67 protein-coding genes (2 of these 67 cut by a window edge) are annotated in these 53,177 nt (G+C 58.7%); 51 read left to right on the top strand and 16 right to left on the bottom strand.

The annotated features are described in order from the left end of the window. From ACTJKS_RS15060 to ACTJKS_RS15045, 4 genes are all read right to left on the bottom strand, one after another. Nucleotides 1–44 carry the 5' portion of a hypothetical protein gene (locus tag ACTJKS_RS15060; protein WP_440828880.1) on the bottom strand. Its footprint begins 193 nt before the window's first position, so only the first 44 of its 237 coding nucleotides appear in the window; it begins with the start codon at nt 42–44; its stop codon lies off the left edge, out of view. A gap of 81 nt (nt 45–125) precedes the next feature. After that, a complete protein-coding gene (locus ACTJKS_RS15055; protein WP_440828879.1) occupies nt 126–431 on the bottom strand; it encodes a hypothetical protein in 306 nt (101 codons plus the stop codon). Continuing rightward, entirely contained in the window at nt 428–790 is a 363-nt protein-coding gene (locus ACTJKS_RS15050) for a hypothetical protein (protein ID WP_440828878.1), read from the bottom strand. The genes ACTJKS_RS15055 and ACTJKS_RS15050 overlap by 4 nt, the downstream gene beginning before the upstream one ends. Nucleotides 791–1,125: 335 nt before the next feature. After that, the gene (locus tag ACTJKS_RS15045) at nt 1,126–1,287 is read right to left on the bottom strand and encodes a hypothetical protein (protein ID WP_440828877.1); all 162 of its coding nucleotides are present in this window, start codon (nt 1,285–1,287) and stop codon (nt 1,126–1,128) included. Between the two features lie 419 nt (nt 1,288–1,706). Here ACTJKS_RS15045 and ACTJKS_RS15040 point away from each other — a divergent pair, with 419 nt between their 5' ends. Next, on the top strand, nt 1,707–2,015 hold the full coding sequence (locus ACTJKS_RS15040) for a DUF1654 domain-containing protein (protein ID WP_440828876.1): 309 nt from the start codon (nt 1,707–1,709) through the stop codon (nt 2,013–2,015). A gap of 50 nt (nt 2,016–2,065) precedes the next feature. Here the strand turns inward: ACTJKS_RS15040 and ACTJKS_RS15035 are convergent, their stop codons facing one another. Then, nucleotides 2,066–2,893, bottom strand: a complete 828-nt coding sequence (locus ACTJKS_RS15035; RefSeq protein WP_440828875.1) for a S24 family peptidase — start codon at nt 2,891–2,893, stop codon at nt 2,066–2,068. An 88-nt stretch (nt 2,894–2,981) separates the two neighbouring features. Between ACTJKS_RS15035 and ACTJKS_RS15030 the strand changes: the two genes are divergently transcribed. The 8 genes from ACTJKS_RS15030 to ACTJKS_RS14995 all read left to right on the top strand — a co-directional run bounded on the left by ACTJKS_RS15030 (nt 2,982) and on the right by ACTJKS_RS14995 (nt 6,647). Continuing rightward, nucleotides 2,982–3,191, top strand: coding sequence for a hypothetical protein (locus tag ACTJKS_RS15030; RefSeq protein WP_197868793.1), 210 nt, complete (start codon nt 2,982–2,984; stop codon nt 3,189–3,191). Between the two features lie 66 nt (nt 3,192–3,257). Next, entirely contained in the window at nt 3,258–3,680 is a 423-nt protein-coding gene (locus tag ACTJKS_RS15025) for a phage regulatory CII family protein (protein WP_440828891.1), read from the top strand. 204 nt (nt 3,681–3,884) lie between these two features. Further along, nucleotides 3,885–4,805 carry a DnaT-like ssDNA-binding domain-containing protein gene (locus ACTJKS_RS15020; protein ID WP_440828874.1) on the top strand — a complete coding sequence of 307 codons (921 nt, stop codon included), beginning with the start codon at nt 3,885–3,887 and terminating at the stop codon, nt 4,803–4,805. Then, nucleotides 4,795–5,589 (top strand): ATP-binding protein, encoded by a 795-nt coding sequence (locus ACTJKS_RS15015; protein ID WP_440828873.1) that lies wholly within the window; start codon nt 4,795–4,797, stop codon nt 5,587–5,589. Before ACTJKS_RS15020 ends, ACTJKS_RS15015 begins: the two co-directional genes overlap by 11 nt. Continuing rightward, a complete protein-coding gene (locus ACTJKS_RS15010) occupies nt 5,589–5,798 on the top strand; it encodes a hypothetical protein (RefSeq protein WP_122881529.1) in 210 nt (69 codons plus the stop codon). The genes ACTJKS_RS15015 and ACTJKS_RS15010 overlap by 1 nt, the downstream gene beginning before the upstream one ends. Continuing rightward, on the top strand, nt 5,789–6,091 hold the full coding sequence (locus ACTJKS_RS15005) for a nuclease domain-containing protein (RefSeq protein WP_440828872.1): 303 nt from the start codon (nt 5,789–5,791) through the stop codon (nt 6,089–6,091). The genes ACTJKS_RS15010 and ACTJKS_RS15005 overlap by 10 nt, the downstream gene beginning before the upstream one ends. Beyond that, the gene (locus tag ACTJKS_RS15000) at nt 6,088–6,219 is read left to right on the top strand and encodes a hypothetical protein (RefSeq protein WP_440828871.1); all 132 of its coding nucleotides are present in this window, start codon (nt 6,088–6,090) and stop codon (nt 6,217–6,219) included. Before ACTJKS_RS15005 ends, ACTJKS_RS15000 begins: the two co-directional genes overlap by 4 nt. Further along, a complete protein-coding gene (locus ACTJKS_RS14995; protein WP_440828870.1) occupies nt 6,216–6,647 on the top strand; it encodes a VRR-NUC domain-containing protein in 432 nt (143 codons plus the stop codon). The genes ACTJKS_RS15000 and ACTJKS_RS14995 overlap by 4 nt, the downstream gene beginning before the upstream one ends. Nucleotides 6,648–6,715: 68 nt before the next feature. On the opposite strand, the gene ACTJKS_RS14990 is transcribed toward ACTJKS_RS14995, so the two are convergent. Further along, a complete protein-coding gene (locus ACTJKS_RS14990; protein ID WP_440828869.1) occupies nt 6,716–6,922 on the bottom strand; it encodes a hypothetical protein in 207 nt (68 codons plus the stop codon). A gap of 68 nt (nt 6,923–6,990) precedes the next feature. On the opposite strand from ACTJKS_RS14990, the gene ACTJKS_RS14985 reads away from it, so the two are divergent. From ACTJKS_RS14985 to ACTJKS_RS14825, 33 genes are all read left to right on the top strand, one after another. Next, on the top strand, nt 6,991–8,271 hold the full coding sequence (locus ACTJKS_RS14985) for a tyrosine-type recombinase/integrase (protein WP_440828868.1): 1,281 nt from the start codon (nt 6,991–6,993) through the stop codon (nt 8,269–8,271). A gap of 2 nt (nt 8,272–8,273) precedes the next feature. Then, a complete protein-coding gene (locus ACTJKS_RS14980; RefSeq protein ID WP_258449756.1) occupies nt 8,274–8,468 on the top strand; it encodes a hypothetical protein in 195 nt (64 codons plus the stop codon). Continuing rightward, entirely contained in the window at nt 8,465–8,779 is a 315-nt protein-coding gene (locus tag ACTJKS_RS14975; protein ID WP_440828867.1) for a hypothetical protein, read from the top strand. The genes ACTJKS_RS14980 and ACTJKS_RS14975 overlap by 4 nt, the downstream gene beginning before the upstream one ends. A 2-nt stretch (nt 8,780–8,781) precedes the next feature. Continuing rightward, entirely contained in the window at nt 8,782–9,345 is a 564-nt protein-coding gene (locus ACTJKS_RS14970) for a hypothetical protein (RefSeq protein WP_440828866.1), read from the top strand. Nucleotides 9,346–9,496: 151 nt separating this feature from the next. Continuing rightward, nucleotides 9,497–9,871: a putative holin gene (locus ACTJKS_RS14965; protein ID WP_122507141.1), complete on the top strand. Its 375-nt coding sequence runs from the start codon at nt 9,497–9,499 to the stop codon at nt 9,869–9,871. Further along, entirely contained in the window at nt 9,872–10,153 is a 282-nt protein-coding gene (locus ACTJKS_RS14960) for a phage holin family protein (protein WP_440828865.1), read from the top strand. Between the two features lie 2 nt (nt 10,154–10,155). Beyond that, nucleotides 10,156–10,548, top strand: a complete 393-nt coding sequence (locus tag ACTJKS_RS14955; RefSeq protein ID WP_440828864.1) for an HNH endonuclease signature motif containing protein — start codon at nt 10,156–10,158, stop codon at nt 10,546–10,548. Nucleotides 10,549–10,715: 167 nt separating this feature from the next. Further along, entirely contained in the window at nt 10,716–11,204 is a 489-nt protein-coding gene (locus ACTJKS_RS14950) for a phage terminase small subunit P27 family (RefSeq protein WP_426618283.1), read from the top strand. After that, complete coding sequence (locus ACTJKS_RS14945) at nt 11,205–12,932, top strand: terminase large subunit (RefSeq protein WP_440828863.1); 1,728 nt, start codon at nt 11,205–11,207, stop codon at nt 12,930–12,932. Between the two features lie 226 nt (nt 12,933–13,158). After that, nucleotides 13,159–14,433, top strand: coding sequence for a phage portal protein (locus ACTJKS_RS14940; RefSeq protein WP_440828890.1), 1,275 nt, complete (start codon nt 13,159–13,161; stop codon nt 14,431–14,433). Beyond that, a complete protein-coding gene (locus ACTJKS_RS14935) occupies nt 14,430–15,131 on the top strand; it encodes an HK97 family phage prohead protease (protein ID WP_440828862.1) in 702 nt (233 codons plus the stop codon). The genes ACTJKS_RS14940 and ACTJKS_RS14935 overlap by 4 nt, the downstream gene beginning before the upstream one ends. 9 nt (nt 15,132–15,140) lie before the next feature. Continuing rightward, complete coding sequence (locus ACTJKS_RS14930; protein ID WP_440828861.1) at nt 15,141–16,400, top strand: phage major capsid protein; 1,260 nt, start codon at nt 15,141–15,143, stop codon at nt 16,398–16,400. 59 nt (nt 16,401–16,459) lie between these two features. Continuing rightward, nucleotides 16,460–16,687 carry a hypothetical protein gene (locus ACTJKS_RS14925; protein WP_440828860.1) on the top strand — a complete coding sequence of 76 codons (228 nt, stop codon included), beginning with the start codon at nt 16,460–16,462 and terminating at the stop codon, nt 16,685–16,687. Between the two features lie 2 nt (nt 16,688–16,689). Continuing rightward, entirely contained in the window at nt 16,690–17,175 is a 486-nt protein-coding gene (locus ACTJKS_RS14920; RefSeq protein WP_440828859.1) for a head-tail connector protein, read from the top strand. Then, nucleotides 17,176–17,538, top strand: a complete 363-nt coding sequence (locus tag ACTJKS_RS14915; RefSeq protein WP_440828858.1) for a phage head closure protein — start codon at nt 17,176–17,178, stop codon at nt 17,536–17,538. It begins immediately after the preceding gene. Further along, complete coding sequence (locus tag ACTJKS_RS14910; RefSeq protein WP_440828857.1) at nt 17,531–18,034, top strand: hypothetical protein; 504 nt, start codon at nt 17,531–17,533, stop codon at nt 18,032–18,034. Before ACTJKS_RS14915 ends, ACTJKS_RS14910 begins: the two co-directional genes overlap by 8 nt. A 20-nt stretch (nt 18,035–18,054) precedes the next feature. After that, a complete protein-coding gene (locus ACTJKS_RS14905; RefSeq protein WP_440828856.1) occupies nt 18,055–18,645 on the top strand; it encodes a phage tail terminator protein in 591 nt (196 codons plus the stop codon). Next, a complete protein-coding gene (locus ACTJKS_RS14900) occupies nt 18,642–18,848 on the top strand; it encodes a DUF2635 domain-containing protein (protein ID WP_440828855.1) in 207 nt (68 codons plus the stop codon). Before ACTJKS_RS14905 ends, ACTJKS_RS14900 begins: the two co-directional genes overlap by 4 nt. After that, nucleotides 18,848–20,344 (top strand): phage tail sheath subtilisin-like domain-containing protein, encoded by a 1,497-nt coding sequence (locus ACTJKS_RS14895; protein WP_440828854.1) that lies wholly within the window; start codon nt 18,848–18,850, stop codon nt 20,342–20,344. The genes ACTJKS_RS14900 and ACTJKS_RS14895 overlap by 1 nt, the downstream gene beginning before the upstream one ends. Nucleotides 20,345–20,403: 59 nt before the next feature. Further along, the gene (locus tag ACTJKS_RS14890) at nt 20,404–20,751 is read left to right on the top strand and encodes a phage tail tube protein (RefSeq protein WP_150705655.1); all 348 of its coding nucleotides are present in this window, start codon (nt 20,404–20,406) and stop codon (nt 20,749–20,751) included. After that, a complete protein-coding gene (locus tag ACTJKS_RS14885) occupies nt 20,748–21,044 on the top strand; it encodes a phage tail assembly protein (protein WP_440828853.1) in 297 nt (98 codons plus the stop codon). Before ACTJKS_RS14890 ends, ACTJKS_RS14885 begins: the two co-directional genes overlap by 4 nt. A 130-nt stretch (nt 21,045–21,174) precedes the next feature. Further along, nucleotides 21,175–23,247, top strand: a complete 2,073-nt coding sequence (locus ACTJKS_RS14880; RefSeq protein ID WP_440828852.1) for a phage tail tape measure protein — start codon at nt 21,175–21,177, stop codon at nt 23,245–23,247. Nucleotides 23,248–23,271: 24 nt separating this feature from the next. Then, a complete protein-coding gene (locus ACTJKS_RS14875) occupies nt 23,272–24,504 on the top strand; it encodes a DNA circularization protein (RefSeq protein WP_440828851.1) in 1,233 nt (410 codons plus the stop codon). A gap of 3 nt (nt 24,505–24,507) precedes the next feature. Continuing rightward, nucleotides 24,508–25,620: a phage baseplate assembly protein gene (locus ACTJKS_RS14870; RefSeq protein WP_440828850.1), complete on the top strand. Its 1,113-nt coding sequence runs from the start codon at nt 24,508–24,510 to the stop codon at nt 25,618–25,620. After that, on the top strand, nt 25,617–26,123 hold the full coding sequence (locus ACTJKS_RS14865; protein ID WP_440828849.1) for a phage baseplate assembly protein V: 507 nt from the start codon (nt 25,617–25,619) through the stop codon (nt 26,121–26,123). The genes ACTJKS_RS14870 and ACTJKS_RS14865 overlap by 4 nt, the downstream gene beginning before the upstream one ends. Beyond that, the gene (locus ACTJKS_RS14860; protein WP_440828848.1) at nt 26,123–26,521 is read left to right on the top strand and encodes a phage GP46 family protein; all 399 of its coding nucleotides are present in this window, start codon (nt 26,123–26,125) and stop codon (nt 26,519–26,521) included. Before ACTJKS_RS14865 ends, ACTJKS_RS14860 begins: the two co-directional genes overlap by 1 nt. After that, the gene (locus ACTJKS_RS14855) at nt 26,511–27,548 is read left to right on the top strand and encodes a baseplate J/gp47 family protein (RefSeq protein WP_440828847.1); all 1,038 of its coding nucleotides are present in this window, start codon (nt 26,511–26,513) and stop codon (nt 27,546–27,548) included. Before ACTJKS_RS14860 ends, ACTJKS_RS14855 begins: the two co-directional genes overlap by 11 nt. Beyond that, the gene (locus tag ACTJKS_RS14850) at nt 27,539–28,144 is read left to right on the top strand and encodes a YmfQ family protein (protein WP_440828846.1); all 606 of its coding nucleotides are present in this window, start codon (nt 27,539–27,541) and stop codon (nt 28,142–28,144) included. Before ACTJKS_RS14855 ends, ACTJKS_RS14850 begins: the two co-directional genes overlap by 10 nt. Before the next feature lie 3 nt (nt 28,145–28,147). Beyond that, nucleotides 28,148–29,038, top strand: coding sequence for a gp53-like domain-containing protein (locus ACTJKS_RS14845; protein ID WP_440828845.1), 891 nt, complete (start codon nt 28,148–28,150; stop codon nt 29,036–29,038). Nucleotide 29,039: 1 nt separating this feature from the next. Next, nucleotides 29,040–29,213, top strand: a complete 174-nt coding sequence (locus tag ACTJKS_RS14840; protein WP_440828844.1) for a hypothetical protein — start codon at nt 29,040–29,042, stop codon at nt 29,211–29,213. A 31-nt stretch (nt 29,214–29,244) separates the two neighbouring features. Continuing rightward, entirely contained in the window at nt 29,245–29,793 is a 549-nt protein-coding gene (locus ACTJKS_RS14835; RefSeq protein ID WP_440828843.1) for a glycoside hydrolase family 19 protein, read from the top strand. Then, complete coding sequence (locus ACTJKS_RS14830; RefSeq protein ID WP_440828842.1) at nt 29,790–30,302, top strand: DUF2514 family protein; 513 nt, start codon at nt 29,790–29,792, stop codon at nt 30,300–30,302. The genes ACTJKS_RS14835 and ACTJKS_RS14830 overlap by 4 nt, the downstream gene beginning before the upstream one ends. A 68-nt stretch (nt 30,303–30,370) precedes the next feature. Next, complete coding sequence (locus tag ACTJKS_RS14825) at nt 30,371–31,549, top strand: acyltransferase family protein (RefSeq protein ID WP_440828841.1); 1,179 nt, start codon at nt 30,371–30,373, stop codon at nt 31,547–31,549. Nucleotides 31,550–31,571: 22 nt separating this feature from the next. Here the strand turns inward: ACTJKS_RS14825 and ACTJKS_RS14820 are convergent, their stop codons facing one another. From ACTJKS_RS14820 to ACTJKS_RS14810, 3 genes are all read right to left on the bottom strand, one after another. Continuing rightward, nucleotides 31,572–31,928, bottom strand: a complete 357-nt coding sequence (locus ACTJKS_RS14820; RefSeq protein ID WP_440828840.1) for a hypothetical protein — start codon at nt 31,926–31,928, stop codon at nt 31,572–31,574. A gap of 396 nt (nt 31,929–32,324) precedes the next feature. After that, complete coding sequence (locus ACTJKS_RS14815) at nt 32,325–32,528, bottom strand: hypothetical protein (protein ID WP_041066334.1); 204 nt, start codon at nt 32,526–32,528, stop codon at nt 32,325–32,327. A gap of 70 nt (nt 32,529–32,598) precedes the next feature. Then, complete coding sequence (locus ACTJKS_RS14810) at nt 32,599–32,874, bottom strand: hypothetical protein (protein WP_041066175.1); 276 nt, start codon at nt 32,872–32,874, stop codon at nt 32,599–32,601. Nucleotides 32,875–33,040: 166 nt separating this feature from the next. Between ACTJKS_RS14810 and ACTJKS_RS14805 the strand changes: the two genes are divergently transcribed. Continuing rightward, nucleotides 33,041–33,370, top strand: coding sequence for a hypothetical protein (locus ACTJKS_RS14805; protein ID WP_007961262.1), 330 nt, complete (start codon nt 33,041–33,043; stop codon nt 33,368–33,370). 56 nt (nt 33,371–33,426) lie between these two features. On the opposite strand, the gene ACTJKS_RS14800 is transcribed toward ACTJKS_RS14805, so the two are convergent. After that, the gene (locus tag ACTJKS_RS14800; protein ID WP_108183164.1) at nt 33,427–33,840 is read right to left on the bottom strand and encodes a VOC family protein; all 414 of its coding nucleotides are present in this window, start codon (nt 33,838–33,840) and stop codon (nt 33,427–33,429) included. 203 nt (nt 33,841–34,043) lie between these two features. Here ACTJKS_RS14800 and ACTJKS_RS14795 point away from each other — a divergent pair, with 203 nt between their 5' ends. Beyond that, nucleotides 34,044–35,855, top strand: coding sequence for an ABC transporter ATP-binding protein (locus ACTJKS_RS14795; RefSeq protein WP_108183163.1), 1,812 nt, complete (start codon nt 34,044–34,046; stop codon nt 35,853–35,855). Here the strand turns inward: ACTJKS_RS14795 and ACTJKS_RS14790 are convergent. From ACTJKS_RS14790 to ACTJKS_RS14780, 3 genes are all read right to left on the bottom strand, one after another. After that, on the bottom strand, nt 35,852–36,796 hold the full coding sequence (locus ACTJKS_RS14790) for an alpha/beta hydrolase (protein ID WP_108183162.1): 945 nt from the start codon (nt 36,794–36,796) through the stop codon (nt 35,852–35,854). The two genes, ACTJKS_RS14795 and ACTJKS_RS14790, sit on opposite strands and share 4 nt — an antisense overlap. Before the next feature lie 109 nt (nt 36,797–36,905). Next, nucleotides 36,906–37,904, bottom strand: coding sequence for an NAD(P)H-quinone oxidoreductase (locus ACTJKS_RS14785; protein WP_108183161.1), 999 nt, complete (start codon nt 37,902–37,904; stop codon nt 36,906–36,908). Nucleotides 37,905–37,965: 61 nt separating this feature from the next. Further along, complete coding sequence (locus ACTJKS_RS14780; protein WP_108183160.1) at nt 37,966–39,156, bottom strand: YbfB/YjiJ family MFS transporter; 1,191 nt, start codon at nt 39,154–39,156, stop codon at nt 37,966–37,968. A gap of 110 nt (nt 39,157–39,266) precedes the next feature. Here ACTJKS_RS14780 and ACTJKS_RS14775 point away from each other — a divergent pair, with 110 nt between their 5' ends. Then, nucleotides 39,267–40,142, top strand: coding sequence for a LysR family transcriptional regulator (locus ACTJKS_RS14775; RefSeq protein WP_108184413.1), 876 nt, complete (start codon nt 39,267–39,269; stop codon nt 40,140–40,142). Nucleotides 40,143–40,390: 248 nt separating this feature from the next. Next, complete coding sequence (locus ACTJKS_RS14770) at nt 40,391–40,810, top strand: hypothetical protein (protein WP_108184412.1); 420 nt, start codon at nt 40,391–40,393, stop codon at nt 40,808–40,810. A gap of 50 nt (nt 40,811–40,860) precedes the next feature. Here ACTJKS_RS14770 and ACTJKS_RS14765 read toward each other — a convergent pair whose 3' ends face one another. Then, nucleotides 40,861–41,583: a pirin family protein gene (locus tag ACTJKS_RS14765; protein ID WP_108183159.1), complete on the bottom strand. Its 723-nt coding sequence runs from the start codon at nt 41,581–41,583 to the stop codon at nt 40,861–40,863. A 209-nt stretch (nt 41,584–41,792) separates the two neighbouring features. Here ACTJKS_RS14765 and ACTJKS_RS14760 point away from each other — a divergent pair, with 209 nt between their 5' ends. Together ACTJKS_RS14760 and ACTJKS_RS14755 are read left to right on the top strand one after the other, a co-directional pair. Next, nucleotides 41,793–42,743, top strand: coding sequence for a GlxA family transcriptional regulator (locus tag ACTJKS_RS14760; RefSeq protein ID WP_047293323.1), 951 nt, complete (start codon nt 41,793–41,795; stop codon nt 42,741–42,743). 160 nt (nt 42,744–42,903) lie between these two features. Continuing rightward, a complete protein-coding gene (locus tag ACTJKS_RS14755; protein ID WP_108183158.1) occupies nt 42,904–44,361 on the top strand; it encodes an ATP-binding protein in 1,458 nt (485 codons plus the stop codon). Here the strand turns inward: ACTJKS_RS14755 and ACTJKS_RS14750 are convergent. Next, nucleotides 44,317–47,133, bottom strand: a complete 2,817-nt coding sequence (locus tag ACTJKS_RS14750; protein WP_108183157.1) for an ATP-binding protein — start codon at nt 47,131–47,133, stop codon at nt 44,317–44,319. The genes ACTJKS_RS14755 and ACTJKS_RS14750 overlap by 45 nt on opposite strands. A 134-nt stretch (nt 47,134–47,267) precedes the next feature. Beyond that, entirely contained in the window at nt 47,268–47,699 is a 432-nt protein-coding gene (locus ACTJKS_RS14745; RefSeq protein WP_041066207.1) for a helix-turn-helix domain-containing protein, read from the bottom strand. 182 nt (nt 47,700–47,881) lie between these two features. Between ACTJKS_RS14745 and ACTJKS_RS14740 the strand changes: the two genes are divergently transcribed. From ACTJKS_RS14740 to ACTJKS_RS14730, 3 genes are all read left to right on the top strand, one after another. Next, complete coding sequence (locus ACTJKS_RS14740; protein ID WP_108183156.1) at nt 47,882–48,805, top strand: LysR family transcriptional regulator; 924 nt, start codon at nt 47,882–47,884, stop codon at nt 48,803–48,805. A 174-nt stretch (nt 48,806–48,979) separates the two neighbouring features. Further along, on the top strand, nt 48,980–52,165 hold the full coding sequence (locus ACTJKS_RS14735) for an RCC1 domain-containing protein (protein ID WP_108183155.1): 3,186 nt from the start codon (nt 48,980–48,982) through the stop codon (nt 52,163–52,165). 54 nt (nt 52,166–52,219) lie between these two features. Then, a protein-coding gene (locus ACTJKS_RS14730) for a hypothetical protein (RefSeq protein ID WP_108183154.1) crosses the window boundary here: on the top strand, nt 52,220–53,177 show its 5' portion. Its footprint extends 935 nt past the window's final position; the window shows 958 of its 1,893 coding nt (coding positions 1–958); its start codon is at nt 52,220–52,222; its stop codon lies beyond the right edge, outside the window.

Genomic DNA, 53,177 nt, shown 5'->3' with positions numbered 1-53,177 from the left:
AGCAAAAGGGTGTCTTCCAGATACTTGCGTTGGGCGTTGTTCACGGCCTACCTCTTCAATTCCGCTGGCCGGCAAGTCCAGCCAGGTCTGTCGGCGACGCGTGGCCGCCCGGTTGGTGGTGCGCTTCATGAGTTGAACTTGAATCCGTTCTCGCTGGCGATAAGGCGGGCTCGCTTGTAGCCGATGCCAACTGATTCCGCCGCCTTGTTCAGCGAACACCCATCCTCGGCCAGCTTTTTCAGCTTGAGCGCGAGCTTGTCCCGCTGGGTGCGAAGGCGGTCGTGATGCGGAGTGGAGGACAGCTTTGGGTCGCCACTGACACCAGCGGGGATTTGCAGAGCCTTGCCGCCGGCGCCGAAGAACTCTTCCAGCGCCCGGTTCAGGTGGTCGGTGATCTGCTCGCGCGGGTCTGGCATTGGGGCGCCGATCATTGCTGCGCTCCGAAGTAGGCGAAGACAAACAGCAGAACCGCGCAACCGATGGTCCAGCGCAGGAGGATCCGCACGAAGTGGCTACCGCTCGCCCGAACGCCTTCGAAGAAGTCTGCATTCTGTTCGAGCTGCTTTGCGTAATTGCAGGCCGTGTCGTGCCCTTCACGGGCGCCCCGGGAAATTCCGGTGTCATGCTCGACGACGTCGAACTGGTTTCCACCCAGGGGGATCACGTTGAAGCGTGGCGCAGGCACTGGCGCTTCTCGGCCGATCTTCTGGTACATCTCGGAAGTCGAGATTGCTACACGCTCCCGCATCACCTGCAGGAGAGCTTGTTTTTGGCGGATGGCTTGGTTCATGACTGATCCCTCGGTGGTGGGGTTGCGTTCATTCGTCAGCACTCATCGCCGCCTGCTGATTGCCGTTGGGCGCAGGGGAGAGTGCTGACGGATAAAGGCGGGCGAAGAAAAGGCCCAACTGGACGGGAGGGCCTTTTGTGTAGCAACAGATGCAGTGATTCCAGGTTCATGTGTTTTTGGCGGGATCGTTCAGCGCCAGAACGCGGCGACCCCGGCGGTACATCGCCATCGCTCGCGGTGTGCACGTTGCGGATCGGTTGGCAACGCGATAGGGCAGGGCGGTTCTGGCCGCACATGACCCAGCGATGCGCCGATCAGGATGATGAAGAGCATATTTATTCAGCCTGTAGAGATTCGATTGCCGCCCGGTAATCAGCCGCGTTGGTGCGGTTGTTCGCCGCGTCGTCGTACTGGCCTTCACGCTCCTGAATCACTGCGTTCTGCTCGCAGTTGGTGGCGTGGTGTTCAAGCAGATCGATTGCCTTGTCGTTCTTCATGGTTGATTACCTGTCGGTTGTCATCCCAAGCAGCCCTCGCGAGAAGGCTGCTCAGTGATGTTCTCCGCTGATGACCCGCTGCTGGCGGCCGTCATCAGGTCAAGTCGATTGTTCCTCCGACCGCGACACCGTCCGCCGGAAAACTGATTCGGGGCTTTACGCTGCGCACCCTGGGACAGTTGCCATCCCTCTGAATCGTTGAGGCCGATTCATCGCTGCCTTGCTGAGGCCGGTGGTTATCCGGCGGTGAATTCAATTTAGAAAACTAAACAGAAATCGTCAACTTTTATTTTAGAAAACTTAACTGATGAGGCGAGCGCGCTGTTCGTCGAGATCGTTTTGCCAGCACTTACGCGGTGGAATTTGCTGAGGTATGCTCCTAAAAAACTGTACATCCATACAGCAATAGGAGAGCGCCAATGCCCAAGTCGAAGCCTGCAGTCAAACACGTAGTGAGTGGTTTAGAGCGCCTTGGTTTGCGCGTCTCAGCAATGATCAATCACCCGATCGCCCAAGAGCAGCGGTGGGTAACGATCCACAAATTGGACAGCGATGGCGACATGGAATGGGATGAGGTTATGTCGCTGATATCCGAAACCGACGGTATCGAAATGACGTTCAACGACGATGGGTCGGTAACGCTGCGGTGGGAGGCTTCATCCGAAGACGATCCACAGGTGCAGGAGCGTGAAGAGCTCACGCTGATGGATGAGTCAGCGCCGTTCTGAGCAGCAAAAAGCCCGCATATGCGGGCTTCTTCCAAGCGGGCGACCACCGATCAGACCTTGCGGGCATTCCAAACGAGCAATACCTTCGCGTGAATCACTACGTCGTCAATGCGAGCCGTCTGGTTCTCGTAGTGCTGGTTATCGGAGATCAGGCGGTAATGGTCCTCATCCAAGCGCATGACCCGCTTGATGTACAGCTCTTGGTGCCAGGTCAGTAGATAGATTCCCTCGCCGACGAACTCCTTTATTCCGCGATCTACAACCACCAAGTCCTTGTCATTGATGGTTCCCTCCATCGATTGCCCCCAACCAGTGACCATGGCTAGAGCTGTAGTCGACGTGTACGTAACGCCCTTTTCACGAAGGATTTCCTCCCTCACGACAAGATTGCGGACTGCCTCGTTGTACTCAGTCGGCACCTGGCCATGCCCCATTGCGCCGCGAACGTCATATTGCGGAATCAGGATCTCTTCTTGCTTGGGCTTGAGGCTGGAATAGTTCGCGGGCAGGTAGGATGAGTTCGTTTCTACGGCGTGATCTGCTTCTTCTGCCGCCGCCAGCATAGTTTCCCGCGCCTTCGCCGAAAGCTTTTTACCGGCGTTAGACGCGAGCATTTGCGCGACCAGATCCGTAGTCGAAGCGCTCACGGACTGCTGCCCATCAGTGCCTGCACCAAGCGAACCGGTGCCATCTGAAAGCCAGTCTGGGGAGCACTCAAGCACCCTGGCAAGGGCGAGCAAATTTTTGCCCTTCGCACCATTTGTTCCACTCACCCAAAAGCTGACGGTCGCCTTAGAGACGCCGGTCTGTTTGCTGAGGTCGGTAGCGTTGAGGTTGAGCTCCCTCATTCGCGCCGCGAGTCGGTCTTTAAATTCCATATTTAGGATTCTAAACATTTCATTGTTTAGATAACTTGCCTTGTAGTGTTAAGAACTCTAAACTCGCCGAAGACACAGGAGTCAATCCATGACCTACGACGAAGCCCTGAAGCATTTCCGCACCGGCCGCGCGATTGGCGATGCGCTGCGTGTAACCGGTAGCCGGGTATCGCAGTGCCGTACAGCGGGTGGCTTCTCCTACCCGATGCAATGCGTTTTGGAAAAGGAGTCTGGTGGAGCGCTCATCGCTCGGCGTGAAGACGATCCAGCCGAAACCGAGAAAAACACCGCTGCCTGATCCGCTGAACAAATGATCGCCCAGGTGTCGCTGGGCTTCCACGGAAACAATTTTGAGGTTTTACGAATGGAAGATTTCTTGAGAGCCACCCACGCGACTGTCAAGGAAGCCGGTGCGGAAGAGCTGGCAGGGAAGATGTGCATGGCTCACGTGAGCCTTCTGCAGCGCTCGAACCCGGACAACGCGGCGCATCACCTAACCATTGAGCATCTGTTCGGGATTCTTCTGCACACCGCCGACATGCGCCCGCTGAAGGCTCTGGCTGATCAGTTCGGTTTCGAGTTGGTGCCAAAGATTGCACCGGCGCCGAAAGAGCTGACTGCGTCGCTGGTTCATGTCGGGAAAGAAGTCGCAGAACTGACTATCGCAGTGCACGAGGCGCTGGCTGACAACCATGTTTCTGGGAGTGAGAAGGGCGACATCCTCACCGAGATCGGTCACGTGCGAGACAGCCTGCACGCGCTCGAAAGCTCGGTGAAGGCCGCCTGAATCGCAGGCATAAAAAAACCGCCTGGCAGGGCGGTTCTTTCAACAACTTGTAAAACACAGTGGGGCCATTATGAACACCTACACCGCTCCAGGCAATACCCGCCAAGTCGCGACACTTTTCCCGCACGGACAAAACGTGTCGCGACACTTCAATCATGCGCATGTGGCTTTCCCACTCTCTGCGATTCAACGGGAGGCTGCGTAATGGCCCGGGCTCGTAACGTGAAACCTGGGTTGTTCAGCAATGAACTGCTCGTTGAGCTTCCAGCGTTCGACCGACTGATGTTCATCGGTCTGTGGTGCCTTGCCGATCGCGAGGGTCGCCTCGAGGACCGAGTGAAGCGCATCAAGATCGAGCTTCTCCCATGTGATGACTATGACGTTGATGCCGGCCTGAATCGTTTGGCTGCTGCTGGGTTCATTTCACGCTACCAAGTAGCTGGTCAGTCAGTGATCGAGATCGTCAACTTTCAGAAGCACCAGAGCCCTCATGGTTCGGAGAAGGACAGCACGTTGCCCGACGTTAACGGCTATCTAACTGTTAACGAACGGAAAAAGAACGTCGTAGTCGCAGGCGGCCAACGCAAAGTCCATGTCTCTGAACAAGGTTTTAACGTTAAACCAACGTTAGAGCCTGTTAATCCACCAACCGATAACGCCCTGATTCCTGATTGTGGATCCCTGATTCCTGATTCACTGAATCAAGATCAACACCACTCTCTCTCAGCGGGCGAGGGCAATTCGGATTCAGCCGAGCAGGTTCTGGAAAACGTCCCAAGCCCATCGGTGGATCCTGTTGACCCAAAGGAACCTGTGGAGATGACGCTGGACTGGGTGCCTGACGCCAATCTCCTGAAAACCTACTGCGTGCACTTCGGCGTATCGCCTGACCTCTTCACCCGAGAAGCCATGGCCTCGTTCACAGCGCATCACGAGTCCATTGGCGGCCTGAACACCCAGGCCAAATGGGTATCGCTATTGGTCGGTTGGGTGAAGTCGGACAGGGCCAAGGCCAACAACGTTCGTCAGCTGAAGCCCGTTCAGCCTTCACGTCACAACGGGTTCTCCGAACGTAACTACACCGCTGGCCTGACCAAGCGAGAGGACGGCACCTATGGCATCTGAAAACGTGATCACCATGCCGAGCTCACTACCGGCGCCGCACAAGTCGACAGGTATTTGCGACGAGCACGGTCAGTACCCGCAGACCGTCAACGTCATCTTCGGCCGTGAGTTCAAGACCGCCTGCCCGCAGTGCCAGGTCATTGCGAAAGCAGAAGAGCAGGAGCGCATCAGGGCTCAGGCGCGGCAGGAGCTGGCGCTGAAGCTTGGGTCCGCTCTGATCCCCAAGCGGTTCGCCGGGAAAACGCTGTCTGGGTATCTCGCCATATCACCCGCTCAGAAGGAGGCGCTGAGGATCTGCACGAAGTACGCAGACAAATTTTCCGAGATAGCCCCAACCGGGCGGTGTTTGTTGCTGCTGGGGAAACCAGGCACCGGTAAGACGCACCTGGGCGTTGCCATCGCTGCTGAAATCATGAAGAAAACAGACGCGTCAGCTGTGTACCGAACGCTCGGCACCGTGTTGCAGGAGATTCGCTCGACCTACTCGAAAGGGAGTGAGCGCACCGAAAGCCAGATCCTGTCGGGGCTGATCGGACCGTCGCTTCTGATCCTTGACGAAATTGGCGTGAGCAAGGAGACCCCTAGCGATTTCGAGCTCACGACGTTGTTCTCGATCATCAACGGCCGTTACGAGCAGATGCGCCCCACGGTAATCATTTCAAACCTCGACGCCGGCATGCTCCCAAGCGCTATGGGTGAGCGTTGCTTTGATCGACTGCGGGAAGGCGGCGCGATTGCCGTGCCATTTGAATGGGAATCCCAGCGCGGCAAGGAGGGTTTCTGATGGCTGACCGGCGCCTGGCTGTTCCCGAGATCGATACCTACCGCTTCGCGGTGTTCTGCTGCTCGTTCAAGGTTGATTTGAGCTCTCCACCTGATCACGCACTGGCGCTGTTCGCCGACGAGGCCATGGCCAAGCGCTATGGGGCGTGGATGTGGCCGGGTACCTACGAAGTCGTCGACGTCGTCACGGGGCAGCCGGTATGCGCGTGACCTCGAAGAAGCTGCGCAATTCGGCCCGAGGCCAGGACTGCACAGTCCGTATGCCGGGCACCTGCAATCACAACCCGGAAACCACCGTCCTCGCGCACCTACCTTGCGGGCAAAAGGGCATTGGGATGAAGGGCTTCGACACCGTTGCGGTGTACGCGTGCAGCGCCTGTCACGACGTCATCGACGGCCGCGCCGCTGGCGAGGTCGATTGGTCTGACATGCCGCGCGCCATCGCCGAAACCCACGAAGGCCTGATCCGGGCCGGAATTCTAACTGTGAAGGGGGCCGCATGATCACTTATCTGGAAAGCATTCTGGTGCAGCTGTACATCGGCGGCATGCTGGTCGCGTCCGGTGGCTGCCTCTGGGGCATACGCCGGCTCGCCCGGCGTGCGCGCATCGTTCGGGGTGAGCGCGGATGAAGCCATTCACACCAAGGCTGTTCAAGCAGAAAGCAGCCAGAGCGCCACAAGTTGACCGGGAAGGGCAGGAACAGGCCGCGCTGATGCGGGAGCTTGAGCTGTGCTACCCGGTCGTGTTTGATCTGATCTACCACGTCCCGAACGGCGGGCACCGGGTGAAGGCTGTCGCGGCCAAGCTCAAAGCCCAGGGCGTGAAGGCCGGCATTCCCGACTTGGTGCTGAGCATGGCGCGCGGCGGTTACTTCGGCCTATACATCGAGTTCAAGGCCACACCGCCGAACGACGCCGCTGTTTCAGCCAGCCAGCAAGAGCGCCTGCGCAAACTGAACGAGCAGGGTTATCTGGCCATCGTATGCCGTGGGCACTTCGACGCGATGGAGCAGATTCGGGCCTACCTTCGGCTCGCTCCCACAGTGGTGGCTGCATGATCGAGCCAATGAAGATGACTCCTTGCCCTTTCTGCGAAGGACCGCCCTGCGTCACAGCCAAGGATTACCTAACCGGCGTTCTGGTGGACGAGGACCATCGCTGCGACCCGGATGCGGAAGAATGGCCAGACTTTGAGGCGTACGTTTGGTGTCACGAATGTGGCGCTACTGGGCCGGTGGTCGATTCCGTGAGCCTTGGGATGGAAGATCCATTGCGCGGGTTTGAAGTCGCAGACGTCATGCGCATCGCGGTAGAGCGCTGGAACGATCGACATAATCGCGTGCGGAGTGCATACGACCATGCCGATCGCAACGGGCTGAACCTTTTCCCGAGGCCAACGGTATGAGCACCGCAGCGGTGAAGATCACCGAAGCCGAGATCAAACGCCAGGCCGCAGGCACCGTGCAGGACGTGCGCGACCTCGAAAACAAAGGACTATACCTGCGCTTCAACAAGGCCCGCACCGGTGGGTCGTGGTATCTGGTGCTGAAGGGTAAGTGGAATCCGGTCGGCACCTTCCCCGAGTTGACTCACAAGCAGGTCGTCGCGGCGTTGCCGTCGCTTCGTCTGCGTCTGGCCGCCGGGGAGGGCGCGAGCCTGTCGAAGTGGAACGCTGTTGGTGAACTGCTGGACTGGTTCGCGGATCGCATGTCGCGCGATCGCAATCTGTCGACCAAGCGCAAGAACACCGGCGCCTCGATCATCAAGTGTCACCTGAAACCGCGCCTCGGCGAACTGCCGCTGATCGGCATCGACAAGGCTGCGCTCGACACCCTGTTGATGTGGCCGCTCCAGGAGACGGTTTCCATCGACTACGTGCGTTCGGCGTTCCAGCTGCTGGCCCTGGCATTCCGGCAGGCGGCCAAGCTGGGGATGATCACGTCCAACCCGATGGCGGCGATCCGGTTCAACGACTTCTCCAAGGCGAAGGTGGGCATCAAGCCATCCCGTCTGCGCGGTGTTCAGCTGGAAGGCCTGCTCGCACAACTGGCCGAGGTGATGACCAAGGCGCCGATGGATTCGATGCTCGCGCTGATGATGCTTTGCCACGGCACGCGGATCGGCGAAACCCGCATGGCGCGCTGGTCGCACATCAGCCTGGCCGAACGCGAGTGGTTCATCCCGGCCGAGAACACGAAAACCGGTGTCGAGCATCACCTTCCCCTGACAGAGCAAGTGTGCACGCTGTTGACCCGTTACCGCGAAGGCCAGTTTGCCCGGGGCTATGAGGGCCAGTGCCTGTTCCCGGCGCGCAACGGCAAGGCGTTGGGTGAGGCTCAGGGCTGCGCCGTTTTTCGGCGGTTGGGGCAGGGCGAGTGGACCAGCCACGACCTGCGCAAGGTGGCCCGCACCGGCTGGGCAGACCTTGGCATCGACCATCTGATCGGCGAGCTGCTGATCAACCACGCGATGGGCCACAACGTGAAGGTGTACATCCAGTCGGACGTGATGAGCCGCAAGCGTGATGCCCTCGAGCAGTGGCACGCACATCTAGATCAGAAAGGCTTTGCAGCGATTTACGGATTGACCGGCTTTAGATTTGAAGATTCTGATAATCCGCTGCAAGCCACAGAACATAAGGCCTGCAAGGCCATTGAAGAAACAACCATAGGCGAGGTTTAAAAATGATGATTTTGCTTAATGCGGCCACCGGCCTCGCTGTGAATCCCAAGCTGATCGCGGCAATCAAGATTGTCGAGAACGGGCGGCCTCGCCTGATCATCACCATGAAGGACGGATTTGAACTTGAGATTCCGCATGATCCGGAGGCCGGGATTGATGTCCGATCAATTCACCGACGCCTGATGGTGTCCGTATGAAGAAGTCGCACGGCCCAGACTTCCGTCGAAAGTTGAAATTCATCGTTGAGTGCAACGTTTGTCACGGTACCGGCATTTACACCGGCGTCTTTCATCAAATGACCTGCGAGAACTGTCACGCCTCGGGCTGGGTGTGCGGTGAGACGCTGAAGGCCTTGCCACTCATCGACGTCGTGCAGGTGCTCAACGTACGGCTGCGGGAAGCGCTCGGTGAGATCGCCAAATTCAACCGCGGCGTCGGCGGTGCGCATCAGCAGTACGAACAGAACAACCGCCGCGGTGCTGGCGGCTCGAATTACACAGGGGATTGAGCATGGGTATGTATAAAGACGTGATGGGCACCCTGGTGCGCGTACTCGCCGCCGACAACATCGACAACAGCACCAAGCAGTCCTGGCAAAAGCTGATCGACGCCGATTTGCGTCAGGGCGGCAATGGCAGCTCTCTGTCACCCCGCGACAAGTTCGATTACGACTGCTGCCTGTACGCGCTGTTACACCGCCAGCTTGCTCCGGCTCAGTGGGACGTTCTGGTTGCGAAGTATTCGACCCACAAGGCCAACAAGGTCGCCGCGATCGGACGGTTGGCGTCTCGAATGATTTCGCCGGCACCGGAGTTGTTCATTTACAAGGCGCTCACGGCCTGGGCTATCCCTAAGCTCAAGGGTGTTCAATCGTGCAAACGCTCAACCGACATGATCGTGCTGCCCGCCGAGTTCTACGACATGAATACCTGGGATCTGGCGGGATCCCCTGAGCGGACTCGACGCAACTGGCGCGGCGGAATCCACAAGCGACTTGAGCAGCTGGAAGAGGCTGCGGTGATCCACGCCACCGAGATTTTCGACCGGGAACAAATCTTTGTGGATGCCGCTTGACCATGATGGCCAATTGGCCGTAAATTAACCCCATCATGTCGATCTTGCGCGTTATGAGAGACGACACACGAAGCCCCGCCACTGAGCGGGGCTTTTTCGTTTTCGGGCTTTGCCCAGGCCACGCAGGCCTCTTTTATTGATGGAGCGGCACATGGCTGAGCCGAGCACTGGCGCACTCGCTGTAACTGGTGTGGTCGCCAGCCTTGGCTTGGGTGCAGCGTTCCCCCAGATTGACCTGTCAGCACTTGTCGGAGCATTCGGCGGAGCGTTTCTCTTCGTCGTGGCGGCGGACGCCATGCCAACTTGGCGCCGTATTGGTTACCTCTTCGCCGGCTGGATCGGTGGTTATTTCGGCGCTGCCGAGCTCTTGGGGCTCACCTGGACCAAAACGGCCGGATTCAGTGGGTTCGTCTGTGGCGCAATTTGCGTGGCAGTCGCGACCGGCATTCTTGAGTGGATGCACACAGGCGTGATGCCGCGCTGGCTGCAATGGTTCTTCCGCCTCCGGGCACGGAAGGAGAGTTAAATGGCTGCTGTCATTCAGGCCGCGCTGTGTGCGGTCATCTTTACCATGATCGGGTTGCGCTATAGCCCTTATCCGAACACCCGCTACAAGCTCTCGATCTCACTGATCGCATGGGCTGCATGCGCCGTTACCGGAATGCAGTGTGTGAGCCTGGTGGGCCGCATGGTCCTCGACGGCGAGTTCGCTGATGCGTCGTGGTTCAACACGGCGTTCTATGGCTTGTCGGCCGTTCTGGTCTGGCGTGCTCGGGGCAACGTTGCCCGTATCGTTCAGGTGGATTGATTATGCCCCTCAGGCCCCAAAAGCCATGCACCGCGCTTGGCTGTCGGGCGCTGACACGCAATCCACGCTACTGCGATGAACATGCCGACCTGGCAAAGGCTGCGGCCGCAAAGCGCGTCGATGCTCAGAGAGAGAGCAGCACGCAGCGCGGATACGGGTACAAGTGGCAGAAGGCGAGCAAAGGCTTCCTCACCAAGCATCCGCTGTGCGCAGAGCATGACCGGCGCGGCGAGGTTGTGGCCGCGACTGAGGTTGATCACATCGTCCCGCACAAGGGTGACATGGCCCTGTTCTGGAATCGCAACAACTGGCAGTCGTTGTGCCATAGCTGCCATAGCTCCAAGACTGCGCGTGAGGATGGTGGCTGGGGTAACCCTGCACGGTCTGCACCATAGCAGTGCAATTTAGTAGCTCTACTAAAAAAACCACCAGAAAAGTACTAGCTCAAAAAATCGAGCACCAGAGGGAGGGGGTGGGGGAAAACCTCACAGGTTTTTGCTTCTAGACCGTCCGCCCAACCCTTTTCACACGCCCGCGAAATTAAAAAATCAGGAGTTGCGCGATGGGAGGCACCGCCACGGTCGCCGGCCGTGGTCGCAAACCCAAGCCAACGGCCAAGAAAGCACTGGCCGGTAATCCCGGCAAGCGGGCGCTGAACACGTCCGAGCCGCAGTTTTCAGAAATCACAAAAGACATCGATCCGCCCGAGTGGATGAGCGATATCGCCGCCACTATGTGGAAGATGGTTGTCCCGGAATTGCTCCGCGAACACGTCATCGCCCTGACCGACCTTCACAACGTGGAGGCGTTTTGCACTGCGTACAGCAAGTGGCGCATGGCTGAAGATTCCGTCCAGCAGTTCGGCATCGTTGTCAGTTCCGCCCAGGGCAGCCCGATGAAAAATCCGGCACTGACCGCGGCCAACGAGGCGATGCGCCAGATGGTTACCTTCGGGTCGATGCTCGGCCTTGATCCGTCCAGCCGCTCGCGCCTGATCGGCGGGAACAAGGAAAAACAAACCAATGAATTTGCCCAACTACTGAGATCCTAAATGGCCAAGTCCCCTACGCCGAACGTCGATAGGGCGACGGCTTGGGGGCGCTCGGTTCTGCGTGGGAAAGTGCCAGCGTGCCGGTATGTTCACCAAGCGATCCAGCGGCACTTCGATGACCTGGCTGCCAGTCGCAAGCGCGGTTTTCGCTACAAGTTCGATGCCGCCAAGGCTGAGAAAAAGCTCAAGCTGATCCAGCTGCTTCCCCACACAAAGGGCGAATGGGCGTTCAAACGTCAGCTCATCACCCTTGAGCCCTGGCAGTTGTTCGGCCTTGCCGTCACCTTCGGGTGGGTAAAAAAGAAGGGCGGTCACCGCCGTTTCCGTGAAAGCTACTGGGAAGTACCCCGCAAGAACGGCAAGTCTGTGGTAGCGGGCGGCGTGGGCATCAGCATGTTCGTTGCCGACGGTGAGTTCGGCGCCGAGGTCTACGCCGGCGCTACCACTGAGAAGCAAGCATGGGAGGTTTTCCGGCCTGCCAAACTGATGGTCAGCAAGTCACCGATGCTCATCCAGGCCGCCGGCATCGAGGTCAATGCCTCGAACATGAACATCCCTTCCGACTTCAGCCGGTTTGAGCCGCTGATCGGTAACCCTGGCGACGGCGCCTCACCGAGCTGCGCCATTGTCGACGAATACCACGAACACCCGACCTCCGCTCAGTACGACACCATGCTCACCGGCATGGGCGCCCGCAGGCAGCCGCTGATGTTTATCATCACCACGGCCGGTGCGGATATCGAAGGTCCGTGCTACGACAAGCGTCGGCAAGTGATTGAGATGCTCGAAGGCACGGTGCCAGACGAAGAGCTGTTCGGCTGGATATGGACGCTGGATGAGGGCGATGACTGGACTGATCCGAAGATGCTGGCCAAGGCCAATCCCAATCATGGGGTGTCCGTGTTCCAGGAGTATCTGGAAAGTCAGCAGGCGCGGGCGATTCGCTCAGCAAGGTTCACCAACACATTCAAAACGAAGCATCTTAATCTCTGGGTGAGCGCCAAGGCCGGCTTCTACAACATGGAAAGCTGGAAAGCGTGCGAGGACACGACGCTCACGCTCGAGCAGTTCGAGGGCCAAGAGTGGATTGCCGGCTTCGACCTTGCCCGCAAACTGGATATGAACTCACGCGCCCGATTGTTCTGGCGCTTGATTGACGGGAAGACGCATTACTACAGCGTTGCGCCGAAGTTCTGGGTGCCAGAAGACACTGCGTTCAACAGCGACAATAAGCGCATGTCGGAACGCTTTCAGGCCTGGATCAACTCTCAGCACCTTGATGTCACGGAAGGCGCCGAGATTGATTATCGGGAGATCCTTGAGGACACCAAAGAGGCCAACCATCAGGCGCCTATCCGCGAGTGTCCGATTGATCCTTTTGGTGCTTCCGGTCTGATGCACGACCTTGATGACGAAGGCTTCAGCCCGATCACCATCACGCAGAACTACACGAACATGTCGGATCCCATGAAGGAGCTGGAAGCGGCTATTGAGTCGGGCAGGTTCCATCACGATGGCAACCCGATCATGACGTGGTGTGTCAGTAACGTCATTGGCAAAAACCTGCCAGGCAACAACGATGTGGTTCGGCCCATCAAGCAGGGCGATGACAACAAGATTGACGGCGCGATCGCGCTAATCATGGCGATCGGCCGAGTCATTGTTTTGGCCGGTGATAACAGCGGCAACATCAGCGACTTCTTTTCGAAACCAATCATTGTTGGATAACTGACCATGGATACAGGCCTGATTCTATTTATTGCCGTGGCCGTTGTCGCGTTCTGCCTAATCGCCGCTGGGGTGTTTGTTCTTGCTGGCCTTGGTTGGGCTTTGGTGGCTGGCGGCGTTTCCTTTCTGCTCGCGGCAGGATTCATTCGTAAGGGGTTGACCGGTGGATAGATCCCTCAAGGCAGTTTTGCGCCAGGCGCTGCACAAGTCAGCCGAACCTGGACTGATGAAGTCTTCGCTGGCTGGGTGGGTGGGGCGTCGTATAGGGCTGGGGGATGCTTCGTTCTGGAACGGTTATTACGGCACTGACTCAGCATCCGGCAAAACGGTCAGCCAGCAAACGGCCCTGCAGCTTTCCACTGTCTGGGCTTGTGTTCGATTGATCGCGGAAACCTTGGCAACACTACCGATTGCTCTTTACGAGGATCAAAAGGGAGTTCCGGTAGTGGCGGGCGGGCATCCAGTTCATCGGGTGATTAGCGTTCAGCCCAATGCTGACCAGACACCGGTCGAATTCTGGGAGTGTGTCGTGGCCAGCTTGCTCTTGGCCGGCAACAGTTTCAATGAACCTACCCGGGTCGGACGGGATGTTTCATCCCTTGAATTCTTGCTGCCTCAGTCGGTCTCGCCGCCGCGCCGCCTGAGCGATGGTTCGATCGAATATCGATTTATCGACAGCAACGGGCAATCCCATACTTTGCTCGATGAGCAAATGATGCACACGCGCGGTTTTGGCACCGACCCTCTTTGCGGGCTGAGCCCGCTCTCGATGGGCCGTAACGTATTCGGCGCGGCTATGGCGGCGGACGAGTCGGCCAGCAAGATGTTTGCCAACGGCATGAAGTTGGGCGGCGTTCTTTCTACCGACCAGATTCTGAACAAGGCGCAGCGCGAAGATATTCGTGAGGACATGGCGGCGAAATTCGCGGGCGCGGTCAACACAGGTAAGACAATGGTGCTGGAGGCGGGTATGAAGTATCAGCAGGTGTCGATGACTCCTGAGGATGCTCAGATGCTGCAGACGCGTGCGTTCAATGTTGAGGAAATCTGCCGATGGTTCCGCGTTCCACCATGGATGGTAGGGCACACCTCGAACAGCACCAGTTGGGGTACGGGCATGGAGCAGCAAATGCTCGGCTTCCTCAGCTTCACACTATTGCCATGGATGAAACGCATTGAGCAAAGCATTAACCGCCGCTTGCTTCGGCCGGATGAGCGCCGTCGTTTCTACGCGAAGTTCAATCCGGAAGGCCTGCTTCGCGCCGACAGCGCAGCCCGCGCAGCTTTCTACAGTTCGATGACGCAGAACGGTATCTACACCCGCGACGACTGCCGCATAAAAGAGAACTTGGCTCCCCATGGTGGCAACGCCGCAAAACTCACCGTGCAGTCGAACATGCTGCCGATCGACAAGCTTGGCGAAGGCGCGGGCGATGCACAGCAAGCGAGATCGGCCCTCATTGATTGGCTCAACGACAAGCCAAAAGGTAATTCTGAATGAACCGAAAAGACCAATCGGTGGCGGTGAAGTACCGCTCATTCGACTATGACGTGAAGGCTGTCGGCGACGACGGCCTTTTTTCTGGCTACGGATCAGTGTTCGGCGTCGTCGACAGCTACAACGAGGTTGTGGCGCCTGGGGCTTTCCTCGAATCTATCGCGGATGCCAAGGCTAAAAGCCGGACCTTCCCGGTTTTGTGGCAGCACCGTACCGGCGAGCCGATCGGCAGCTGGGATATCGAGAGCCTGAAAGAAGATGACCGCGGCTTGTTCGGTTCCGGTGACCTCTGGCTGGCAGACGCACCATATGCCCGCATCGCTTTGCGTGGGATGCAGTCGCGCTCCATCACCGGTTTGTCGATCGGGTACTACGTTCGCGATTCCAAGTTCGATGAAAAGACGCGTATTCGAACGCTGACCAAACTCGACCTGGTGGAAATCTCCATCGTCACTGTGCCGGCGAACGACGAGGCGCGTACCGACACTATCAAGTCGAAGCTTGCACATGGCGGCCTGCCTTCGATGCCCGAATTTGAGCTGCTCCTGCGCGAGGCAGGCTTCTCGAAAACTCAGTCTGCGGTGATTGCCAATCGCGGACTGCAGCATTTGCTCCGGAGTGAGTCCGAGGGCGACCTGGCAGCCATCGAAATCGTCGAGGCGCTTAAATCGCGTCCGGCCCTGACTCTTCCATCGTTTTGAGGATCCACCATGCATAACGCAATGAGCAATCAGGCTCGCGCCGAAAACCGTCAAATGCAACGTAAAGAGCACGCCGACGACAAAATTCAACTCAAAGCAGTCAATGATCTGCTCGATGAACGTGATCAAGAAATCAAGGCATTTGCCAGCAAGGCCGCCGCTGAAATCAAAGAGCACGGCACCATTTTGACAGAAACCAAGACCATCCTCGATGGCCTGGTCAAGGATGGGTTGGGCTTGCAAGATCGTCTTCAGGACATTGAGCAGAAGATGGCCCGTCGTTTCTCTGCGAATGACCCGCATGATGGCAAGTCTGTAGGCGAGCAACTTTCCGATTCGGACGACTTCCAGTCCCTGACCGCCAAGGGTCGTGGCATCGCCCGCTTGAACCTCAAGGCGGTCACGAATATCACCAGCGCTACAACCGGTACTGGTGGCGTTGGCGTTGGCATTCAGCCAACCCGAGTTCCTGGGATCATCACTGACCCAGAGCGTCAGTTCACTATTCGCGACCTGATCATGCCCGGTCGCACCGGATCGAACGCGGTTGAGTTCGTGCAGGAGACTGGCTTCCAGAACATGGCCGCCCCGCAGGCTGGTGAAGGCGCAGCTAAGGCGCAGTCTGACTTGTCGTTCGGCCTGGTCACCACCACTGTGAAGACCATTGCCCACTGGTTTCGAGCGTCGAAGCAGGTGTTGTCGGACATCCCGCTCCTGCAGAGCTACATCAACGGACGGGCGATCTATGGTCTGAAGTACAAGGAGGAAGAGCAAATCCTGGCGGGCGATGGTACCGGTCAGAATCTGCTGGGCCTGATCCCGCAAGCCACTGCGTTCAATGAGTCGCTGCGCAAATCCGGCGATACCAAGATCGACACCCTGCGCCGTGCAATCCTCCAAGTTCGCGTTGCTGAATACCGCGCCTCGGCGATTGCTCTGAACCCGGTGGACTGGGCTGATATCGAGCTGACCAAGGACAGCACCGGCTCCTACATCTGGGTAAACGTGCAGGAAGGTGGTGTACAGCGTCTCTGGAAATTGCCGGTGGTGGACAGCAACGCTGTTCCCGAGGGTGAGTTCCTGGTGGGTGCGATGAACATTGCCGCCCAGGTCTTCGACCGTGAAGACGCAGCTGTCGAGGTTTCGACCGAAGACGGCGACAACTTCCGCACCAACATGGTGACCATTCGCGCCGAAGAACGCTTGGCGCTGGCTGTTTACCGTCCCGAGTCGTTCGTGCACGGCGAGTTCGAAGACCCAACTCCGTAAACGCGGTTCATTCCTTTCACTGATCAGGAACGTGCCCGGGCAACCGGGCACGATGTGCCATGCCAGAGATTCAACTGAAAACCAAAAAAGGTTTCCTCAACGGGCATGTTTATGCAAAACGGGGATCCGAGATCACGGCTGATGAGTTTCGAGCGGCTGAGTTGCACCGGCTCGGAATCGTCGAGGACTACGAAGTGAAAGAAGCCGAAAACGCCGAAAACAAAAAAGCCCCGGACCCAGATAACAAGTCCGCGCCCAAGACGAGCACCAAGAAAAAGGCCGAGTAATCATGAGCGTGATCAGCATCGAGCTAGCAATGAAACACCTTCGGGCGGAGTCCGAGGATGTCGAAGACGTTCAGTCGAAGCTTGATAGTGCTGAAAGCGCCGCCCAAAAGTTCTTGCAGCGCCGGTTTTATGTCGACACTGCGGCTTTGAATGCTGCGATCGCAGGCGTCCCGGCTGCGCGCCTTGCTGCACGCACGGCGTACGACTTGGCCGTCACGGCTGCTGAAGCAGTAGAAAACTGGGATGACCGCTGCGCTGCGCTTGCCGATGCAAAGTTCGTGTTTTCTGAGGCGTTGCGAGACTGCACGGCGGTAGCGCGGGGCATGGTCATAAACAAGTCAATTGTTGCGGCCTGCCTGCTTACGCTCGGCCATCTATGGATGAGCCGAGAGGACTCCGTGACAGGGATCAACACGTCCTCGGTGATCGAGCTTCCACACGGATCACGATCGCTACTGCAGCCCGACAGAATCCAGATGGGGGTTTGAATGGCATATCGCGAACCTGGCGCTGGCGAGCTCAACAAGCACATCACGCTGCGTCGCCGAGATGATGCCCCCTCTGCCGACATGGGCTTGGAGGCGCTGTTCTCGGAGCTCAACCCGCGCTGGGCAAAGATTGAGCCTGTCGGTTCGGCCGTCTACACAGACAGCGCCCAGACCGACAACAAGATTACCCACCGGATATTCCTACGCTTTCGAACTGGCATAACGACGGCCTACGAAGTAGTCCATCAGCAAACTCTGTATCGGGTGAAACGTGGCTTTGACATGAACGGCCGTGGCCGATTCGTTGTGCTGGAAGTCGAAGAGCTCGGCCTCATCAATTCAGGTGGAGGCATCTATGACTAACTCAGCCTCGATCGATGGCTACCTTCACGTTGAGGGTTTTGAAAACTTCGCACGGGATGCTTTTGACAAGCGAAAGATCCGAGCCGGGATGCGGAAGGTCGGACTGCTGGTAGCAGGCCGTGCTCAGATGAACCTCGCATTGGGCGGCGGTCAGGACGGCTATCCAACCAGTCGTACAGGGCGAACGGTTGAGTCGATCAACTTCAAGGTTTCCCGGGCCGGATTTTTGGTTCGAATCTCCCCTACCAAAACCTCGGCGATGAAGGACTTTTACCCCGTGTATCTGCACTACGGAGTAAAAAAAGGGCGTCGTCCTGGAAAGCTTGGGCCAGGCCGCCGACGCCGTAAGGGCGAGCGCGCAAATCTGATAGCCGAGCGTGCCGCCGGAGAATGGCGCATCAAGCCACGCGACAACTACATGGCCGACGCTCTGCAGGACTCGGCTTCGCAAGTTCAATCGATCCTCTCGGCCGCATTCGCAAGCGCGCTGGGCTGATATCTGCCCCGGACACCCGCATGAAATTGAACCCTATCGTTGCCCATCTGCGGCTGACGTGCCCGACCTTTGCCGGACGAATTTCGGGTGGCATCGACTGGGATGCTGTCGTCGACAGTGCTCAGCTCGAATTGCCGGCCGCTTATGTGATTGCCACGGCGGACGCGGCCACCCCCAGCAAGGCGCAGAACATGGTCATTCAGGACATCACTGACCAGTTCAATGTGGTGATCGTGCTGAAAACGTCGGATGAGCGCGGCCAAGCCGACAACGATCTGCTGCACGACATCCGCGCTGAGCTCTGGCGTGCTCTTGTTGGATGGATGCCAGGGTCTGAGTACACGCAAATCGAATACGGAAAGGGCGCCTTGCTGCATATCAGCCGGGCGCGGGTGGTTTACCAGTTCACCTTCTTCTCCGAATTCCAGCTAGGCCGCAATCGCTCCGACCAACCACCAGAGACATGGCAGGAGTGGGAGCTCGACGGCTTGCCCGGGTTCACCGGCGCGACCATCAACATGGACTGCATCGATCCAGCAGACCCTAACCTGACACGCCCCGGCCCGGACGGGCGCATTGAAGTCCAATTCACTGGAGACGTAACACCATGACCAAGCGCATCACTGTGGTGCCGGCCACTGGCCGCTCTGTGCCCGATCCGGAGGCTGGCGACCTGTTGCCCGTTGAAGGCCGGGAAGTCCCCGATAACGCCTGGTGGCGTCGCCGCCTGGCTGACGGTGACGTCAGAACCAAAACTGTCGAAGCCCCATCCACCAAAGCCGGCAAAACGGCGCTGATCGAGGAAGGCAAATAATGGCCATCGGATTCAGCAACATCCCCGCCGATATCCGTGTGCCGCTGTTCTATGCGGAGATGGATAGTTCGGCGGCAAACAGCGCGTCGAGCGCGATGCGCCGCCTCATCGTGGCCCAAGTCAATGACGATGCCGAGAGCGAAAGCATCGGCAAGTTGGTGCTAGTGTCCAGCCTCGCGATCGCCAAGAGCATCGCCGGCCAGGGCTCGATGCTCGCCGCAATGTACGAGACCTGGCGCAAGGTCGATCCGATCGGCGAAGTCTGGTGCCTGCCGCTGCAGAACGAAACCGGCGAAACAGCTTCTGCAACCGTCACCATTACCGGTGCCGCTACCGAGGCCGGCCTGCTGAATCTGTACATCGGCGGCGTGCGCGTCCAGTCGGTGGTTGCATCTGCTGCAACCCCGACGATTGCTGCCGCTGCGCTGGCTGTGAAGATCAACGCCACGCCAGACCTGCCCGTCACTGCGGCGGCCGCGGTTGGCGTGGTTACGCTGACCTGTAAATGGACCGGCGAAAGCGGCAACGACATCAGCATTCTGATGAACCGCCTGGGCAAGTCCAACGGTGAATCCACGCCTGCAGGCTTGACCGTGGTCACCACTGCGATGACCGCGGGCGCCGGCGCGCCGGATGTGGTCGATGCGATCGCCGCGCTGGGTGATGAGCCCTTCGAGTTCCTGTGCCAGCCATGGTCGGACACGACCACGCTGAATGCCTGGAAAGACGCGATGGACGACAACACCGGTCGCTGGAGCTGGGCCAAGCAGTTGTTCGGCCATGTGTACACCGCCAAGCGCGGCACCATCGGCACGCTGGTTGCTGCCGGGCAGGTGCGCAACGATCAACACATGACCATTCAGGGCGTCGAGCCCGGGGTGCCTCAACCGGTTTGGGTGGTGGCGGCATCGCTCGCGGCACGCACGGCGGTGTTTATCTCTGCCGATGCCAGCCGTCCAACTCAAAGCGGTAGCATGCCAGGCGTCGATCCAGCACCGGCCAGCGACCGCTTCACCCTGACCGAACGCCAGTCACTGTTGAACTACGGCATTGCCACCGCGTACTACGAAGGCGGTTACGTGCGCATCCAGCGCTCGATCACCACCTACCAGAAGAACGCTTACGGCCAGGCCGACAACTCGTACCTGGACAGCGAAACCATGCACCAGTCGGCGTTCATTGTCCGGCGCATGCAGAGCGTGATCACCAGCAAGTACGGCCGACACAAGTTGGCCAGCGACGGCACCCGCTTCGGCGCCGGTCAGCCTATCGTGACCCCGGCGACCATCCGCGGCGAGCTGATCGCCCAGTACGCCAAGCTCGAGCTGGAAGGTCATGTCGAAAACGCTGATCTGTTCGCCGAGCATCTGGTGGTTGAGCGCGATCTCAACGATCCGAGCCGTGTCAACGTGCTGTTCCCGCCTGACTACATCAACGGCCTGCGCATCTTCGCGCTGCTCAACCAGTTCCGCCTCCAGTACGACGAAGCGGCGTAACGCTCAACTGAACAACCAGCCCGCCCAGTGCGGGCTTTTTCATTCTGGAGACAAAGACCATGGGCGAAAAAGTAGCCGGCACCGCGTACGTCAAAGTAGACGGTGAGCAGCTGACCATCACGGGTGGCGCGGAAGCCCCGTTGATGGAAGTGAAACGCGAGACGATCTATCCCGGCTTCTTCAAGGAAGAAGAGCTCGCGCCTTACCTGAAGATGACCGCGCTGATGCCGCAGGGTTTTCCGATCAAAAAGCTGGCCAACGGCCGCGATATGACGGTGACCTGTGAATTCAACAACGGTCGTGTCTACGTGCTGTCGGGGGCGTTCCTCGTCGATGAGCCTTCCTTCAAGGGCGACGACGGCACACTTGAATTGCAATTCGATGGCGTTAAAGGGAGCTGGCAATGAATAATCTGGTGAAGTTGCAGGTGGCGATCGAGGCTCACGGCGAGCCGCTGACCGAACTGACCATGCGCCGTCCGACGGTGCAGGAAGTGCGGGCCATCAAGGCGCTGCCGTACAAGATCGACAAAAACGAAGAAGTCAGCCTGGACATGGATGTGGCCGCGAAATACATCGCCGTCTGCGCCGGCATCCCGCCGTCGTCGGTCAACCAGCTGGACCTGGCTGACCTGAACTCGCTGAGCTGGGCGGTGGCCAGTTTTTTCATGAGTGCGGCGTCGACTCCATCCACGACCTGATCGCCGTTGCTTATGACCTGGCGTGGTTCTGGAAAACGGATCCGGAACTGATGTTGGCTCGCCCGCTCGACGTGCTCCGCGAATCCATGGAGCACGCGCAACGAATCAATAAACTCCAGCAGGTGCAGTGATGGCGGATAAATTCCAGCTAAAGGCGTTGATCACCGGCGTCGACAAGCTGTCGCCGATGCTGGGCGGCATCCGGAAAAATGTTGCGGGCTTTCGCAAACAGTTGGAAAGCTCTGGGCTCGGCAAGATCAGTTTTCAAGATGTGTTGCAGGGCGGTGCGTTTGCTGCCCCGTTCATTGCTGGTGCCAAGGCCGCGATTGACTTCGAATCATCAATGGCTGATGTGAAAAAGGTGGTCAACTTCGACACGCCGGAACAGTTCCAGCAGATGAGCAAGGATGTACTCGACCTGTCTGAGAAAATGCCGATGGCAGCGACCGGCATTGCCGCCATCGTGGCGGCAGGGGGGCAGGCCGGTTTTGCGCGAGGTGAGTTGAAGCAGTTCGCTGAAGATGCGGTGAAGATGGGGATCGCTTTCGACCAAACGGCCGAGCAGTCAGGCGACATGATGGCGAAGTGGCGAACCTCGTTTAAGCTGACCCAGCCTGAGGTTGTGGCGTTGGCCGACAAGATCAACTATCTGAGCAACACCGGCCCTTCCTCTGCGGCGCAGATAGCCGACATCGTGACCCGTATCGGCCCGCTCGGAAAAATCGCCGGTCTAGCCTCAGGTCAAATTGCCGCTATGGGCGCCACGCTCGCCGGCGTCGGTGTGCCCAGCGAGGTCGCGGCCACCGGCTTGAAGAACTTTATGCTTGCTCTCACCAAAGGCAAGGCAGCTACCAAAGAGCAAACGCAGGCGTTCAAGTCGCTCAGGCTTGATGTCAAGAAGGTGTCTTTGGGCATGCAGAAAGATGCCCAGGGAACCATGCTCGATGTCCTGGAGCGTGTGTCGAAAGTCGCACCGGATAAACAGGCTGGCCTGTTGACGCAGTTATTCGGGTCTGAATCGATTGCTGCAATCGCTCCGCTTCTCACCAACCTCGATCTCCTGAGAAAGAGCTTCGGGGATGTTGGCGTGAGCGGCGATTTCGCAGGGTCCATGACCAAGGAATACACCGAGCGCTCGAAGACGACGGCGAATGCGATGCAGTTGCTGCGCAGCCGGGTTACCCGATTGGGCATTGAGATCGGCAACGTGCTGCTGCCACCACTCAACGACATTATGGCTCTGTTGGGTCCGATCGTAAGTCAGGTCGGCCAGTTCGCCGCTGCGAACCCTGGGTTGGTCAAGGGTGTTCTCGGCGCAGGGCTGGCCTTCGGTGTTCTAAAACTGGGGGTCATGGGCGCCATAGTAGCCATGAAGCTGTTCGACGCCGCGACGAGAATGTCTCCAGTAGGCTTGCTCATTCGCGGACTTGCGTTGGCCGCCGGCTTACTCATTGCCAACTGGCAGAAAGTTTCGCCGTTTTTCTCGGCGCTCTGGAACCTGATTAAGGCTGTTGCCCAGCGCGCACAGATGGCCTGGGACAAGTTCACTCAAACCAATCCTGTTCTCGCCAAAAGCCTGATGGGCGCCGCCGCTGGTTTCCTCGCGATGCGCGTTGCGATGTTGGCGGCAAACGTCGCCGGAAAGATCTTCAGCGTCACCCTTGCGGTTGTGCGCGGGGCGGTTATCGCAGCCACGGTGGCAACTCGGATATTCAACCTTGTGGCGAAAGCCAACCCATTCGTCCTGATCGCCAGCCTGATCGCCATGGCCGCCGGCGCCCTGATTGCGAACTGGGAGCCAGCGCTGCAATGGTTCAAGGATGCCTGGGACAAGATCAGCGGGTGGGTGAAATCGATCATGGGCGCCTTCGGCATGGTTGGAGATGCCGGCGTGGATGGCGCAGTGAACAGCGCGACCAATGCCGTCAACAACCTGACCATGCAGGTGGCACCGGTGCGGGCAGGCAACGGCGACGGCACATTGCTTCGGCCACGACCCGAGGGCGAGCGCTGGTCACCGCAAGGCGATGCACTGGTTCAGAACGCCATGGCAGCCAGTCAGCCAAAGCTGCAGGGCGAGCTGGTGATGCGTTTTGAGAATCCACCACCGGGACTTCAGGTCGACAAGCCACAAACCAATCAGCCGGGGCTGAACATCAAGCCCAATGTAGGCACCCGCACCGTGGGTGTGATGAGGCCATAAATGGATCAGACATGGCGTGATCAAATGCTGCCGGCGTCGTTCCGGGGGATCAGTTTCTTGATCCCTCAGGCTTCGGTGCCGGTCGGAATGAAAGTGCAGTTGCACGAGTTTCCCCAGCGCGACGAGCCCTATGCCGAGCAAATGGGCAAACAGGCGCAGGTTCACCGGCTGGTCTGCTGGATCATCGGTGATGACTGCTTCGAGCGCCGCGATAAATTCATGGAAGCCGTGCAGACCCCTGGTGCTGGTGAGCTGATGCATCCCTGGCTCGGGCGCATGCAGGTCAAGGCCGGTGAAGCCGAACTGACGCACGACTTCAAGCAAGGCGGCATGGCGGCATTCGCGGTGACGTTTTACCCGGACATCCCGCTGAAGTTTCCGACAGCGAAGGTCAATACCCAGCAGCAGGTGGTGAAGGCCTCCGACAGCCTGCTGGATTCCGCGCTGGCTCGGTACAAGTCGGCGATGGCAAAGGTGGATCAGGCCCGTCTGGGGTTGGCCCGCCTGCGCAACAGCCTGTCGAGCGTGTACACAGTCATTCAGCAGCAGTTCTCAACCATCATCGGTGCCTTCACTAACCTGACCGGTTTTGTGCAGTCGTTGATGAACGCGCCAGATTCACTGTCGTCGCTGTTCTCCAGCTACTTCAGCGAGTTTTCGGTCGACGATTACCTGGGTGATGACTCCGGGTCGAGCTACCGGAACTCAGTGGCCACCGCCACGCAGCAAACTGAGGCCGTAGCCAGCATCAATACCGTCAGCGATTCGGGAGGTGTCGATGCGGCGGCGGCATCACAAGCCACTGCCAACCTGGTGCAGGACGCTTTGCTGGTTCAGGTCGCCCTGATCATCAGTGAAATGCCGGTGGCATCTCAGCCGGTTTCGTCGGCCACGGTGTCTTCGGTCGAGCAGCAGGCCGTGCAGCCGATCGTGCGGCCAGAGGTACCGGTGGCTGACGACGTGATCGAACTGCGCGACAACCTCAACGAGGCAATCTTTCAGGCGTCGTTGAAGGCCGATCCCGAGCACTACATAGTGCTCAACACCTTGCGACAGACGATCGTTAAACACCTGACCGCCGTCGCGGAGTCGGGCGTGCGCCTGGTGGAAATCACGCCGCCTGAAACGCTGTCGGCGTTGGTTCTGGCCTACCGTCGCTTCGGCGATGCCACTCGTGAATCCGAAGTGGTCCAGCGCAACCGCCTGCGACACCCCGGGTTCGTCCCAGCCCGCCCGATCAAAATCGCCCAGAGGTAGCCCATGGAAGACGTCAATGCTGTCAGCCTCACGGTTGACGGTCTGGATTACTTCGGCTGGAAATCGGTAGAAATCACGGCAGGGCTTGAGGATCAGGCGCGCTCGTTCACCCTGAACATCACATGGAAGTGGCCAGGCCAGCCATTGCCTTTGCCGATCAAGCAAGGCGCCAAATGCCAGGTAAGGATCGGCGACGACCTCGTGCTGACTGGCTGGGTGTTCGCCACACCGATCAGCTACGACCATCAGCAAATCACCACCAGCGTCAGCGGCCGCTCCCTCACCGCCGATCTGGTGGACTGTGCGGCGATCAATAAGCCGGGGCAGTGGAACAACCAAAGCGTCCTCTCGATCGTCAAGGCGCTGGCGGCGCCTTACGGTGTGCGGGTCCGCAGCGAGATCCCGGAAGGGGCAAAGCTGTCAGACCACACCATCGAGCCCGGCGAAACGGTGTTCGAGTCCATCGACCGCCTGCTGACACTGTTCCGCGTCTTCTCCACCGACGACGCCAAGGGCATGGCCGTCCTGGCCAAGCCCGGCAGTGAGGTTCGGGCGTTCGATGCTCTGGAAGTCGGCAACAACATCCTGACGGGTGATGCCGCGCTGGACTTCTCGGCCGTGTTTTCCGAATACCAGGTGCTCGGCCAGAAGAGCGGTACCGACGACGAGTTCGGCGAGCAGGCGGCCGAAGTGTCGGCGTTGGTGGCGGATCCGCGCGTTGGTCGCAAGCGGGTCATGATCATTCAGGAATCCGGCCAGATGACCAACGAGCTGGCGCAGGCCCGGGCGAACTGGGAGCGCGGCACGCGCATGGGTAAAGCCCTCACCACAAATTACACCGTGCAGGGCTGGCGGCAATCAAACGGCGCGCTGTGGAAGCACAACTCGCTGGTGCGGGTCATTGATCCAATAGTGGGCTTCGATCGCATCATGCTCATCGCCCGCGTGACTTACACGCTCACCGACAGCGGGCAGATCACCAAGTTGGAGGTCGGTCCGCCGGACGGCTTCGAGCCAGAACCTCACGACCCGCACAAAGACCGCAAGTTGAAGAAGGGCGGCAAGGCCGACAACTTCGAATACCTCATCCCCGCAGACTACGAGCCGAAAAAATGAGCCTGAAAAGCATGATGGCGCGCGGCACGGTTGTGCTGGCGGCGGCCGGGAAGATGATGCAGACGCTGCAGGTGAGGCTGACAGCCGGCGAGCTGAAGGACAACGTGGAGCACTTCGAGCCATACGGCCTGACTAGTAATCCGTTGTCGGGCGCCGAGGTTGTGACAATGTTCCTCGGCGGTGATCGGTCTCATGCGGTGGTCGTGGTTGCGTCAGATCGCCGGTACCGGATCAAGGAGCTGAAGCCGGGCGAGGTGGCCATCTACACGGATGAAGGCGACAAGATCCACTTCAAGCGCGGCCGGATCATCGATATCGAAACCGCCACGTTAAACATCAAGGCAACGACCGCGGTAAATTTTGATACGCCGGTCATCAACCAGACCGGGCAGATCGTCTCCACTGGTGACCAAGTCGCCGGCGGCATCAGCCAGATCGAGCACGTCCATACCAATGTCCAGGCGGGCAGCGGCAATAGCGGGCCTCCCGCAGCGGGGGCCTGATGATCTTATCTGATGATCGTGAATCAGCACTGACCCGCGCGGTGCTGATCAGTCTGTTTACCTGGCGACGCGCGCTGACCGATGACCACGTGGACGATGAAGAACTTTTCGGCTGGTGGGGCGACAGTTATCCGGACATCGCCGACGATCGTATTGGTTCGCGCCTGTGGCTGTTACGGCGGGTCAAGCTGACTGACGCCACGCAGCGCGATGCGGAGTTCTACGCGAACGAAGCCCTGCGCTGGCTTCTGGACGACGGGCACGCGATAGCGATCGAGATCACCAGTCAGAAAGCCGACATCAGCCGGCTGAACCTGACGGTCATCCTCACGGTTCCCGGCGGCGACCGCGTCGAAATCAAACCCATCTCTTCCTGGCAGGTGATCTATGCCGTTTGAAACACCTTCACTGCCGGTGCTCATCAGCCGCACGCAAAGCGATCTGGCCAACGAAGCGCTGCGGCGTTCCGATGCGCAGGTGCTGGCACGAACGTTGAGTGGCACTGCCTATGGGCTGTACGGATACCTCAACTGGATTGTTGATCAGATCTTGCCGGATAAGGCCGACGAAGAAACGCTGGAGCGGATCGCTGCACTTCGTTTGAACCAGCCAAGGAAGACGGCTCAGCCTGCAAAGGGGCAGGTATCTTTCAGCGCTGCTGCCGGCGCTGTACTTGATGTCGATGTGGTGTTGCAGGCCGGTGACGGTCGCATGTATCGAGTGACGTCCAGTGTCACAGCAGTCGCCGGCGTGAACGCTGCAACCATTGAAGCAGTGGTTGCTGGGCAATTAGGGAACGCAGACGCTGGACTGGCATTGACTTTGGTGCAACCGGTGGCGGGCGTAACCAATGCGTTCGTCGTCATTGCCCCGGGGCTGTCAGGTGGCGTTGCCCAAGAAAGTGTGGAGTCACTGCGTTCACGTGTGATCCGCTCTTATCGAGTGATCCCGCATGGTGGGAATGCCGATGACTATGAAACATGGGCGCTTGAGGTTCCCGGCATCACGCGGGCTTGGTGCCGTCGTAACTATGTGGGGCCCGGGACCGTTGGATTATTCGTAATGCGAGATAACGATCCCGTACCCATTCCGAACCCTACCCAACTGGCCGAAGTCCTCGCGTACATCGAGCCGCTTCGACCTGTAACGGCAGAACTGCACGTGCTGGCACCCACCAAGAAGCTGGTTCCTTACACAATCCATGTCGTGCCAGATACGTCAACGGTCAGGGCGGCCATCCAGGCTGCGTTGATTGACTTGCATGACCGGGAAGCAGGGCTTGGCGATACCCTTTTGTTGACGCACATCCGAGAAGCGATCAGTGGGGCACCTGGTGAGTTCGACCACAGCCTTCTAACTCCGACCGCCGATGTCACCGCTGTGGCCGGTGAGCTACTTACATTTGGGGGTATCACGTGGGTATAGCGCGAACGGCGGATGAGTATTACCAACAACTCAGAGGGCTACTTCCTGCTGGTCCTGCATGGGATCCCGAAAGAGTTCCAGAAATCGACGCGGTGCTGACGGGCGTATCGGCCGAGTTTGCGCGCCTCGATGCGCGGGCTGTAGATCTCTTGAATGAGGTAGATCCGGGCGGCGTAAGTGAGCTGGTCCCTGACTGGGAGGCTGTGATGGGACTCCCGGATGCCTGCCTTGGCCTGAATCCGGCTTTCGAGGATCGCAGACTCGCGGTTCGCCGCAGACTCGTGGAGGTAGGCGGGCAGAGCAGGGCCTTCTTCATTGAGATCGCCGTGGGGCTGGGGTACTCCAACCCAACAATCACGGAGCGCCGAGCACCACGTTTCGGCCAGTCTCGTTTTGGGGCAGCGAACTTTGGGACATGGAGCGCTCAGTTTATGTGGATTCTCAATACGGGGCCTCGGCTAAAGCTCGGGCGACGGTTCGGCGCAAGCTTCTGGGGCAGTCGCTTCGGATCAAACTCAAGTGGTGCTTTGGAGTGTGTGATTCACCGGGCGGCGCCTGCGCACACATTGGAATTTATCAAGTATGGGGAGAGCTAATAGATGGACTATCCGAAAAGCGTACCGAACGTCGGTTTGGTCGGAGGCAAGTTTGTTGATGAAAACCTTGCAACTGGCGCCGCGGGCTCGTTGATTCCTGCCGCATGGGGTAACGCGGTCACGACCGAAATTTTGAATGTGATTGCGGCAGGTGGCTTGGCAGCGGCAGAGGCTGATCTGAGCCAGCTGCTCCAGGCGATCCGAACAATTCGGCAAACAAATCTGACGACGCCGCCACAATTCGACAACGGCAAGAATGCGGCGACAACAGAGTTTGTGCAGAGAGCTCTAGGAAATTTTGCATATAGTCAGGTTCTAAGTAGTTCTACGGTTTTGAATGCTGGCTATGCGGGCCAAAATATTTGGCTGGCAGGTACTAGTAATTACACTATTACTTTGCCGTCAGTGTCCACTCTGACAACTGGTGCGGTTCTTTATCTTTGGTCCAGCAATCCTGGCACTGTAACTATTAATCGTGCTGGTACTGACAATATTTTAGTTAAAAGCACCTCTGTTACAACCTTCACCATTGGCGAAGGGGATAGTTTGTATCTTGTCGCCAATCCAGCAATCGGATGGATCGCGTTTGGCGGCACAAGGCAACTCGCATATTCGAGTGTCTTTTCGTCTTCGAGCAGTCCAAGCGGGTTTCAGCGGCTCCCAGGAGGGCTGATTGAGTGTCGGGGTACATTCACTTCAAGCTCGACCGCGGGGGGGCCGACGTCTGTTACATTTCCATATGCATTTACGACACTTCATTCGCTTGTGATTACGCCAAATAGTGCATCCACAACATCCGTTTCTGCCTGGTTTGACTCAGGGTCAGGGTCTGGGTTTAACGGGCACTGCAATCTTTCAAGTACGGTTTGCAATTATATAGCGAAGGGGGTTTAAGATGTTTGCGCTGTGGAATGACGTTGATGAAAGATTCTTTTTTTCACTTGATGACAATGGTGGAGTGAAAATTTCTGAAGAAGAACACGATGGGCTGATGTCTGGTCAGGCTATTGGATACCGGATTATTCAAGGCGCGGACGGTGTGCCGGTTCTTTCTTCAGATGTCGGTTGATTTGTACATAAGAAAAATGATCGGAGGGCATATGCCAATCACCGAAAAACAATTAATGCTGATTCTTCCGAGAGCCGGCCAAAGAGCCGGCTTTTTTGTGCCAGTTCTAAATACGGCAATGCAGCGGTACCAAATCATCGGAAGCAAGCGCGGCGCCGCGTTCATCGCGCAGACCGGTCACGAGTCCGGTCAGTTGCGGTGGGTTCGTGAGATCTGGGGGCCTACCGATGCTCAGCGCGGGTACGAGGGCCGCAAGGACCTGGGCAACATCGTGGCGGGTGATGGCAGGAAGTTCTGCGGCCGGGGACTGATCCAAATCACCGGCCGGGCGAACTATGCAGCCTGCGGCGAGGCATTGGGCCTGGACCTGATCAACCATCCGGAGCTGCTGGAGCTGCCGCAGCATGCGGCGATGTCGGCAGCCTGGTGGTGGGCCACGCACGGTCTGAACACGTTGGCCGACGCCGGCGACAACGCGAATATCGGCAGCATTATCAACACCGGCCGGCGCGGTCGAACTCCGAATGGTGCCGCTGAGCGTCAAGCTTTCTATGAGAAAGCATTGCAGGTGCTGGAATGAGCATCTGGCTGCGAATCCTTCCTTATGTTGGGGCAGTGCTGCTTTTCGTTGGTTTGCTGTTCGGCGCTTATCACCATGGCGTGAGTGTCACCGACGACAAGTGGCAGGCTCAGTGGGCTGAGCGTGACACCCGCGACGAGGCAGCCCGGGCCGCAAACGAGTCTGCCGCAAGGGTGCGCGAGCAGTCCTATCAACACGCAATCGACAAGGCGGTACAAGATGGGCAACGCACGATTGATCAACTCACTGCTGACGCTGCTGCTGAGCGTGCTTCTCGTAACGGGGTGCAGCTCGAAGCCGACAAGCTTGCCGCTCGACTCGCAGCCAGTCAGGACGGCGTTAATTCCTGCACTGCCGCCTCAAGCGCAGCAGCTTCCCGTGCCGTCTTGGTGCTTGCCGACGTGCTCAAGCGCGCTGATGAAAGAGCGGGCGATTTGGCAGGATATGCTGACCAAAGCCACGCCCGCGGATTGACATGCGAGCGGTCATTTTCAGCGATTTCTCAGTAGGTTGAAAATTATGAGCATGGTATAAGCGCCAAACTTTTTAAGGGAATAGACATGATGGGCGCGAAAAGATGTTGAATCAGATACAAGAAAGCCGATATGAATCGCTTGATGGTTTGCGAGGGATCGCCGCCCTGGTGGTGGTTTTCGCCCACGCCATGCTTATGCAGCCTTTTTTCTGGGCGCTTCACTACGGCCCGCATGATGGGCAGCGAAGCCAAATAGAAACGCTGATTGCCGACTCGCCTATTCGCCTTCTGTGGGGTGGTGATAATGCGGTAATCCTATTCTTCGTTCTCAGTGGGTTTGTGCTGACATTGCCGTGGACAAATGGTCGACAGCTTTCGTATGGCAGCTATCTGATTTCCCGATTTTGCCGGATATATCTGCCATACCTCGCAGCGATGATTATTTCGCTGATCTTGGCTGTTACGATCGGCGGCGCAAAGATTCCTGGCGCCAGCGAGTGGGTAAACCTCTACGCCTGGGCCAACAACTATTATTGGCTGGATATCCCGAGCATGCTGCTTATGCTGGGGAATGACTTCAGCACCTGGATCAACAACCCGACGTGGTCACTGGTTTGGGAGATGCGAGTTTCCCTTCTGTTTCCGCTACTGGTTTTCCCGGTAATACGCTGGAGAATGGCTGGTGTTGTCGCTGTTGCTGCTGGCTTATGGGTGGCGCTGGCTGTCAGTCAAGCTGTTGCCGCAGCCAATCCATCAGAAGCCGCTATGCTCGGCCGTCCGCACCTCACCTTTTATTACGCGGCCTTTTTCCTGATGGGCGCTGTCCTAGCCTACTACCGAGATGTGTTGATCCGCCTGTCATCACTGGGCGGTGGTGATGTGTCGGTGCTTATGATAATCGTAGGTCTGTGGATTTGGTTCACCAACTGGGCAGCTCAGGCTGAGCTGATGAAAGGTGTAGGCGCGGCGCTGATTATTGTCGCGTCGGTTTCTGCAGGTTTGCCGCGCCAGTTCCTGACAACTGCTCCGGTTCAGTGGCTTGGTCGTGTTTCCTACAGTCTCTACCTGGTGCACGTTCCGATTTTGCTGGTGGCAGAGTATTCGCTGTTTCAATATCTGCCACACAGCACGATTGCGCTGATTGCGATACCGGCGGCGCTAGTGATCGCCGAATTGTTCTATCGCGCTGTTGAGGGGCCTACTCATCGCTTCGGTCGATATCTGGTTAAAAGACAGAGAATCCGCGCAGCAGAACAAAAAACAGCTACCGATATCGCATGACGGACGGCTTGCGTGAAGGCGATCAGCTCTCGCGCTCCTGCGCCTCCCTTAGTAGGCGCTGATTCTCCTGGAATAGGTGCGTGTTCTGATACTTGATGTCATTGAGCACGCGAAGCTGGCTCGAAAGCACGGTAGTTTGAGACTGAAGGCGATTCACATTGGCCTGGGCTGCCAGCAATTGCTTCCGGAATGTGTCGCGGTCGTTTCCGATTTCAGTGTTCATCTCAACTAGCTTAAATATCTGTTCCCTGGCCTGGCGCAGCTGCAGGTTCAATTCCTCAAACTCATTTTCATAGAGCGCGAGCTGCTGCCGGCAGGTTTCGAGCGGCGTCGGGCAGCCGAGCCAGTCGTCGGTGTCTTCTATATAGAGGGGATCCACGGGTGCGCCTTACTTGATACTGTTTAGATATACAGTAATCGAGGCGTGCCGGGTGGGCGAGGGTGAGGCGACGAGCTGTAGGATTTTGGATTGGTGTTCGGTCGGCAGGACGCCGGTGATGGGTGCGCAAAACCTCCCTTGGAGGCCGCGTGTTTTCGTTTGCATAAGCACAAAAAAATTGATGTTTTGCAATCGTAGTTACGGGCTATATTCCTTTAATATCAATAGGTTGCGATTCTTCACTCCCCAGCATGGGGTGCTAGGGGTCGAGTGTTCGAATCACTCCGTCCCGACCATATATTTCAATGACTTAGGCCAATGTTGATGACATTGGCCTTTTTCATGCGCGTGAGTTTTGCGGGACGACTATGCTGTGCGCAGCCAAAAAGCCACGCCTCAGTGCAGAACCCTACGGCTCTCACCAATCCTGATTCGGTCCAGGGCCCGGTTCAATGCATCCAGTGCATCCAGAAGCGCCTTTGCCTCTGCCTCTCGGCCATCGCCCCATAAACGTTCCGCCATTTTGTTCAGGGCCTGGATCGAGCGTTCGATGTCAGCGGCGGTCGCGGGTGCCTGGGTTTGCGCTTCTTTGCTGGGCATACTTTCATTCATCTGCAGGGGATTGGCGATGCCCAGCATGATCGGCGTTCGTTGTCGGTCAATCCAGTGGTTACTGCTTGGGCTTGCGCTGAATATCTTCCGAGTCGCTGGAAGTTGCCGCGTCTTTCTCGGTTTCATTCGATTCTGCGCCCGAGTTCGAACCTGAGGCTTCTTCACCTTTCTTGTTGGCTTTTTCTTCGTTTGATTCAGATGTGTTGCTGGATTGATTGACGCCTGGGATGGCCGTGGGCGGTGCGGCCGATCCTGCTTTCTCGGTTGCCAATGTCAAGGCAGAGCCAGCCAGCATCAGGCTTGCAAGCATCAGGGTTGCAATCTTGTTGTCCATTTTTCCGGCCTTGGGTGAGGGGTGTACCGCATTGGAGGCACCAGGCGCGCCAAGGTGCTGCTCATTGGACGAACGGCTGGCTTTGCGCGCATGCGGCAATTTGCTGGCCCCCAGGTCTGAGCTTCCCCGGCAAACTCGCCTTTTTTCAAAAGGTTAGGTTGGCTATATGCGGACGATTGTCATAACCGTTGCAACGCTTTCCCTGGCTGCCTTTGCTTCGGCCATTGAAGCGAGGGAGTTGAGCAAGAGTCATCGTTTTGCCTGTACCTGGGGCTCGGACATCGCTGCCGGGGCGCAACAGTCGAAGCTCTCGGGGATCTCGTTGTATGGCGCGCGCAAGCAGTTGCAGGTGCGCAAGTTCCAGCAACCGTGGATGCGCATGACGGCGATGGGCATTACCGAGCAGACCTACAACAGCACTTCGAAGCTCAAGCCGGCGGCAGTCAAGCAGACCTATTACGAACAATGCGTGCGGCATGAGCTGGCCCAGCGATAAACCCCAAAGCCCAACCTGAAACGGTTGGGCTTTTCATGCCTGACGATACGTCAGCGTCACTTGTCGCTCTCGCAATTGACCATCCAGGAGACCCCAAAGCGATCGACCAGCATGCCGAAACGGGCGGCCCAGAACGTCGCCTCGAGCGGCATGTCGACGCGCCCGTCCTTGGCCAGCGCATCAAACACTCGCTCGGCTTCGGCGATGCTGTCGACGTTGAGGGAGATCGAGCAACCGCTCATGCCGCCGGTTGGGCGGTCGGGCGTGGTGTCGGAGGCCATGATCATCTGGTCGCCGACTTTCAGGCAGGTGTGGATGACCAGGTTGTGGTGCTCTTTCGGTACGTGTTCGGCGGCGGGTGTTTCGCCGAAAGTCATCATCGCTTCGAGTTTGCCCTGCAAGGCTTGTTCGTAAAAAGTGAAGGCTTCGCGGCAGTTGCCGTTGAAGATCAGATAGGGATTGATTCGCATGGTTGCGCTCCTGGCAGTAGGCGCGGAGAGAGGCGATTTTCGCCAGGTTCCGCGAAAGGCGGTTAAAAACATAGCAGAGCATTGGGCGTCGTAACGTCCGGAGTTTTTCCAGATGTTTTTCTTCTGAAAACACCGCGCTTCAGCACGGATAAACCCTGCGGAGTACCATGACACCCTGTACGACCTGTCGAGCTTGATTTGCCATGCCTTTGATTTCCCGCTTCAACAACCTGTTCGATCAGGCCCGGCGCGCTTTGCTATTGGTTTGGGCGACATCACGCGGGTTGTTTCTGGGGCTGGTGCTGGCGACCCTGATTGCCGGTGTGCTGCCGGCGCTGGCCGCGTGGCTGGGGCAGCGTATTGTCGATGCGGTGGTGACCGCGATGCAGTTGCACGCGCAGCAGGGCGATGCCCCGCTGTGGCCGGTGTTGCGTTATGTCCTGTTGGAAGCGGGGGTATTGGCGTTATTGTCCGGCACGCAACGGGCATTGTCGGTCCAGCAGTCGCTACTACGGGTGCAGTTGGGGCAGAAGGTCAACACGCTGATTCTGGAAAAGGCCCAGACCCTGTCGCTGGTGCAGTTCGAGAACTCCGAGTTCTATGACAAGCTGGTGCGCGTACGCCGTGAAGCCTCGACTCGACCGCTGGCGTTGGTGATGAAGTCGCTGGGACTGATCCAGAACCTGATCATGCTGATCAGCTTTGGTGTGCTGCTGGTGCACTTTTCGCCGTGGGCACTGCTGTTGCTGGTGATCGGCGCGTTGCCGGTGTTCTTTGCCGAGGCACATTTTTCCGGCGATGCTTTCCGCTTGTTTACCCGCCGGGCCCCGGAAAGTCGGCAGCAAAATTACATCGAAACCTTGTTGTCCCACGAGGCCTATATCAAAGAGGTCAAGTTGTTCGGCTTTGCGCCGTTGCTGCTGCAGCGTTATCGGGACACGTTCGCCAAGCTCTATGCCGAGGATCGGCGCCTGACCTTGCGTCGCGATGGCTGGGGGTTTGGTCTCGGCTTGCTCGGCACCGGAGCGTTCTACCTGGCTTATGCGTGGGTGGTGATCGATGCCGTGCACGGCAATATCAGTCTCGGCCAAATGACCATGTACCTGGTGTTGTTCAAGCAGGGGCAAAGCGCGGTCAGTAGCAGTCTGAGCGCAATCAGCGGTTTGTACGAAGACGGTTTGTACCTGTCGAACCTTTACGAATACCTGGCTGAACCGGTGCTGGCCGATTCCGGTCATCTCACCGTCGGCGCGCACCCGGGTGATGGCCTGCGCTTTGAAAACGTTGGTTTTCGTTATCCGGGCGCCAATCGCGCGGCACTGGAAGGCATCGACCTGCACCTGGTGCCGGGCAGGAGCGTGGCGCTGGTGGGAGAGAACGGTTCAGGCAAGACCACCCTGATCAAACTGCTGACCCGCCTGTATCGGCCGGATCAAGGGCGCATCCTGCTTGATGGCAGTGACTTGCAGGACTGGGAAGAGACCACTTTGCGCCGGCGCATCGGCGTGATTTTTCAGGACTACATCCGCTATCAGTTCACCGTGGGCGAAAACATCGGCGTGGGGGATACCTCGGCGTTCAATGATGAATCGCGCTGGCAGGCTGCGGCTACCGAAGGAATGGCTGCGCCGTTCATTGATGGGCTCGACCGCGGCTACGCCACACAGTTGGGCCGCTGGTTTGCTGGCGGTCAGGAGTTGTCCGGTGGGCAATGGCAGAAGATTGCCTTGTCCCGGGCCTACATGCGCCGCGATGCGGATATCCTGATTCTCGACGAGCCGACCTCGGCCCTGGATCCGGCAGCGGAAGCGGCAGTGTTCGAGCATTTCAGCCAGCACACCGAAGGTCGCATGACCCTGCTGATTTCCCATCGTTTTTCCAGTGTGCGCAACGCCGATCAGATCATTGTGCTGGAGGCCGGACGGATACTGGAGCAGGGCGGTCACGACAGCCTGATTGCCGCCAATGGACGCTACGCCAAGCTGTTCGATCTGCAGGCTCGCGGCTATCGCTAGGAATCTTGCGCGTTGCGGGCCACTGCCGGCCCGGCCACGCGCGGCGCGGGTCTGGACTGCATCAGCGCATCGATCGCCTTGCGATAATTCTGTCCGCCCAGCGCCATGCTGTTGTTGTGGGTCGCGCCTGGCACCAGCAGCAGTCGTTTCGGTTGTCGGGCGGCGTTGAACAGTTGTTCGCTGAAGCGTGGCGGCACGAACGCGTCGGCCATGCCGTGCACCACCAACAGTGGCATATGAATCTCGGCGATCTTGTCGATGGAGTCGAATTTCTGCGACAGCAGCCAGCGCACCGGCAGCGAGGTATTGGCCACAGCGGCGGCCACGTCGGCGAGCGAGGTGAAAGTCGACTCGATCACCAGCCCCTTGACCGGTAGCGGTGTATGGTCCCGCGTGGCGTCCTGGCCGAGCTCTGCCGCCAGATCAATGGCCACGGCACCGCCTAGCGAGTGACCGTAAATCAGGCGTTTATTCGGGTCTGGCTGCAGCAGTTTGAAACGTTCCCACGCCACACGGGCATCTTCGTACACGCTGCTTTCCGAAGGCAGATCGCCCTTGCTCTGGCCGAAACCACGATAGTCGATGGCCAGTACCGAGTAGCCGGCCGCGCGCAATTGTTCGATGCGGAACAACTGCCCGGTGAGGTTCCAGCGCACGCCATGCAGATAGAGAATGGCCGGTGCATTGGCTTTTTCCGCCGGCCACCACCAGGCATGAATATTCTCCCCGGCCCTGAAACTCCTGGGCTGCAGGTCGAGCTCCTGTACGCTGCCCGGCAGGCCGTGATACCAGCCGGCCGTGCCCGGTTCGATGCGAAACAGCAGTTTGCGCTCGGTGTGTTCGAGCACCGCACAACTCGTCGGCACGCCAATGATCAGCGCAGCCATGCAGGCGAACGCCAGACGGCGGCGACGCAAACGGGTCATGAAGGACAGGAACATTAAACGGTTCACCACGGCGTAGACAAAGAAGGCTTTTTACCAGAAGGCTCGGTCTGCGCGTGACTTTTTCGACCACCGTGCGCCCTTAACGATTACAAAATGCTGCGGCTCAATTCACCCGCAGAACGATTTTGCCGATGTGGTCGCCACCCTCCATGCGCGCATGCGCCTGGGCCGCATCGTTCAGCGAATAAACCTTGTCGATGATCGGCAGGCAGCGCCCGGCGGCCAGCGCCGGCCACACGTGTTCGCGCAGTTGCTCGGCAATGTCGGCTTTTTCCTCTGCGGTGCGCGCTCGCAGCAACGAGCCAGTGATCACCGCACGCTTGGCCATGATCGCCAACAGGTCGACGTCGTTGGCCTTGCCGCCACCAAGAAAGCCCAGCATCACCAGCCGGCCATCCATCGCCAGCGCGCTGACATTTGCGTTGAGGTACGAGGCGCCCATGATGTCGAGAATCGCGTTCACCCCCTGGCCTGCAGTTTTTTCTGCGATGACCGTGGCGAAATCCTGCTCGCGATAATTGATCGGCTGCCCACTCAGTTTGCTGATTGCCGCGCATTTATCGGCACTGCCGGCGGTGGCGAAGGCTTCGATGCCGAACTCGCGGCAGAGCATCAGCGCGGTGGTGCCGATGCCGCTGGTGCCGCCGTGAATCAGCACGCGCTGACCGCGCTGAACGTCGCCGAGGCCGAACAGGTTGGCCCACACGGTAAAGAAGGTTTCCGGGATAGCGGCGGCCTGCAACCAATCCAGGCCATCGGGGATCGGCAGGGTTTGTCCGGCCGGGACGTTGCAGTATTCAGCGTAACCGCCGCCGTTGGTCAGCGCGCAAACCTTGTCCCCCACGGCAAACTGAAGGACACCCGCCCCGAGCGCCACCACTTCACCGGCCACTTCCAGACCGGGAATCGGATTCATGCCCGGCTTCATCGGGTACTTGCCTGCCCGTTGCAGGGCGTCGGGGCGGTTGATCCCGGCGGCATGCACGCGAATCAGCACTTCGCCGGCTGCGGCGACGGGCAGGGGCACATGCTTGGCTTGCAAGACTTCGGGGCCACCAGGTTGAGTGATTTCGATACGGGTCATTTCGCTGGGCAAAGTCATGTCGATTCCTGTTGCTTGAGGTTCTGAAGATGGGAGCACAGCCCGCAGGCAATGATTCCCTTCAATTTTCACAGGCGCGTGGTTCAGTCGCTGAGGGCAGCCATTTCAGGGCATGCTCCAACAAGATCGCCACGGCAATCGCCCCCGCGGCGATCACGAAGAGTATTGCGTGATGACCGCCCGTGGCATTGAACAGTGCCGAATAGGCGAATCCGGCCAGCGCCTGAAACGTGGCAAACGAAACGGTGGCGCGGCTCCAGGCGATTTGCTGGCGATGGTGATCAGGCACCAGTTCATGCACGCGAGCCAGGGCCAGCGGCACGATGCCGGGCGGGAATGAACCGACGATCACTGCCAGCACGGCCAACGCCATGAAAGAGTGGGAAACCGCCAGCAGTCCCAGCGCAATCGCCTGCACCGCCAATACCAGCCGAATGCCCATCCGCGCGCCAAGCCGATCCGCGAGAAAGCCGTAACTTACCGGGCCGACAATTGCCCCCAGGCCATACATCACCCAAACCAGTGCACCAATCTGCGCCCCGGCACCGAGCCCACGAGCGACGTAATCCACCAGAAACACCATGGCCGGCACCAGACCTGCGGCCATGAATGCGTATTGGCCGAACAGCAAATAGACGGAGGAGGGGGTTGGCTCAACCGTCGCGCCTGCGTGAGTGGCGGTCGGGTGCGGGAGATCAGCAGGCCAGCCAAACCAGCTTATTGCGGTCAGCAACAGCGACAATCCGCCCAGACCCAACCAGGTGGCGTGCAGGCCCATATTCAACAAGGGCGGGACGAGGGTGCCGGAGGCTGCGATCCCCAGGCCGATACCGAGAAAAATCGCACCGCTGGCCAGTCCTTTGCGGGATGCCGGCACATGGGGCAGTACAGTCGCCGCCACCAGCACCATAATTGCACCGCCGGTAATCCCCGACAGCAACCGCCAGCCAAAGAACCAGCTCACCGACAATGGAAATGCACAGGCAAAAAACGCCGCGGTGACCAGCAGCATCATCAGTCGCAGGGCGTTTTTATTGCCCAGTTGCCGCGTTAGCGGCCGGCCGAGCAGGGCGCCGATCAGATAGCCGACCAGATTGGCTGCGCCGAGGTACACCACGTCGTTGGCAGAAAACCACTGCGCCTGAATCAGCGAGGGAATAAGCGGTGTATAGGCAAAACGCGCCAGACCAATGCCGACCAGGCTGGCGCATAGCCCCGAGAAAATCGGTAACGCGGAGGTCGATGTACGCATGACAGCAATCCTGAGGGAGGTCTATGGCGCTCAGGATATCGGCTATCTTTGCTGCGGTAATGCAGCGATTTGGCTTTATAGTGATGCAAATTCGCATCGGGCGGGACAACATGAACTGGGATGATGCGCGGGTATTTCTCGCGGTATGCAGAGAGTCGACCTTACGCGGTGCAGCGCGGGTTCTGGGGGTGGATCAGGCGACTGTCGGGCGACGGATCACGGCGCTGGAAAAATCCCTGAGCGCGACCTTGTTCCTGCGCACGTCCGACGGCTACGCACTGACCGCAGTCGGCGAAGCCGCGCTCAAAAGCGTGGAAAAAATGGAGCAGTCGGCGCTGGCGCTTGAGCGGCAGATTCAGGGCCTGGATGATCGTCTGACCGGCACCGTACGCGTCAGCACCACCGATTCACTGGCCATCGACTTCCTGATCCCGGCCATTAGCCGCCTGCACGCGCAGCACCCGGACGTGCGTGTGCAACTCGACGCCTCCACGCAGATTCTCAGCCTGGCCAAGCGCGAGGCGGACATCGCTGTGCGCAATACCCGGCCCGACAATCCCGATCTGATCGCGCGGCGGATTGCGCGCTGGCCCGTGGGATTGTTCGCATCACAGGCGTATATCGACGCCCATGGTATCCCGCCGCAGGGGACGGCGTTCGAAGGCCATGACCTGGTGGTCTACCAACCGTATTTGCAGACGCACAAGGACATGACACTGGTGTGCGAGCCGCTGCAGCGCGGGCGTATCGTCGCCAGCCTGAGCTCCAGTCTGTTGGTCCGCCGCTCGATTGCGGCTGGTCTGGGCGTAGGAGAGATTCCGGTCTACATGGGCGAGCGCGATGGCCTGGTCAGGCTCTGGCCGGAACGCAATCGCCCGCAACCGTATGAGGTCTGGCTGGTGACCCATGCGGACTTACGTCACACCGCACGTGTCAGGGCGGTGATTGAGCAGATTGTCGAGGCGTTTGCACTGGAGAATGAGTAACGGCTCAAAGCGCTTTGGACAAGCTACATAGACTGACGAAACGCCCTACATTCAAAGCAGAACCAGCCGGCTTGTGGGCTTGGAGCGTCAGCCCTACTGTTGATGCAACTTGCAGCGCCAGGAAATCGGTGTGAGGGATGCGCCAGAACAGGTATCGGTAACCCAGGGAAGGGATCGGATTGAAAGCCAGGGAATTCGAGCAATATCAAAGCACTGACACGTTGAGCAGAGGTCGTAACGCACAAGCCATGAACGCTATCAGCCGTGAAGAATTCAACGCGAGGATCGAGACCATCGAGGCAAGAATGGATGCTCGCGTAGAGCGAGTGCACGCAGATATTCGAGAGTTCCTTAGCTCTCAGGCAGAGCGAGACAAGGCAAATGAGCGCATCCAGTTCGAACGGGATAAACGCTACGACTCAATGATTCAAGGCATTGCCATCGAATCCAGAGAGGCGCTCAAAAAGGCGGGTACCGTGAATGCCAATGTCTGGATGGCAACGGCTGTGCATTTGTTTGGCGTGGTCAGCATTGTCGTGGGTGGTTATTTCGCCAGCCAGGCCAACCTGTATGTAGCGGTACAAACAACGTTGGCGGCGGTTCAGGCGGGTAAGGATGTCGGTGCAGCCAAGCCTGCCGAGCAGCCATCATCGGTGTTGCCAAAATAAAAAACGGCCTTCAATCGAAGGCCGTTTTATTGCCATTGGAAACTCCTGCGTCATGGCATTTGTGGCAGCTCTTGCGGACGCAAGTCAAACACCAGTACTTCGGCATCCACGCCATTGCTCAGGGTCAACGCCTGTTCCTCGCGAACCCGCACGCCGTCACCCTCCTGCAGCAAATGGCCATTTAGTTCAACACTGCCGCGAGCGACATGCACGTAGGCGTAACGGTTGGCGGGCAGTTCCAGCGTCGCGCTTTCCTTGCCATCGAACAACCCGGCGTAAACCCGCGCATCCTGGCGCACTGTCAGCGAACCATCGCTACCGTCCGGCGAGATGATCAGTTGCAGGCGACCGCGTTTTTTCTGCGCGCTGAAGTGCTCCTGCTGGTAGCGCGGCTTTGCACCGGCCACTTCCGGCACGATCCAGATCTGCAGAAAGTGCACTGGCCGGGTGGCCGAATGGTTGAATTCGCTGTGGGCCACGCCACTGCCGGCGCTCATCAGTTGCACGTCACCGGGGCGGATCACCGAGCCGGTGCCCAAGGTGTCCTTATGCTCCAGCGCACCTTCAAGCACGTAGGAAAAGATCTCCATGTCGCGGTGCGGGTGCTGGCCGAAACCCTTGCCGGCCGCCACGCGGTCATCGTTGATCACCAGCAGGTCGGAAAAACCCTGTTCGCGCGGGTCGCGGTAGCTGGCGAAGGAAAAGGTGTGGAAGGACTTCAACCAGCCATGATTGGCGAGGCCGCGGTCGGAAGCTTTGCGAAGGGTCAGCATGATGAATTCTCCTTGCAGGACGTTGATTCGTCCGAGTGAGGAGAAGGTTACTGTTAATCGGATGAGGCAATAAGTAGATCGAAATTGAAATACTGTCCTGTTCAGGTTGACAGTTTTGTGGAGTCGATCACGCATTCTTTTCGCTGGATGTCACGCACTTGGCCATAATGCGGGTCTGTTCCTTCCCTTGATTTCAGTGATGTTCACCCATGAAAACCGTGGCAATGGTGCTGTTCCCCGACTTTCTCCTGCTCGACATGGCCGGCCCCATGGAGGTGTTTTCGGTCGCCAATCGCTACTTGAAACCTGAAGATCATTACCAACTGATCACCTTGGGCACCGAGCACGGGATGCTGCGGGCGTCCAATGGTGTGCAGGTGCAGACCGACCGCCATATTGACGACCCGGCCCAGGCCTTCGACTTGCTGCTGGTGCCGGGTGGACCGGGTGCCTACAACGAAAAACATCCGGCGCTGCTTGCCTGGTTGCAACGCTCGGTGGGGCAGTCCGGTTGCTACGGTTCGATCTGTACCGGGGCGTTTGTGCTCGGGCATGCCGGTCTGCTCGACGGTTATCGCGTGACCACTCACTGGAACTACACCGAACGTCTGATCAAGGCGTTCCCCAAGGCGCAGGTGGAAACCGACCAGATTTACACCGAAGACCGCAATCTGATTACCTCGGGAGGCGTGACCGCCGGCATCGATCTGGCATTGGCCGTGGTCGCCCGGGATCACGGGAAAAAGCTCGCTCAGGACGTGGCCAAGGTGCTGCTGGTGGTGATGAAACGTCAGGGCGGGCAAGCACAGTTCAGTCCGTTGATGGCCGCAGTGGCGCCACAGGAAACCGCGATCACCCGGGTGCAGAACCATGTGCTGGAGCATCTCGACGAAGCCTTTACCGTTGAGCGCATGGCGGGGCTGGCGAACATGAGTACCCGGCATTTTGCGCGGCTGTTTGCGCGGGATGTGAACATGACGCCGATGGAGTTTTTGCAAAACGCCCGGATCGATTGCGCGCGTAATCTGCTGGAAACCACTGAGCTGCCGTTGAAGACAGTGGCCTACAAAAGTGGTTTCGGCAGTGTGCGCCATATGCGTTTTCTGTTTGCGGAAAAGCTCGGCCTGACCCCGGCGCAATACCGCGAACAGTTCAGCTAGAGCGGTTGTGTCCGTCCGGTGCATCCGGATGTCCGTGTTGCGCCCTGTATGGAGGTTGTACCGTCACCTGCGCCTGCCAAGATAAACGGTAACGCTTGGAAGGGAGACGCGCTGAGCGCCGAGGGCATGCTGCCCGCGTGCGCTGGCGCCGGAAAACGGCATGAACAGCCACAAAGACTTACCCGCTGCATCGGTGTTGTATTTCGGGCCATACGCCTTTCATCTGCGCCAACGGCTGATCCTCGACGGGGATCGACCATTGCGCATGGGCGGCCGCGCCCTCGATATTTTGCAGGTGCTGGTCGAACACGCCGGTCGCGTGGTACGCAAGGAGCAGTTGATCGCCCGCGTGTGGCCGGACAGTGTGGTCGAAGAGATCAACCTGCGGGTGCACATCGCCGCGTTGCGCCGGGCGCTGGGTGATGGCGAGAAGGGCCAGCGCTACATCGTCAACGTGCCGCAATGTGGTTACAGCTTTATCGCGCCGGTGCACGGCGACAGCGTCGCGCAGGTCGTGTTCGACACCTTGCACGCGCCGCAACAGAATCTGCCCGCTCGCCTGACTCCGGTCATCGGCCGCGATTCGCTGGTGGGCCGTCTGGTCCGGCAAATGCCCCTGTGCCGCTTGATGACACTGACAGGCCCGGCCGGCATCGGCAAATCCACGGTGGCGCTGCGGGTGGCCGAATTGCTGTTGCAGCATTACCGCGACGGCGTCTGGTACATCGACCTGTCCATGCTCGGTGATGCGCCGTCACTGCTTGAACACCTGTTGCGCAGCCTTGACCTTTCGTTCGATACGTTAGCGTCGCGTCATGCCTTGCTGCTGCTGGATAACAGCGAGCGGTGTCGTGACTCATGCCGGGCATTGGTGGAGCGACTGCAACTGGCGGCGCCGCGGCTGGCGTTGCTGGTCACCAGTCGCGAACCGTTGCAGGCCAATCTGGAAACCCTGCAACCGATTGCGCCATTGACCTTTCCCAAGGCCTCGACACCGGCCAGTATCGATGAGCTCATGGGCTATTCGGCGGTGCAATTGCTGGTCAGTCGCGCGCGTGCCCGGCAGCACGATTTCAGCCTGCGCGAGCAGGATCTGCAAACCGTGTGCAGTCTCTGTCGTCGTCTCGACGGTTTGCCATTGGCCATTGAACTGGCGGCCGCGCAGATCGATGCGCTGGCGCTGGTAGGGCTGCAAGCGCAACTGGACAACGGCCTGCACCTGCTCAGGCATGGTCGTCGCACCGCGAAGCCACGGCATCAATCCATGAGCGCAGCGCTGGACTGGAGTTATCAGGATCTGCGGCCCTGCGAACGTCGGGTCTTGCAGCGCCTGTCGGTATTCAAGATGGCCTTCACCGAAGAGGCTGCGCTGCGGGTCATCGACGGTGGGCATCTGCAATCGGTGATCGAACGCCTGGCTGCCAAGTCATGGCTGACGGTGGAGCGCAGTGCAGACGTGGTGCGTTATCGAATGCTCAATCTTCTTCGCTGTTACGTCCGTGAACAGCCCGAAGCCAGCGTAGAACCGAGTGCTATCGCGTACCATCGTGCGCTGTACCGCAGGCCAAATCGATCAGCTGCGGGTGTGCAACTGTTCATGCAACGCGTCGAGCAGTAAGCGCACTTTGCGCAGGTCCGGCGTGGCATAGCCTTCGGTGAAGCGTTGATGGATCGGGGTCAGCAGCGCCAGTGCTTCGCGGTGGCGTGATTGGCGCTGCCACAGTTGGGCCAATGTTGTGGCGCTGCGCAGTTCCCAGGCCAGCGCGCCCTGGGCGCGGGCGATGGCGAGGGCGTTTTGCAGGAGGTGTTCTGCCTGTTCGCCAAGGCGTCCCTGCGGACAATCCGCCTCATCCGCCAATAACCGCTCAGCCTCGGCCCGCAACACCTCCGCCGTGCTCCAGCCAGCCGCGCCACTGTGTGCCCGCTCCAGCAACGCGTCATCGATATGGCGAGCATCGAGCGTGACCATCAGCTCCTTTATCAGCCCGTTATCCGCCGGCGCGTCGGGTGGGGCCAGGCGTTCATCGATCACCTGCGCATAGTGCCGTCCCCAGCGATAGAACAGCAGCACCGAGTGCTTTTGCGCCTGCTCCAGCAACAGTTGCAACAATTCGCGCGCAGTCCTGGCGTCGCCGTTGTAATGCGCAATCAGGCAGCTGGCCAATGCCAGGGTGTAGCAGATCGACGTACCGTGATTGATCTGCACGGCGATATCCAACGCCTGCCGGGCGGTGCGCCACGCCTGTTCGGGAAACCCCTGCAGCCACAACACCCGGGCGAGAATGGTCAACGAAGCCACGCTCTGGTCGTACTGCACGCCAAAGCCGTGGGTGAAGCGGTTGCGACAACCACTGTGGGCCATACGCTGAATCACTTGCTCGGCGTTGATCCGCGCGCGCGGCTGGTCGCCGGCAAAGTGCAGCGCCAGGACGCGCAAGCGGTGAATGCTCAATGACAGCAGCGGGTCGTCGTGGCCACCGAGGCGGTCGAACTGTTCGCTTTGCTGCAATGCCGCCTGGTAATGCCCGCAGCTGAGATTGACCGCCAGGTGGCCGGAAATGGCGCGCAATTGCGCGGCGACGTCGTGGTGCTGCTGCGCCAGTGCGTTAGCCTGAGTGAACGCTTCAATGGTTTCCGGCGAACCGCCGCAAGTGTGATAACAAGCGCTGCCGAGTGCCAGTTGCAAGGCTGTGTGCAGGCGCGGACAGGGTTGGGCCGCGCTTTCGAGCAGGGTCAACGCCTGACGGACATGCGCGCCATATTCCTTGAGCAATGACAGCTCCTGCCACAACGCGGCCGACGTCGCGGTCAAACGGATGCCGAGAGGGTGCGAGCCGTTGCCGTGCAAACTCCAGTCGAGTGCAGCGCGCAGGTCTTCCAGGCCTCGGGCATAGCGCTCGATCCATTGTGTGGTCGGAGTGTGTTCCCACTCGGTCTGCGCTTGCTCCATCAGCGTCAGATAGCGTTCGGCGTGGCGTTCGCGCAGGATTTCGCGTTCGCCGCTGAGTTCGAGTTTTTCCAGGGCGTAATGGCGGGTGGTGTCGAGCAGGCGATAAAACACTTCTTCATCACCGACTTCCACGTTCAGCAGCGATTTACCCACCAGTTGCGTGACCGATGCGAGCACCTGCGTGGGATCGATGTGTTGACCGACGATCACCGCCGCAGCCGAGGCCAGGCTGAAGCAGCCGCGAAACACCCCGAGGCGGCGCAGGCAAGTCTGCTCGCAAGGGGTGAGCAGATTGAAACTCCAGTCCAGCGTGGCGTGCAGCGTTTGATGCCGCGCATGGCGCTGGTGGTTGCCCGCCGCCAGCGGGTGCAAATGATCCTGCCATTGTTCCAGCAGGCCGCTCAGGCCCAGAGTTTCGACCTGCGCTGCCGCCAGTTCCAGAGCCAGTGGAATACCGTCCAGACGCCGGCAGATTTCCATCGCCAGGGGTAAATCGGCGTCGCTCAGTTCAAAGCGTTCATGGGCGCCCATCGCTCGTTCGACGAACAGTTGCAGGGCGGCGAAAGTCATCGCCTGCTCGCGATCGAGACGGCTCGTCGCAGGCGGGCAATCGAGGGATTCCAGACGCTGCACGAACTCGCCCTCAGCGCGCAGACTTTCGCGGCTGGTGGCCAGAATATGGACCTGCGGCGCACCGCGCAAAAGGCTCTCGACGAGCAGCGCCACGGCATCGATGAGGTGCTCGCAGTTATCGATCACCAGCAGCATCTGCCGTTCGCGCAAATCGTTGATCACACTCGCCAATGGCGCGCCGTCGTGTACTGCCAGATCGAGCAGGGTCGCCAGTTGCGAGGCGATCAGCGCCGGGTCGTTGAGCGGCGCCAGATCCAGCAGGCGGATGCCATCGCGATAGCGTCCGAGCAACTGCTCGGCGACGCGCAGGGCGACGGTGGTCTTGCCGATCCCGCCGGGGCCGATGAGGGTGATGCAGCGCTGTCGCGGCAGTTGCTGCATCAAGCTGTCCACCAGTGACTGGCGCCCGATCATCCGGGTACGGCGCAGCGGCAGGTTATGGCGCCCGGGCGCCGCCTCCAGTAGCCGTTGTCCGTTGGCGTGCACCGTCAGTGGGGCTACGAAACTGTAGCCGCGCTGGGCCACGGTCACGATGTAGCGCTGACCGGCCTGACCGTCGCCCAGTGCCTTGCGCAGGGCGGCCATGTGCACCCGCAGATTGATGTCCTCGACGACGGTGTCCGCCCATACGCCGGCGAGCAGTTGCTGCTTGCTCACCACTTCCCCGGCATGCGCCAGCAGCATCAGCAGAATATCCATGGCGCGCCGTCCCAGCCGCAACGGCTGGTCACCTTCCATGACCAATCGTTGCCCGGTGTAAATCCGATAGGGGCCGAAGCCGATGGCCTGATTCGGGGAAAGACTCAACAGCGCACTCCTGCGGTGATGCGGCGATCCTGGCAGATGGACGCTGCGTGAAGACGCAGATCGTCGGCTACAAGGTATCGCAGCATATTCCTCAGGTTTGGCCATCAGTGCAACGCCGGGCTCCTGCGCAACGCTCAAAAGCTCAGATGCCGTGTCCGGGTGTCTTTGTCTTCACGCATGACCTGACAGCGCCAGGCAAACGGATTGATCCCTTCGCTGCGGGTGAACATGTGACAGAAATGTGCCTGATCACAGAATCCGCAATCCAGGCTGATCTGCGTCAGGCTCAGGTCGGTGTGGCGGATCAGCAGCTTGGCGCGGGCAATACGCTGTTCGCGAATCCAGTCCTGCGGCGCGAGGCCGGTGCTGGCCTTGAACGCCCGGGAGAAATGGCTGCGCGACAATGAGCAGGCGCGTGCCAGCTCGGCCACTTCCAGGCTTTCTCCGAGGCGTTCGAGGATCAGTTGTTTGACCTGCCGCTCCCGTTGCGGGCTGAGGCCGCCGATAAGCGGCCGGGGCGTTTCGCTGGCAGGGGCGAGGGCGACGGATTGCTGTAGATGAGCCATGGCCGGTGTCCGTGTCGTGGAGGTGAAAAACAACGCTGCGCAGAGGCCTTCATTGTTAAGAAGGGACATGCCGGCTGACGAGTTAATCGTTGTTAATTCGCAGGCCTGACACGGATGCAAACCACCGTTGATCGGGTAAAGTGCTCAGCACTTGCGAACGGTCTTAGAAGGAATTGCAGCCCATGAACCGTAACGATCTGCGCCGTGTCGACATGAACCTGCTGGTGATTTTCGAAGCGCTGATGTTCGAAAAGAACCTGACCCGCGTCGCCGAAAAACTGTTCATGGGCCAGCCGGCGGTCAGTGCCGCGCTGGGGCGTTTGCGTGACCTGTTCGATGATCCGCTGCTGTTGCGCAACGGCCGCAGCATGGAGCCGACGGCGCGAGCGCTGGCGATTCTGCAGGAGCTGCAACCGGCGATGGATGTGATCTCCGGCGCGGTCAGCCGGGCCAAGGAGTTCGACCCGGCCAGCAGCTGCGACGTGTTCCGCATCGGCCTGTCGGACGACGCCGAATTCGGGCTGTTTCCACCGCTGCTGCGCAACCTTCAGCAGGAGGCACCGGGTATCGTCGTGGTCGTGCGCCGCGCCAACTACCTGCTGATGCCGGCGTTGCTGGCTTCCGGGGAAATCTCCGTCGGCGTGAGCTACACCACCGATCTGCCGGCCAACGCCAAGCGCAAGAAACTGCGCGACATTCCCTGCAAGGTCCTGCGTGGTGATGATCGCCCGGGCCCGCTGACCCTCGACGAATACTGCGAGCGCCCGCACGCAATGGTGTCGTTCTCGGGGGATCTGAGCGGCAACATTGACGTGGACCTGGCCAAGGTCGGCCGGCGCCGCCGAGTGGTGCTCGGCGTGCCGCAGTTCAGCGGTTTGCGCGCCTTGCTCGCCGGCACTGAAATGATTGCCACCGTGCCGGACTATGCCGCGTGTGCGCTGGTCGAAGGCTGTGCGTTGCGGGCTGAGGATCCGCCATTTCCGATTGATGCGGCGCAACTGTCGATGGCGTGGAGCGGGGTGCATGACAACGACCCGGCGGAGCGCTGGCTGCGGTCGCGGATCAGTCAGTTCATGGCGGCGCCGCTGGATATTCCTGCGTCCTAATTGCTCGGTTACAAGGAAAGTGGCCAGCGGGGCCGTTTTTTATCGGCGTCCTAGGGGGCTGTTTGACCGTTCGTCTTAAACCAGCACGCACCTGTAATTTCTGACAGTAGCCAACACCGCATACAGCGCCGTTCAATGCCTCCGTCGTCCTGCCACTCGATCGGAGCTCGCGCCATGACTGTCAACAACCCCGCTGACTCATCACCGCTGGTGCTCAAGGAACTCGACGTCCCCGGTCGTACCGGCCCCGTGTCGCAAGCGCCGGATGTCTGGGGGCTCAACATCGCAGCGGTGCGGGACAACTTCCCCAAACAGGGCCTGCTGTGCCGTGCCGGGCCGTGGGGGGTCATGAGCCGGGGCGACCATTTGGTGATTTCTTTGGGCGGCCAGACGGTGTTCAACAAAACCGTCGACGAGCATGAGGTCGACACGACGCTGTCGATGTTTGTGCCCGCCGCCCGTTTCAGTAACGGCTCGACCACCCTGTCCTACGTCGTCACCCGACTGGGCGGAGCAGCCGAACCGTCCGAAGTCATGCAGACGCTAGTCAAGCTCACTCGCCCCGGTGGCCATGACACCGATGAAGGCCCGGGCCACCCGAACCTGAAAATGACCATCCCCAGGGAGATTCTCGAGGGCGGCATCGACAAGAACAACGTTGCCGCCGGCGTGAAAATCACCATCGGCCCTTCCGAAGGCGGGCCAGAGCCCTATCCCAACGCAGCGGCCGGCGACTGGATTCAGGTGACGTGGGGGGGAGAGTTTGTACTCTTCGGACCGCTGACTCAGGATGAGGCCGACGGCACAGTACCGCTTGTCCTGCACATCACAGAAGCAACCATCCGCGCCGTCGGTGACTCTGACACTGCCGGCCTCGCGGTGGCCTATGAAGTCTACGATGTTGCCGACAACCGCTCCGAAGACTGGAGTTACGCGCAGCGCATCGTGGTGGCGGTCGACGCTGACCGGCTCGACGCGCCGATCTGCAAGGAAGCGGTGAACAACGTGCTGGACGCCGACCTACTGGGCGGTACCGATGGCACGGCGCAGATTCTTGCCGTGGACAACAATAAATTCATGGTCGGTGACATCCCCATCGTTCGGCTCAAGGGCACACCGGTTGAAGGGGCACCGATCAACATCGAAATCACTGGCCAGCCGCTGGGCAGCGTGCCCAGCATCCCCGAAATCAGAATTCCCAATGCCGCGTTGCGGCAACTGGCCAAGACCCAGATCAGCTTGTCCTTTCGCCTGAAAAAGGCCGACGGCTCCACCGACCTGCTGTCCAGGACCCAGTTCATCAATGTCATTGGCGAGGTCAAACGGTTGCAGGCCCCGGTCGCCCTCGACGCGGCACAGGGCGCCCTCGATCCGGAGCTTGTACAGGCCCGGATCCAAATTCCATTCGACAAGTCCTTTACGGCGAGACAGGCGATCAAACTGTTCTGGCTGGGTACCCGGCCTGACCTGAGCACCTATTTGCCCGACCTGCCGCTGCGCCCGATTACCAATGGCGATATCACGGCCGGCGTGCCGTTGCTGATCAACGTCCCCGGCCCTCATCTGAAACAGATCGAAGGCGGCAAGCTGGAACTGTATTACCAGTTGCTGAGCGACGACGCGGTGTTGGGAACGATGAACCGCGTCAACGCCACCCACGCCATCCGCGAGTCGATTCACGCCGAAATCCTGAACGTCGGCGAACCGAGGAAAGAGCTGCCAGAGCCGAAGGTTGACGGCGTGGTGGACGGTGTATTGCCAGCGGAAACAGCCGGTACCATGTTGATCGTGGAATACCTGAACACCGTCAAGGATGACGAGGTGTTCTGTGTGTGGCTGGGCTCGAAAGCCGGTCGTTATGAAGACTCGGTCAAGCTGTCCTCGTTTACCGCCGGTCAACCGGTGCCGTTCCCCATCAGCGCCAGCCTGATCAAGGACAATGAAGGGGGAACGGTCGAGGCGTCCTATTCCATCAAATGGGCAGATGGGCGAACGACCAGTTATTCCGATGTGAAAGTTTTTTTGGTCGGTAAACCAATCACCTTTCAGATCAATATAGTTGGTAAGCGGTCACAACTTGCTCCTCGCTATCACTCAAATGTGAGTCGATTAGTTGCGTCGTTGTCAGTCGGTGCAGAAACAAGTCTTTCAGACAGAATTATATGGACATACGACAGTACTGCCGATGGCTTCGTGGGTGATTACTTTTTCGATACGAACCCCGAAAAGCCATTAACCGTAATAATTCAGCGTGATAACGAAGTTATTGCTCGAACTGTTCTTCGACCAGTCAATATGGCTGGGATATTCAATCTCGACGGTCGGCACAGTGGCAGTGTGGTGAAGGATGATGGAAGTGTTTTTGGGTGGGGCGACAACGATGAGATGCTTCCACCTTCGGGGTTGTCGGGTGTTCGTTGCGTTATATCGGGTGGGCGTGCATTTGCGGCATTGAAGGTTGACAAAACCGTTCATGCCTGGGGGAGTGCCCCCGACGGGGGAGTAATTACACCCGAGATACAAGCTCAACTGCGAAACGTAAAAACGATTGCGGCTACTGATGGCGCTTTCGTTGCTATGACAGACGACGGTCAACTTGTCGCATGGGGGAATCCGAAGTTTGGTGGAGTGATACCAACTGCTGCCGTTCCTCTACTTTTCCCAGCAGTCAAAGTCTTGGGTAACACGGCAGATTTCACCGTGTTGCTGCGCGACGGTCGTGTGTATAGCTGGGGGAACACCTGGCCTGATGGTCAATGGATAACGCAAGCGAACGGCGCCATTCAATTCTGTGCAAGTGACCAAGCATTTTGTGCGCTGAAAGAAGATCACACTGTATTTGCATGGGGGTCGCCTGATCATGGTGGAGTTATCCCGGAAACCGAGGCGAATGCTCTCGTAGAGGTCGAACATATCACTTCCACCAGCGGTGCTTTTGCTGCGCAGAAGTTTGACGGTTCTGTCATTGCCTGGGGCAATGAGCGATTTGGTGGTAAAGCGCCAACAAACCTGCAGACAGTAAGCCATGTGGTGGGTTCGACAACGGCGTTTTGTGCACTTGGAAGAGGTGGGGAATTGTCCGCCTGGGGAGAACCTGCAGAAGGAGGGACAGTGCCCACGGGTTTGCCGCCCACTCTTTCAGTATCTTCTTCTTACGGTTCTTTCACTGCGGTGCTGAGCACCGGTCTCGCAGTTATGTGGGGAGTGAATACGTCCTCCCCCAGTCTGGCTCCAATTGCCTGTGCCTATGCTACCGGTCCCCAAGTGGTGCTACTGAGTACCGACAGCAAGTTACTTGCAGTGGGGCCTGGCGCTCCTGATCTCTCCGAACTATCCGGGTTGGTGTCGTATACCGAGTAAGCACACCTGCGCTTACGTTCCCTGTAAACGGGAACTCTATAAGGAGTTATCGCGATGAAACGTAATGTGAATGCAATTCCCACGGTAAAACAAGTTTCAATTATGGGTGAGCCCTTGGTAGGTGGAACACTCGGCGGAAGTTACATTTATGAGAACGCTGATGAAAATCCAGAGGGGGAGTCGATATTTCGCTGGTATAGCGGTGGTGTCAGTGGAAGCGTTATCGCAACTTCCATTGATCTGACATTGAAGGCCGAACATGCGGAAAAGGATCTTGTTTTTTCGGTTAAGCCTGTCGCCGCAACCGGGGAGACGGGTGTCGAGTACAATTCTGATCCCATAAAAGTTATTCGGGATGGATTTCAGAATATATCGGACGAAGAAAGTGAAGGCAGCTTCTTGAAACAACGCGGGCAGTTCGCTTTCCATGCAAATGGCCCCAAGGATGGGGTCTTTACTTCGACCGCTGGCGCGTTCGCCCTAAAGAATAGAGTGACGCAGAATGTATCCGTCATGGGTACGCAAAGCTTTGGGGGCGTTATTCCGCCGGAGTTGGCAACATACCTACAAAACAATCCCGCCATAACGATGTTTACTACCGAGAAAAGCTTTGGGGCGCTGGTCCCTGTTGATAAGGATCATAATCAATTGCTCGTATGGGGAACCGATATGCCCGTATCGCTTCCTGACCTTCAAGATATCCAGTCGGTTTACAACAACGGTTCCTCATTGGCATTTATCTACAAGAATCGACAACCCGGAGAGAATACGATTGGTGCGGTGGGACCCGCTGCAAAAGGTGGAGTAGTTCCTGTTGAGATACAGAACAAACTAATGTTTGATCGCCCAATGGCCATATATGCAACGATAGATGCTTTCGCGGTGCGAACAGTGGGCGGGCGCGTTTACACCTGGGGCAACAAGATAAACGGAGGTGAAATTCCAGCCGAGGTACAGACACTACTCAATAGTATGAAAGTTAATCGAATCGTTGCTTCACGTACGGCTTTTT

Source organism: Pseudomonas sp. 22189 (assembly GCF_052045635.1).
Taxonomy (GTDB): domain Bacteria; phylum Pseudomonadota; class Gammaproteobacteria; order Pseudomonadales; family Pseudomonadaceae; genus Aquipseudomonas; species Aquipseudomonas parakoreensis.
Note: the sequence above shows the minus strand (reverse complement) of the source record. Positions and strands in the feature narration are given on the sequence as shown.

Bases quoted from the DNA above. Each gene is read 5' to 3' on its own strand.
- ACTJKS_RS14770 (WP_108184412.1), top strand. From the start codon at position 40,391: ATGAACGCTATCAGCCGTGAAGAATTCAACGCGAGGATCGAGACCATC.
- ACTJKS_RS14865 (WP_440828849.1), top strand. From the start codon at position 25,617: ATGAGCCTGAAAAGCATGATGGCGCGCGGCACGGTTGTGCTGGCGGCG.
- ACTJKS_RS14790 (WP_108183162.1), bottom strand. From the start codon at position 36,796: ATGTTCCTGTCCTTCATGACCCGTTTGCGTCGCCGCCGTCTGGCGTTC.
- ACTJKS_RS14965 (WP_122507141.1), top strand. From the start codon at position 9,497: ATGGCTGAGCCGAGCACTGGCGCACTCGCTGTAACTGGTGTGGTCGCC.
- ACTJKS_RS14870 (WP_440828850.1), top strand. From the start codon at position 24,508: ATGGAAGACGTCAATGCTGTCAGCCTCACGGTTGACGGTCTGGATTAC.
- ACTJKS_RS14950 (WP_426618283.1), top strand. From the start codon at position 10,716: ATGGGAGGCACCGCCACGGTCGCCGGCCGTGGTCGCAAACCCAAGCCA.
- ACTJKS_RS14990 (WP_440828869.1), bottom strand. From the start codon at position 6,922: ATGTCGATCGTTCCAGCGCTCTACCGCGATGCGCATGACGTCTGCGAC.
- ACTJKS_RS15050 (WP_440828878.1), bottom strand. From the start codon at position 790: ATGAACCAAGCCATCCGCCAAAAACAAGCTCTCCTGCAGGTGATGCGG.
- ACTJKS_RS14815 (WP_041066334.1), bottom strand. From the start codon at position 32,528: ATGCCCAGCAAAGAAGCGCAAACCCAGGCACCCGCGACCGCCGCTGAC.
- ACTJKS_RS14955 (WP_440828864.1), top strand. From the start codon at position 10,156: ATGCCCCTCAGGCCCCAAAAGCCATGCACCGCGCTTGGCTGTCGGGCG.
- ACTJKS_RS14940 (WP_440828890.1), top strand. From the start codon at position 13,159: ATGAAGTCTTCGCTGGCTGGGTGGGTGGGGCGTCGTATAGGGCTGGGG.
- ACTJKS_RS14765 (WP_108183159.1), bottom strand. From the start codon at position 41,583: ATGCTGACCCTTCGCAAAGCTTCCGACCGCGGCCTCGCCAATCATGGC.
- ACTJKS_RS15010 (WP_122881529.1), top strand. From the start codon at position 5,589: ATGGCTGACCGGCGCCTGGCTGTTCCCGAGATCGATACCTACCGCTTC.
- ACTJKS_RS14825 (WP_440828841.1), top strand. From the start codon at position 30,371: ATGTTGAATCAGATACAAGAAAGCCGATATGAATCGCTTGATGGTTTG.
- ACTJKS_RS15015 (WP_440828873.1), top strand. From the start codon at position 4,795: ATGGCATCTGAAAACGTGATCACCATGCCGAGCTCACTACCGGCGCCG.
- ACTJKS_RS14890 (WP_150705655.1), top strand. From the start codon at position 20,404: ATGGGCGAAAAAGTAGCCGGCACCGCGTACGTCAAAGTAGACGGTGAG.
- ACTJKS_RS15035 (WP_440828875.1), bottom strand. From the start codon at position 2,893: ATGGAATTTAAAGACCGACTCGCGGCGCGAATGAGGGAGCTCAACCTC.
- ACTJKS_RS14930 (WP_440828861.1), top strand. From the start codon at position 15,141: ATGCATAACGCAATGAGCAATCAGGCTCGCGCCGAAAACCGTCAAATG.
- ACTJKS_RS14875 (WP_440828851.1), top strand. From the start codon at position 23,272: ATGCTGCCGGCGTCGTTCCGGGGGATCAGTTTCTTGATCCCTCAGGCT.
- ACTJKS_RS15040 (WP_440828876.1), top strand. From the start codon at position 1,707: ATGCCCAAGTCGAAGCCTGCAGTCAAACACGTAGTGAGTGGTTTAGAG.
- ACTJKS_RS14775 (WP_108184413.1), top strand. From the start codon at position 39,267: ATGAACTGGGATGATGCGCGGGTATTTCTCGCGGTATGCAGAGAGTCG.
- ACTJKS_RS14980 (WP_258449756.1), top strand. From the start codon at position 8,274: ATGATGATTTTGCTTAATGCGGCCACCGGCCTCGCTGTGAATCCCAAG.
- ACTJKS_RS14835 (WP_440828843.1), top strand. From the start codon at position 29,245: ATGCCAATCACCGAAAAACAATTAATGCTGATTCTTCCGAGAGCCGGC.
- ACTJKS_RS14985 (WP_440828868.1), top strand. From the start codon at position 6,991: ATGAGCACCGCAGCGGTGAAGATCACCGAAGCCGAGATCAAACGCCAG.
- ACTJKS_RS14885 (WP_440828853.1), top strand. From the start codon at position 20,748: ATGAATAATCTGGTGAAGTTGCAGGTGGCGATCGAGGCTCACGGCGAG.
- ACTJKS_RS14810 (WP_041066175.1), bottom strand. From the start codon at position 32,874: ATGGACAACAAGATTGCAACCCTGATGCTTGCAAGCCTGATGCTGGCT.
- ACTJKS_RS14855 (WP_440828847.1), top strand. From the start codon at position 26,511: ATGCCGTTTGAAACACCTTCACTGCCGGTGCTCATCAGCCGCACGCAA.
- ACTJKS_RS14880 (WP_440828852.1), top strand. From the start codon at position 21,175: ATGGCGGATAAATTCCAGCTAAAGGCGTTGATCACCGGCGTCGACAAG.
- ACTJKS_RS14735 (WP_108183155.1), top strand. From the start codon at position 48,980: ATGACTGTCAACAACCCCGCTGACTCATCACCGCTGGTGCTCAAGGAA.
- ACTJKS_RS14970 (WP_440828866.1), top strand. From the start codon at position 8,782: ATGGGTATGTATAAAGACGTGATGGGCACCCTGGTGCGCGTACTCGCC.
- ACTJKS_RS14915 (WP_440828858.1), top strand. From the start codon at position 17,176: ATGGCATATCGCGAACCTGGCGCTGGCGAGCTCAACAAGCACATCACG.
- ACTJKS_RS14975 (WP_440828867.1), top strand. From the start codon at position 8,465: ATGAAGAAGTCGCACGGCCCAGACTTCCGTCGAAAGTTGAAATTCATC.
- ACTJKS_RS15000 (WP_440828871.1), top strand. From the start codon at position 6,088: ATGATCACTTATCTGGAAAGCATTCTGGTGCAGCTGTACATCGGCGGC.
- ACTJKS_RS14895 (WP_440828854.1), top strand. From the start codon at position 18,848: ATGGCCATCGGATTCAGCAACATCCCCGCCGATATCCGTGTGCCGCTG.
- ACTJKS_RS14995 (WP_440828870.1), top strand. From the start codon at position 6,216: ATGAAGCCATTCACACCAAGGCTGTTCAAGCAGAAAGCAGCCAGAGCG.
- ACTJKS_RS14900 (WP_440828855.1), top strand. From the start codon at position 18,642: ATGACCAAGCGCATCACTGTGGTGCCGGCCACTGGCCGCTCTGTGCCC.
- ACTJKS_RS14800 (WP_108183164.1), bottom strand. From the start codon at position 33,840: ATGCGAATCAATCCCTATCTGATCTTCAACGGCAACTGCCGCGAAGCC.
- ACTJKS_RS14760 (WP_047293323.1), top strand. From the start codon at position 41,793: ATGAAAACCGTGGCAATGGTGCTGTTCCCCGACTTTCTCCTGCTCGAC.
- ACTJKS_RS15025 (WP_440828891.1), top strand. From the start codon at position 3,258: ATGGAAGATTTCTTGAGAGCCACCCACGCGACTGTCAAGGAAGCCGGT.
- ACTJKS_RS15020 (WP_440828874.1), top strand. From the start codon at position 3,885: ATGGCCCGGGCTCGTAACGTGAAACCTGGGTTGTTCAGCAATGAACTG.
- ACTJKS_RS14780 (WP_108183160.1), bottom strand. From the start codon at position 39,156: ATGCGTACATCGACCTCCGCGTTACCGATTTTCTCGGGGCTATGCGCC.
- ACTJKS_RS14905 (WP_440828856.1), top strand. From the start codon at position 18,055: ATGAAATTGAACCCTATCGTTGCCCATCTGCGGCTGACGTGCCCGACC.
- ACTJKS_RS14960 (WP_440828865.1), top strand. From the start codon at position 9,872: ATGGCTGCTGTCATTCAGGCCGCGCTGTGTGCGGTCATCTTTACCATG.
- ACTJKS_RS14785 (WP_108183161.1), bottom strand. From the start codon at position 37,904: ATGACTTTGCCCAGCGAAATGACCCGTATCGAAATCACTCAACCTGGT.
- ACTJKS_RS14925 (WP_440828860.1), top strand. From the start codon at position 16,460: ATGCCAGAGATTCAACTGAAAACCAAAAAAGGTTTCCTCAACGGGCAT.
- ACTJKS_RS14935 (WP_440828862.1), top strand. From the start codon at position 14,430: ATGAACCGAAAAGACCAATCGGTGGCGGTGAAGTACCGCTCATTCGAC.
- ACTJKS_RS15055 (WP_440828879.1), bottom strand. From the start codon at position 431: ATGATCGGCGCCCCAATGCCAGACCCGCGCGAGCAGATCACCGACCAC.
- ACTJKS_RS14945 (WP_440828863.1), top strand. From the start codon at position 11,205: ATGGCCAAGTCCCCTACGCCGAACGTCGATAGGGCGACGGCTTGGGGG.
- ACTJKS_RS14830 (WP_440828842.1), top strand. From the start codon at position 29,790: ATGAGCATCTGGCTGCGAATCCTTCCTTATGTTGGGGCAGTGCTGCTT.
- ACTJKS_RS15030 (WP_197868793.1), top strand. From the start codon at position 2,982: ATGACCTACGACGAAGCCCTGAAGCATTTCCGCACCGGCCGCGCGATT.
- ACTJKS_RS14920 (WP_440828859.1), top strand. From the start codon at position 16,690: ATGAGCGTGATCAGCATCGAGCTAGCAATGAAACACCTTCGGGCGGAG.
- ACTJKS_RS14910 (WP_440828857.1), top strand. From the start codon at position 17,531: ATGACTAACTCAGCCTCGATCGATGGCTACCTTCACGTTGAGGGTTTT.
- ACTJKS_RS14745 (WP_041066207.1), bottom strand. From the start codon at position 47,699: ATGGCTCATCTACAGCAATCCGTCGCCCTCGCCCCTGCCAGCGAAACG.
- ACTJKS_RS15005 (WP_440828872.1), top strand. From the start codon at position 5,789: ATGCGCGTGACCTCGAAGAAGCTGCGCAATTCGGCCCGAGGCCAGGAC.
- ACTJKS_RS15045 (WP_440828877.1), bottom strand. From the start codon at position 1,287: ATGAAGAACGACAAGGCAATCGATCTGCTTGAACACCACGCCACCAAC.
- ACTJKS_RS14805 (WP_007961262.1), top strand. From the start codon at position 33,041: ATGCGGACGATTGTCATAACCGTTGCAACGCTTTCCCTGGCTGCCTTT.
- ACTJKS_RS14740 (WP_108183156.1), top strand. From the start codon at position 47,882: ATGAACCGTAACGATCTGCGCCGTGTCGACATGAACCTGCTGGTGATT.
- ACTJKS_RS14755 (WP_108183158.1), top strand. From the start codon at position 42,904: ATGAACAGCCACAAAGACTTACCCGCTGCATCGGTGTTGTATTTCGGG.
- ACTJKS_RS14795 (WP_108183163.1), top strand. From the start codon at position 34,044: ATGCCTTTGATTTCCCGCTTCAACAACCTGTTCGATCAGGCCCGGCGC.
- ACTJKS_RS14860 (WP_440828848.1), top strand. From the start codon at position 26,123: ATGATCTTATCTGATGATCGTGAATCAGCACTGACCCGCGCGGTGCTG.
- ACTJKS_RS14845 (WP_440828845.1), top strand. From the start codon at position 28,148: ATGGACTATCCGAAAAGCGTACCGAACGTCGGTTTGGTCGGAGGCAAG.
- ACTJKS_RS14840 (WP_440828844.1), top strand. From the start codon at position 29,040: ATGTTTGCGCTGTGGAATGACGTTGATGAAAGATTCTTTTTTTCACTT.